This is a genomic window from Amycolatopsis sp. GA6-003 (assembly GCF_046267895.1).
Taxonomy (GTDB): Bacteria; Actinomycetota; Actinomycetes; order Mycobacteriales; family Pseudonocardiaceae; genus Amycolatopsis.
This window is the reverse complement of record NZ_CP176499.1, coordinates 3,640,518-3,698,188: the sequence shown is the minus strand read 5'-3', so window position 1 is coordinate 3,698,188 and position 57,671 is coordinate 3,640,518. Positions and strand designations below refer to the sequence as shown.

The 57,671-nt window shown below is 69.1% G+C and carries 46 protein-coding genes and 1 tRNA gene (2 of these 47 cut by a window edge); 27 read left to right on the top strand and 20 right to left on the bottom strand.

Annotation, left to right across the window (positions count from 1 at the left end):
• The 3 genes in view from F9C12_RS16260 to F9C12_RS16250 are tightly spaced (at most 17 nt apart) and all read left to right on the top strand, a layout consistent with a single transcriptional unit that may run on beyond the window.
• On the top strand, positions 1-725 hold the 3' portion of the coding sequence (locus F9C12_RS16260; protein ID WP_409187095.1) for an ABC transporter permease. 79 nt of this gene lie to the left of the window's left edge; only the last 725 of its 804 coding nucleotides appear in the window; the start codon falls outside the window, past its left edge; the stop codon is at positions 723-725.
• 17 nt (positions 726-742) lie between these two features.
• Positions 743-946: an MbtH family protein gene (locus F9C12_RS16255; RefSeq protein WP_409182807.1), complete on the top strand. Its 204-nt coding sequence runs from the start codon at positions 743-745 to the stop codon at positions 944-946.
• Position 947: 1 nt separating this feature from the next.
• Positions 948-1,895 (top strand): ATP-binding cassette domain-containing protein, encoded by a 948-nt coding sequence (locus F9C12_RS16250; protein ID WP_409182806.1) that lies wholly within the window; start codon positions 948-950, stop codon positions 1,893-1,895.
• 10 nt (positions 1,896-1,905) lie between these two features.
• Here F9C12_RS16250 and F9C12_RS16245 read toward each other — a convergent pair whose 3' ends face one another.
• The 10 genes from F9C12_RS16245 to F9C12_RS16200 all read right to left on the bottom strand — a co-directional run bounded on the left by F9C12_RS16245 (position 1,906) and on the right by F9C12_RS16200 (position 12,764).
• On the bottom strand, positions 1,906-3,192 hold the full coding sequence (locus F9C12_RS16245; protein WP_409466435.1) for an MMPL family transporter: 1,287 nt from the start codon (positions 3,190-3,192) through the stop codon (positions 1,906-1,908).
• Between the two features lie 119 nt (positions 3,193-3,311).
• Positions 3,312-4,289 carry a 2,3-diaminopropionate biosynthesis protein SbnA gene (gene sbnA, locus F9C12_RS16240; protein WP_409466434.1) on the bottom strand — a complete coding sequence of 326 codons (978 nt, stop codon included), beginning with the start codon at positions 4,287-4,289 and terminating at the stop codon, positions 3,312-3,314.
• Entirely contained in the window at positions 4,289-5,320 is a 1,032-nt protein-coding gene (gene sbnB / locus F9C12_RS16235; protein ID WP_409466433.1) for a 2,3-diaminopropionate biosynthesis protein SbnB, read from the bottom strand. Before sbnB ends, sbnA begins: the two co-directional genes overlap by 1 nt.
• Positions 5,321-5,358: 38 nt before the next feature.
• On the bottom strand, positions 5,359-6,729 hold the full coding sequence (locus F9C12_RS16230) for an ATP-grasp domain-containing protein (RefSeq protein WP_409466432.1): 1,371 nt from the start codon (positions 6,727-6,729) through the stop codon (positions 5,359-5,361).
• Positions 6,730-6,798: 69 nt separating this feature from the next.
• Positions 6,799-7,533 (bottom strand): beta-ketoacyl-ACP reductase, encoded by a 735-nt coding sequence (locus F9C12_RS16225; protein ID WP_409466431.1) that lies wholly within the window; start codon positions 7,531-7,533, stop codon positions 6,799-6,801.
• The gene (locus tag F9C12_RS16220) at positions 7,530-8,606 is read right to left on the bottom strand and encodes a beta-ketoacyl synthase N-terminal-like domain-containing protein (RefSeq protein WP_409466430.1); all 1,077 of its coding nucleotides are present in this window, start codon (positions 8,604-8,606) and stop codon (positions 7,530-7,532) included. The genes F9C12_RS16225 and F9C12_RS16220 overlap by 4 nt, the downstream gene beginning before the upstream one ends.
• Entirely contained in the window at positions 8,603-9,850 is a 1,248-nt protein-coding gene (locus F9C12_RS16215) for a beta-ketoacyl-[acyl-carrier-protein] synthase family protein (RefSeq protein ID WP_409182799.1), read from the bottom strand. Before F9C12_RS16215 ends, F9C12_RS16220 begins: the two co-directional genes overlap by 4 nt.
• A 5-nt stretch (positions 9,851-9,855) precedes the next feature.
• A complete protein-coding gene (locus tag F9C12_RS16210; protein ID WP_409466429.1) occupies positions 9,856-10,107 on the bottom strand; it encodes an acyl carrier protein in 252 nt (83 codons plus the stop codon).
• Positions 10,108-10,275: 168 nt separating this feature from the next.
• Positions 10,276-10,956, bottom strand: coding sequence for a BTAD domain-containing putative transcriptional regulator (locus tag F9C12_RS16205; protein ID WP_409182797.1), 681 nt, complete (start codon positions 10,954-10,956; stop codon positions 10,276-10,278).
• Positions 10,957-12,691: 1,735 nt separating this feature from the next.
• A tRNA-Ala gene (locus F9C12_RS16200) sits at positions 12,692-12,764 on the bottom strand.
• Between the two features lie 917 nt (positions 12,765-13,681).
• Between F9C12_RS16200 and F9C12_RS16195 the strand changes: the two genes are divergently transcribed.
• The 3 genes from F9C12_RS16195 to F9C12_RS16185 all read left to right on the top strand — a co-directional run bounded on the left by F9C12_RS16195 (position 13,682) and on the right by F9C12_RS16185 (position 18,474).
• Positions 13,682-15,289, top strand: coding sequence for a coagulation factor 5/8 type domain-containing protein (locus F9C12_RS16195; protein WP_409467019.1), 1,608 nt, complete (start codon positions 13,682-13,684; stop codon positions 15,287-15,289).
• 108 nt (positions 15,290-15,397) lie between these two features.
• Positions 15,398-17,050 (top strand): FAD-dependent oxidoreductase, encoded by a 1,653-nt coding sequence (locus tag F9C12_RS16190; RefSeq protein ID WP_409466428.1) that lies wholly within the window; start codon positions 15,398-15,400, stop codon positions 17,048-17,050.
• The gene (locus F9C12_RS16185) at positions 17,047-18,474 is read left to right on the top strand and encodes an ATP-binding protein (protein ID WP_409182795.1); all 1,428 of its coding nucleotides are present in this window, start codon (positions 17,047-17,049) and stop codon (positions 18,472-18,474) included. Before F9C12_RS16190 ends, F9C12_RS16185 begins: the two co-directional genes overlap by 4 nt.
• A 300-nt stretch (positions 18,475-18,774) precedes the next feature.
• On the opposite strand, the gene F9C12_RS16180 is transcribed toward F9C12_RS16185, so the two are convergent.
• On the bottom strand, positions 18,775-20,094 hold the full coding sequence (locus F9C12_RS16180) for a hypothetical protein (protein WP_409466427.1): 1,320 nt from the start codon (positions 20,092-20,094) through the stop codon (positions 18,775-18,777).
• Positions 20,095-20,316: 222 nt separating this feature from the next.
• Between F9C12_RS16180 and F9C12_RS16175 the strand changes: the two genes are divergently transcribed.
• The 3 genes from F9C12_RS16175 to F9C12_RS16165 are packed head-to-tail and all read left to right on the top strand — an operon-like array spanning position 20,317 to position 22,301.
• Entirely contained in the window at positions 20,317-20,940 is a 624-nt protein-coding gene (locus F9C12_RS16175; RefSeq protein WP_409466426.1) for a pentapeptide repeat-containing protein, read from the top strand.
• A 48-nt stretch (positions 20,941-20,988) separates the two neighbouring features.
• Positions 20,989-21,588, top strand: a complete 600-nt coding sequence (locus F9C12_RS16170; RefSeq protein WP_409466425.1) for a sulfite oxidase-like oxidoreductase — start codon at positions 20,989-20,991, stop codon at positions 21,586-21,588.
• Positions 21,558-22,301: a ferredoxin reductase gene (locus tag F9C12_RS16165; RefSeq protein ID WP_409466424.1), complete on the top strand. Its 744-nt coding sequence runs from the start codon at positions 21,558-21,560 to the stop codon at positions 22,299-22,301. Before F9C12_RS16170 ends, F9C12_RS16165 begins: the two co-directional genes overlap by 31 nt.
• 13 nt (positions 22,302-22,314) lie before the next feature.
• On the opposite strand, the gene F9C12_RS16160 is transcribed toward F9C12_RS16165, so the two are convergent.
• Both F9C12_RS16160 and F9C12_RS16155 read right to left on the bottom strand, forming a co-directional pair.
• Complete coding sequence (locus tag F9C12_RS16160; RefSeq protein WP_409466423.1) at positions 22,315-24,999, bottom strand: helix-turn-helix transcriptional regulator; 2,685 nt, start codon at positions 24,997-24,999, stop codon at positions 22,315-22,317.
• Positions 24,996-26,138, bottom strand: a complete 1,143-nt coding sequence (locus F9C12_RS16155; protein ID WP_409466422.1) for a molecular chaperone DnaK — start codon at positions 26,136-26,138, stop codon at positions 24,996-24,998. Before F9C12_RS16155 ends, F9C12_RS16160 begins: the two co-directional genes overlap by 4 nt.
• A 304-nt stretch (positions 26,139-26,442) precedes the next feature.
• Here F9C12_RS16155 and F9C12_RS16150 point away from each other — a divergent pair, with 304 nt between their 5' ends.
• The 3 genes from F9C12_RS16150 to F9C12_RS16140 all read left to right on the top strand — a co-directional run bounded on the left by F9C12_RS16150 (position 26,443) and on the right by F9C12_RS16140 (position 31,356).
• On the top strand, positions 26,443-27,834 hold the full coding sequence (locus F9C12_RS16150) for an IniB N-terminal domain-containing protein (RefSeq protein ID WP_409466421.1): 1,392 nt from the start codon (positions 26,443-26,445) through the stop codon (positions 27,832-27,834).
• Between the two features lie 97 nt (positions 27,835-27,931).
• Positions 27,932-29,704 carry a dynamin family protein gene (locus tag F9C12_RS16145; protein WP_409466420.1) on the top strand — a complete coding sequence of 591 codons (1,773 nt, stop codon included), beginning with the start codon at positions 27,932-27,934 and terminating at the stop codon, positions 29,702-29,704.
• A gap of 452 nt (positions 29,705-30,156) precedes the next feature.
• Complete coding sequence (locus tag F9C12_RS16140) at positions 30,157-31,356, top strand: GTPase (protein ID WP_409466419.1); 1,200 nt, start codon at positions 30,157-30,159, stop codon at positions 31,354-31,356.
• A gap of 654 nt (positions 31,357-32,010) precedes the next feature.
• Here the strand turns inward: F9C12_RS16140 and F9C12_RS16135 are convergent.
• A complete protein-coding gene (locus F9C12_RS16135; RefSeq protein ID WP_409466418.1) occupies positions 32,011-32,397 on the bottom strand; it encodes a pyridoxamine 5'-phosphate oxidase family protein in 387 nt (128 codons plus the stop codon).
• A gap of 99 nt (positions 32,398-32,496) precedes the next feature.
• On the opposite strand from F9C12_RS16135, the gene F9C12_RS16130 reads away from it, so the two are divergent.
• Genes F9C12_RS16130 through F9C12_RS16115 form a run of 4 tightly spaced genes read left to right on the top strand, consistent with a single transcriptional unit; the run spans position 32,497 to position 36,808 of the window.
• The gene (locus F9C12_RS16130; RefSeq protein ID WP_409466417.1) at positions 32,497-33,444 is read left to right on the top strand and encodes an ABC transporter substrate-binding protein; all 948 of its coding nucleotides are present in this window, start codon (positions 32,497-32,499) and stop codon (positions 33,442-33,444) included.
• Complete coding sequence (locus F9C12_RS16125) at positions 33,431-34,324, top strand: amino acid ABC transporter permease (RefSeq protein WP_409466416.1); 894 nt, start codon at positions 33,431-33,433, stop codon at positions 34,322-34,324. The genes F9C12_RS16130 and F9C12_RS16125 overlap by 14 nt, the downstream gene beginning before the upstream one ends.
• Positions 34,317-35,084, top strand: coding sequence for an amino acid ABC transporter ATP-binding protein (locus F9C12_RS16120; protein ID WP_409182782.1), 768 nt, complete (start codon positions 34,317-34,319; stop codon positions 35,082-35,084). Before F9C12_RS16125 ends, F9C12_RS16120 begins: the two co-directional genes overlap by 8 nt.
• Entirely contained in the window at positions 35,081-36,808 is a 1,728-nt protein-coding gene (locus F9C12_RS16115; protein WP_409466415.1) for an aminotransferase class V-fold PLP-dependent enzyme, read from the top strand. Before F9C12_RS16120 ends, F9C12_RS16115 begins: the two co-directional genes overlap by 4 nt.
• Before the next feature lie 39 nt (positions 36,809-36,847).
• Here the strand turns inward: F9C12_RS16115 and F9C12_RS16110 are convergent, their stop codons facing one another.
• Positions 36,848-38,014 carry a macrolide family glycosyltransferase gene (locus F9C12_RS16110; RefSeq protein ID WP_409466414.1) on the bottom strand — a complete coding sequence of 389 codons (1,167 nt, stop codon included), beginning with the start codon at positions 38,012-38,014 and terminating at the stop codon, positions 36,848-36,850.
• A gap of 285 nt (positions 38,015-38,299) precedes the next feature.
• Here F9C12_RS16110 and F9C12_RS16105 point away from each other — a divergent pair, with 285 nt between their 5' ends.
• The 6 genes from F9C12_RS16105 to F9C12_RS16080 all read left to right on the top strand — a co-directional run bounded on the left by F9C12_RS16105 (position 38,300) and on the right by F9C12_RS16080 (position 43,452).
• Complete coding sequence (locus F9C12_RS16105) at positions 38,300-39,202, top strand: ABC transporter ATP-binding protein (RefSeq protein ID WP_409466413.1); 903 nt, start codon at positions 38,300-38,302, stop codon at positions 39,200-39,202.
• Positions 39,199-39,933 carry an ABC transporter permease gene (locus tag F9C12_RS16100; RefSeq protein WP_409182778.1) on the top strand — a complete coding sequence of 245 codons (735 nt, stop codon included), beginning with the start codon at positions 39,199-39,201 and terminating at the stop codon, positions 39,931-39,933. The genes F9C12_RS16105 and F9C12_RS16100 overlap by 4 nt, the downstream gene beginning before the upstream one ends.
• 54 nt (positions 39,934-39,987) lie before the next feature.
• Entirely contained in the window at positions 39,988-40,635 is a 648-nt protein-coding gene (locus F9C12_RS16095) for a hypothetical protein (RefSeq protein WP_409182777.1), read from the top strand.
• Positions 40,628-40,933 carry a winged helix-turn-helix domain-containing protein gene (locus F9C12_RS16090; protein ID WP_409466412.1) on the top strand — a complete coding sequence of 102 codons (306 nt, stop codon included), beginning with the start codon at positions 40,628-40,630 and terminating at the stop codon, positions 40,931-40,933. Before F9C12_RS16095 ends, F9C12_RS16090 begins: the two co-directional genes overlap by 8 nt.
• 1 nt (position 40,934) lies before the next feature.
• Positions 40,935-42,254 carry a DNA polymerase IV gene (locus F9C12_RS16085; RefSeq protein WP_409182775.1) on the top strand — a complete coding sequence of 440 codons (1,320 nt, stop codon included), beginning with the start codon at positions 40,935-40,937 and terminating at the stop codon, positions 42,252-42,254.
• Positions 42,255-42,333: 79 nt separating this feature from the next.
• Entirely contained in the window at positions 42,334-43,452 is a 1,119-nt protein-coding gene (locus tag F9C12_RS16080; RefSeq protein ID WP_409466411.1) for a CapA family protein, read from the top strand.
• A gap of 457 nt (positions 43,453-43,909) precedes the next feature.
• On the opposite strand, the gene F9C12_RS16075 is transcribed toward F9C12_RS16080, so the two are convergent.
• Positions 43,910-44,932: a family 2 encapsulin nanocompartment cargo protein polyprenyl transferase gene (locus tag F9C12_RS16075; protein WP_409182773.1), complete on the bottom strand. Its 1,023-nt coding sequence runs from the start codon at positions 44,930-44,932 to the stop codon at positions 43,910-43,912.
• A gap of 517 nt (positions 44,933-45,449) precedes the next feature.
• Here F9C12_RS16075 and F9C12_RS16070 point away from each other — a divergent pair.
• From F9C12_RS16070 to F9C12_RS16060, 3 genes are all read left to right on the top strand, one after another.
• Positions 45,450-46,211 carry a hypothetical protein gene (locus F9C12_RS16070; protein ID WP_409466410.1) on the top strand — a complete coding sequence of 254 codons (762 nt, stop codon included), beginning with the start codon at positions 45,450-45,452 and terminating at the stop codon, positions 46,209-46,211.
• A gap of 3 nt (positions 46,212-46,214) precedes the next feature.
• Positions 46,215-47,474: a DUF6923 family protein gene (locus F9C12_RS16065; RefSeq protein ID WP_409466409.1), complete on the top strand. Its 1,260-nt coding sequence runs from the start codon at positions 46,215-46,217 to the stop codon at positions 47,472-47,474.
• Positions 47,475-47,564: 90 nt separating this feature from the next.
• The gene (locus tag F9C12_RS16060; protein WP_409466408.1) at positions 47,565-49,130 is read left to right on the top strand and encodes an esterase-like activity of phytase family protein; all 1,566 of its coding nucleotides are present in this window, start codon (positions 47,565-47,567) and stop codon (positions 49,128-49,130) included.
• A gap of 7 nt (positions 49,131-49,137) precedes the next feature.
• Here F9C12_RS16060 and F9C12_RS16055 read toward each other — a convergent pair whose 3' ends face one another.
• Positions 49,138-50,151, bottom strand: a complete 1,014-nt coding sequence (locus tag F9C12_RS16055) for an autoinducer 2 ABC transporter substrate-binding protein (protein WP_409466407.1) — start codon at positions 50,149-50,151, stop codon at positions 49,138-49,140.
• 397 nt (positions 50,152-50,548) lie between these two features.
• Between F9C12_RS16055 and F9C12_RS16050 the strand changes: the two genes are divergently transcribed.
• Positions 50,549-51,007, top strand: coding sequence for a DUF4396 domain-containing protein (locus F9C12_RS16050; protein WP_409182768.1), 459 nt, complete (start codon positions 50,549-50,551; stop codon positions 51,005-51,007).
• A gap of 3 nt (positions 51,008-51,010) precedes the next feature.
• On the opposite strand, the gene F9C12_RS16045 is transcribed toward F9C12_RS16050, so the two are convergent.
• Positions 51,011-51,787, bottom strand: coding sequence for a hypothetical protein (locus tag F9C12_RS16045; protein WP_409466406.1), 777 nt, complete (start codon positions 51,785-51,787; stop codon positions 51,011-51,013).
• Positions 51,788-51,839: 52 nt separating this feature from the next.
• The gene (locus F9C12_RS16040; protein ID WP_409466405.1) at positions 51,840-54,716 is read right to left on the bottom strand and encodes a BTAD domain-containing putative transcriptional regulator; all 2,877 of its coding nucleotides are present in this window, start codon (positions 54,714-54,716) and stop codon (positions 51,840-51,842) included.
• Positions 54,717-55,320: 604 nt separating this feature from the next.
• On the opposite strand from F9C12_RS16040, the gene F9C12_RS16035 reads away from it, so the two are divergent.
• Positions 55,321-57,300, top strand: coding sequence for a protease pro-enzyme activation domain-containing protein (locus tag F9C12_RS16035; RefSeq protein WP_409182765.1), 1,980 nt, complete (start codon positions 55,321-55,323; stop codon positions 57,298-57,300).
• 51 nt (positions 57,301-57,351) lie between these two features.
• On the opposite strand, the gene F9C12_RS16030 is transcribed toward F9C12_RS16035, so the two are convergent.
• Positions 57,352-57,671 carry the 3' end of an MFS transporter gene (locus tag F9C12_RS16030; protein ID WP_409466404.1) on the bottom strand. The gene runs 901 nt beyond the window's last position, so 320 of the gene's 1,221 nt are visible here — the last part of the coding sequence; its start codon lies off the right edge, out of view; the stop codon is at positions 57,352-57,354.

Here is a 57,671-nt window from a genome sequence, read left to right as displayed (position 1 = left end):
TGCGCAAAGTCCCCGGCCGGCTCCTGGCGATCACCCTCAACTCGCTGATCACCATGCTGGCCATCGGCTACGTCTTCAAGGGCGCGGTGAGCGTCGAAGGCGGCGGCAGCTACCCGGAGTTCCTGTTCCCGGCCGCGCTCATGCAAGTCGGGCTCGCGGGAGTCGCGCCGACCGCGATCGCGGTGGCGATGGACCTCAAGGGCGGTCTCACCGACCGGTTCCGCTCGCTGCCGATCTCGCGCCCCGCCGTGCTGTTCGGCCACACCATCGGCGACGCGCTGGTCGGCTTCGTGGCGCTGGCGATCGTCGCCGGGATCGGGCTGGCGGTCGGCGGTCGCGTGCACGCCGGGTTCCCCGCTCTACTCGCCGGATTGGCCGTGCTCGCCCTCTTCCTGTACGTGATGATCTGGGTCGGTGTGCTGCTCGGGCTGTCCATGGGCAATCCCGAATCGATCGACGGCGTCGGCGCGGTGCTGACGCTCGGGCTTTCCTTTCTGTCCAACGCGTTCATGGCGGTCAGCCAGCTCCCGTCCTGGGTGCGGCCGATCGCCGAATGGAACCCGGTCAGCTCCGTCACGACGCTGTGCCGCCAGTTGTGGGGCGTGCCGTTGCCGGCGGACAGTTCGTTCCCCGCCCAGCATCCCGGCGTCGTCGTCGCGGTGACGCTGGTCGTGCTCTTCGCCGCGGCGACCCTGCTCAGCTTCCGCCGCTACCGCCTCGCCTAACCGATCCGGAGTACGCGATGACAAACCCGTTCGACGACCAGAACGCCACCTTCCTGGTCCTGGTCAACGACGCCCGGCAGTACAGCCTCTGGCCGTCCTTCGCGGAAATCCCGCCCGGTTGGCGGGTTTCGCTCGGCGAGAGCAGCCGCGAAGAAGCCCTGGCGCACATTTCGGGCCACTGGACCGATCTGTCGCCCGAAAACGTCCGGGAAGCAGGCTGACATGGGAGAACTCGCAATCGAAGCCGAGGGCCTCCGCAAACGCTACGGCGACCACGAAGCGCTCGCCGGCGTCGACCTCGCCGTTCCGCCCGGCACCGTGCTGGGCCTGCTCGGGCCGAACGGCGCCGGCAAGACCACCACGGTCCGGATGCTCGCGACCCTGCTTCCGCCGGACAGCGGCCGCGCGCTGGTCGCCGGACACGACATCGTGCGGGAACGCAAGCAAGTCCAGCGGCACATCGCGCTCGCCGGCCAGTACGCGGCCGTGGACGAACTGTTGACCGGACGGCAGAACCTGGTGCTGCTGGGCCGGCTTCTGCACCTCGGCCGTCGAGGAGCGCGCGCTCGGGCGGGCGAACTGCTGGAGCGGTTCAACCTGGCCGAGGCGGCAGACCGCGCAGTCGGCACGTACTCCGGCGGGATGCGCCGTCGACTGGACCTCGCGACCTGCCTCGTCGCGCGTCCGTCGGTGCTGTTCCTGGACGAACCGACCACGGGACTCGACCCGGCGAGCCGGATGGGCTTGTGGACGATGGTCCGCGAACTGGTCAGCGAGGGCGTCACGGTCTTGCTCACCACGCAGTACCTCGAGGAAGCCGACTACCTCGCGGACCGGATCGTGGTCATCGACAAGGGCCGAAGCGTCGCCGAGGGCACTGCGGACGAACTCAAGCGCAAGGTCGGCCGGGAACGGCTGGAGGTCGCCGTCGCGCACCCCGAAGGCCTCGCGGACGCAGTGGCGGCCCTGACACCTGTCGCAGTGGGCGTCCCGGTCGTGGACGAACGCCGGTGCAGCATCTCCCTCGAACTGCTCGACGAGAGCGGCGGGATCGCCGCGGCGGCGAACGCGCTGCACGAACGCGGCGTCGCACTGGCGGACTTCGCGCTGCGCAGACCGACCCTTGACGAAGCCTTCCTCGACCTCACCGGGCACCCGACCACCGGGTGACCCGAGCCTCTCACTTTCGCGCAGCCCCCGGCCCGGTCCGCCGCCACCAGCGGACCGGGCCGGCCAATGAGAGCAGCAAGGGCAACAGCACCAACCGGATCACCAGCACGTCCATCGCCAGCGCCGCCGCGGCCGCCCAGCCGAACTCGCTCAGCTCGCCGGCGCCAGCGATCCCGAGAGCGCTGAACACGCCGATCGACACCACACTCGCGCTGGAGATCGCCACGGTGCCGCGCCGCAGCCCTTCGGCGAGCACGTGCTGCGGCGACATCCCGGTCAGCGCCTCGACGCGGAAGTGGTGCAGCAGGCAGACATGCAGGTCGGTGGTCGGCGCGGCGAGCACGGCCACCAACGCCACGGGCAGCCACGTCGGAGCCGGCGGGTCCAGGCAGGTGAGCATGGTCAGCGCGAAAAGCGCGGAGAGCACCGAAAGCACCGCGGTCGTCAGCGCGACCACCATCGGCCGGAAAGCCGTGATCACCGCCAGCGAGGTCAGGCCGATCAGCAGCGCCAACGGCAAGGGCGGCAGCGTCGGCGATTCGAGATAGCGGTAGACGACGTACCCGAGCGCCGCGCCGGTGCCCGCCAGCGTGCCGATGAGTCCCGCCGCGCTGCGGTAGCGCCAGGTCGCGGGCAGGCGGGCGACGAACCGCGGCAGCCAGTGCCACTGGAACGGCCTCCGCACCGGGACTGAGATCCGGGTCAGCAGCACCGGAAGCAAAGTCAGCGCCGCGGCGGCTTCCACCAGAACGACCAGGACCACGGCCTCGGCCAACCGCATGACCTGCGGTTCGCCGGTCAGGTACAGCCCGGTCATCGCCGCCAGCATCGCGAGCCCGGTGACGAGCGCGGTCCGCCCGGCGGCCGACGCGACGATCTGCGCGGTGTCGGACGCGTCGTGCTTGCCCGGCGGCATCTCCTGCTGCCTGCGGACGGCGATCAGCAGATGGTTGGCCGCGCTCGTGATGCCGGGCAGGAGAACGAGGTTCCAGTTGCCGAACGAGCCCGTCCCGGCTTCGGCGATCGCCGTCAGCACCCCGAGCGCACCGGCCCCGACCGTCGCGAGATAGCCGAACGCGAGCGCGGCCAGCCGCAGCGAACCCAGCACCAGCACCAGCAGCAGCGCGGTGAGCGGGCAGCCGACCGCGAGGACGGAACCGGCGTTCGCGGAGCCTCCGGTCGCGGCGGCGAGGCCCTCGCCCGCCGCCGCGACCAGGAACAGCAGCCACGCGCACAGGACCGGGCCGGGGTGTCCGGCACACCAGCGCGCGAGACGGAGCAGAGGTAGCGTTCGCAATGCCGAACTCCTTGGGCCGCTTCAGGCCTCCCGCCGCGCAGGCGGCAAGCCGGACGGTCTAAGGATGGCTCCTCGTGATCGTGCGCACACTGGGCGTGGCACCTCGATTTCGAGTGGTACTAGCTCCCGAGCGCGGCGGGCGGGGCGAGCGCCGCGGCTCCGTAGAGGTCGGCCACCCACTGGTCGTGGTAGACCGTGTCGAGGTAGCGGTCGCCGAGGTCGGGGGAGACCGCCACCGCGGTGAGGTTTTCGCCGTGCTCGTGCCGGTCGAGCCAGTCCAGCGCGCCGGCGACGACGGTGCCGGTCGAGCCGCCGAACAGGAAACCCGCCCGCACGAGACGGCGGCACATGCGCACGGTGTCGAGCTCCGGCACGTGCACCACATCGTCCACATAGGACTCGTCGAGCAGCGGGGGCCGGACCCCGGTGCCCAGACCGGGGATCATCCGCGGCGCGGCCGGCGTCCCGAAGGTCACCGAACCCACGGTGTCGACGGCTACCACGCGCATTCCGGGACAGTGTTCGCGCAGGTACCGCGCGCAGCCCATCAGCGTGCCGGTGGTGCCCGCCCCGATGAACGCCACGTCGGCGCCGGGGAACGAACTCGCGATCTGCGGACCGGTGGTGCGGTAGTGCGCCTGCCAGTTGCCCGCGTTCGCGTACTGGTTGAGCCACACCCGGTCGGCGCCCTCGGCGCACAGCCGCCGCACGTGCGCGATCCGCGCGCCGAGCAGGCCGTCTTCCGGATGCGGTTCGGTGATCACGTGCACCTCGGCGCCCAGCGTCTGCATCAGCTGCCGGGCGCCGAGGGTGCAGCGGGAATCGGTGACGCAGACGAACCGGTAGCCCCGGCTGGCGGCGACGAGGCTCAGCGCCACCCCGAGGTTGCCCGACGAACTCTCCACGAGCGTCGCGCCCGGTCTCAGCGTGCCGTCCAGTTCGGCCGCGTCGATCATCTCGGTCGCGGCCTTGATCTTGATCGAACCGGCGAAGTTGAAGCCCTCGCATTTGAGGTAGAGCGATCGCCCGGTGCACCCGTACAGGTCGACGAACAGGTCGTCGACGTTGAACTCGTGCGGACTGGTGATGATCGGCATCAGCGGGCGCCGTAGCGGTCGAGTTCGAAGAAGAAGTCGCCCACCTCGCGCAGTTCGCCGCGGCGGCGCAGTTCGTCCAGGACGTGCTTGCCGACGGCGAGGTCGAGCACGCCGAGCCCGAACGGCGAGAACACCAGCGGCCGGTCCGCGGTCAGGGCGAGTGCCCCGGTCAGGACGTCGAAGAGGGTGCCGTCGAGGAAGTCGCGTCCGCCGGTGGCCTGTTCGGCCAGGTGCACCGACGTGTTGGCCTTCAGGCAGTGTTCGACGTCGTCCACCACGTTGGCCGACGCCAGGATCACCTCGGTGGACAGGTCGCGCAGGGAAACGTTCAGCACCAGCGGGTTGTGCGCGAACCAGGCCGGATCGTGCACGTGCGGTTCCCCGGCGACGGTGGCGAACACGATCAGGTCGCTGCCGCGGATCAGCTCCTCGGCGCTTTCGCGCACCGAAATCCCGTTCGCGCCGGTGCTTTCCAGGTAGCCCCGGAAGCCCGCGGCGTGCTCGGGGGAGAGGTCGAACACCGCGGTCTCGTCGAAGTCCCAGCCGGTGCCGAGCAGGAACCGGTGCACGTAGCGCGCGATGAGCCCGGTGCCGACGAACCCGAGCCGTCGCGGCCGTTCGCCGCGCCGGCTGAGCCAGTCGGCCGCCAGCGCCGCCGACGCCGCGGTCCGGCTGGCGCTGATGATCGAGCTTTCCATGCAGGCCAGCGGGTACCCGGTCGCCTGGTCGTTGAGGATCAGCACGGCCGAGGCGCGCGGCAGCCCGGTGCGGACGTTCTCCGGGAAGCTGGAGATCCACTTGACCCCGTCCACCGCGACCTCGCCGCCGACCGAGGCGGGCAGCGCGATGATGCGCGCGGCCGGCCGGTCCGGGAACCGGAGGAAGTAGGAGGGCGGGTTGACGGTCGCCTGCCGCCCGTGCAGCCGGTAGGCCGCCTCGATCAGCTCGACCAGGTGTTTCTCGGCGCCGTCGAGCACCTGGTGCACCTGGGCGCCGGACACGACGGCGAACTCCGGAACGGTTTCAGTCACAGAATTTCCTTAGTCTTCGGCTGGGCGGAAACGGGGGCTCAGGCCTGCTGCAGGACGGCCAGCGCGCGTTCGACCCGCGCGTCGATCCGGTCGACCTCGGCGGCCGAATCCCCGATGAGCACGCCGTAGAGGCGGCCGGCGAACGGGGCGCCGTCCGCGGTCTGCGCGCCGGCGTTGACGGTGGCGAAGTTGTTCACCAGCAGGCCGCTGCCCGTGCCGTCGAAGAGCAGATCGCCGAGCGCGTCGCGGACCCGGTCGAAGCCCACGCTGGCGCCGAGCCGCAGCGAGTAGTGCCGGGCCATCGCGGTCTCTCCCGCGGTGACGAAGCGTTCCTGGATCGGCACCTGATAGGTGGACATGTTGTTGCGGGCGTTGATTTCCAGCACCGGGAAGACACCGCCGTCCGGTTCGACGATCGCGTCCACCCCGACGACGCCGTAGTAGCCGTCGGCGGCGAGCTGCCCGCCGAGCGCCTGTGCCGCGGACCGGATGGTCTCGAGCTGCGCTTCGTCCAGCCGAGGCGGAATCCGGTGTCCTTTGTGGACGCCGTTTTCGGTGATCAGCTCCTTGACGAAGTCGAAGCGCACCGAACCGTCGCGGCTCACGGTGAACTGGTAGTTGAGGTCGGCGCGCTTGTCGACCCACTCCTCGAGGACGAACGCGATCCGGTCGCGGCCCTTCCGGCGGGCGGTCGCGGAGATCATCCGGCGCAACCGGTCGAGCCTGCGCTCGTCGGAGACCACCGAGATCCCCTTGCCGGACACCCCGAACGCCTCCTTGACGACGACGCGACGCCCGGCAGCGAGCACCTCGGCGGCCGCGGCGACGGCCTCGTCGAGCAGCTCGAGCGTGTCGCACGCCCAGCCGTTCGGCTGGCGCAACCCGAGCTTGGCCGCGATGCGGCGGCTGTAGATCTTGCTGTTCACCGCCTTGCACCGGGCCGCATCCGGCGCGGCCAGCGGCAATCCCGTCGCGGCAGCCAGTTCTTCCTCCACCGCGGAGACACCGTGGGCGAGCAGATGCGCGTCGTCGGCGCGCAGCGCGGACAGCGCGGCGATCAGCCACGGATCGTGGAGAGCGTCCTGGCTGACCGTGCGCGCCGGATCCGGGTCGGCGATCACGTGGATCTGCGGCAGGTCGAGGCCGAGCCCTTCCAGATAGCCGCGGTAACCGGGATCCGGCGCGTGCTTGAGCACCACGTGATCCCGCTTTCCGCCCAGCAGCAAGGCGAACTCGTCCATGCTGTTGACGACCGCCGTGCCGCCCGGGGCGGACACCCGGGGCAGTCCCTGCTCGTCGACCGCCCACTGCTCCTCGACCTCGAAGTTGCCGACGAACACCAGCGGCCGGTCGGCCGTGCCTAAAACCGCGGTCTTGAGCCGCGGGATGAAACCGTTCTCGGCGCTCATGACGTCCTTTCGCCAGCGCACGGACAGGACGCGGCACGCGCTGCCTGCGCTGCCGCGGGGAACGTTCGGCTAGACGACGAAGCCGCCGTCCACCTCGAAGACGCTGCCGGTGATGTAGGAGGCGCGTTCGGAAACCAGGAACGACACCAGGTCCGCCACCTCTTCGGGCCGGCCGAAGCGCCGCAGCGGGACGGCGCGCAGCATCTTCTCGCGGGTCGCTTCGCTCAGCTTGCCGAGCATGTCGGTCTCGATCAGGCCCGGCGCGACGGAGTTGACCCGCACCCCGTACCGGCCGACTTCCTTGGCCAGCGCCTTGGTGAAACCGAGCACGCCGCTCTTGGCCGCGGAGTAGTTGGTCTGCGTCGGATTGCCGTGCACGCCGGACACCGAGGAAAGCGTCACGACGCTTCCGGAACGGCGTTTGAGCATCCGGAACACGGCGGGACGGCACGCGTGGAAAACGCCGTCCAGGTTCGTGCGCAGCACACTCGACCAGTCCGGTTCGGACATCAGCGCGAGCGAACCGTCCCGGGTGATCCCGGCCGAGGTGACCAGCGCGTCCGGCGCCCCGAACTCGTCGGCCGTGCGCTCCACCCACGCCGTGACCGCCTCGCCGTCGGCCACGTCGACCTGGGCGGCCTCGACCCGGACGCCCAGGTCGAGCACCTCCTTGACCAGGACGTCCGCCGCGGTTTGGTTGCTGTGGTAGCAAAAGGCGACGTCGAAGCCGTCCTGTGCCAGGCGGAGCACGACCGCCCGGCCGATCCCGCGGGAGCCGCCGGTGACGAGCGCGGTTCTGCTCATCGCGCACCGCCGAGCTGCAGCAACGCGCAGGCCACCGAACCGTCGTCGTCGCAAGCGGTGACGACGATGTGGTCCTGCTCGTCGAGGTCCGCTCCGTCGGCGATGCTGAGCACGGAGGCCAGCCCGAACAGCGCGGTCGCCGCCGACGTGTCACCGATGAGGTCCACCGGCGGCACGCGGTCCGTCACCTCGTCGCCGAACAACTGCCGCAGCGTCGCGTCCTCGGGACGGTCCGAGCCGACGGGGAAGCCACTGCCGACCGCCGCCCACACTCGTTCCTTGGCCACGCCAGACCGGTTCAGCAGCGAGGACACGGTGGCGTGCAAAGTTCCGGCGAGGTCGCCGTCGAGGCAGATCCGCGAGTCGATGCCGCTGAGCGTCGCCAGCACGCTGCGCGGATCCGCCGAGTCCGCCGGTTCGAGCAGGAACATCGCACAGCCTTCGCCGAGCGTCGCCGCCCCGCCGCGCCGGTGGTGTTCCAGCCAAGACCGCGCCGCGGAATGCTCCTCGGCCGCACCGCACAGCACCTGAGCCGCGCGTTCGGTCATCAGCAGCCGGCGGGCGTAGTTCAACGCCTGCAACCCAGTGGTGCGCCCGGCCGCGATCGTCGCGTTAGGACCCCTGAGGCGGTGCCAGATCGCGGCCTGCCCGGCCGCGCAGTTCATCACGGTGCCGGGAACCGCCGCGGGTTCGACGTGATCCGGCTGTTCGCCGGTGATCGACGCGCGGGTCAGGTCCATCATGCTCTGCGCGCTGCCGGTCGTGGTGCCGAGCACGAACCCGATGTGCTCGCGGTCGCCGTCCGGAGCCAGTTCCATGTCGGCGAGCAGCTGCTGCGCGGCCGCCACGGTGAGCCCGCTGACCCGGTTCATCGCCCGGGTCTTCTTGCGGCCGAACATCTCGCGCACGTCGAAGCCGGGCACGATCGCCGCCGGATCGCCTTGCGCGCCGGGGTCGAGGGCGGGCTCGCGCCGGGAGCGGACGCCGTCAGCGAACGCTTCCCGGCCGTAGCCGAAGGGGGAGATGGCGGTCCAGGCCGAGATGACCGGACGGCGCCGGGCAGGTGCGGTCACCGCAAGGCCTCCTCTCGGGGTTGCCGTTCGTACCGGCCGAGCAGGACCACGGCGTTGTTGCCGCCGAAGGCCCAGCCGTTGTTCTGCACGATGTCGAGGTCGGCGTCGACGGATTCGTTGGGGACGCAGTCGATCGGGCAGTCCGGGTCGGTGTCGCGGTGGTTGATGGTGGGCGGGATGAACTGCTCGGTGAGCGCGATCGAACAGCCGATCGCGGCCAGCGCGCTCGCCGCGCCCATGGAGTGCCCGAGCATGGATTTCATCGACACGGTGCGCGGCGGCTTCGGCCCGAAAAGGTCGCGGATCGCCGCGGACTCGGTCATGTCGTTGGCTTTCGTCCCGGTGCCGTGCGCGGAGATCAGGTCGATCTCGGCGGGTTTGACCCCGGCGTCGGCCAGTGCCAGTTCCATGCAGCGGGCGATCCCGGCCTGATGCGGAGCCACCGGATGATGCGCGTCGCAGGACATGCCGTAGCCCAGCACTTCCGCGTAGATCCGGGCGCCGCGGGCGAGCGCGGAGTCGAGGCTTTCCAGCAGAAGAATTCCCGCCCCCTCGCCGGTGAGGATGCCCATCCGGTTGCGGTCGAACGGACGGCAGCAGTCCGGGGCGATGCTGCGCAACCGGTAGAACGAGGTGAACGTCTTGCGGCACAGCGCGTCCGCGCCGCCGCAGAGGGCGAACTCGGCGTCCCCGCACCGGATCGCGTCGAGCGAGTTGCCGATGGCGTAGTTGCCCGCCGAACACGCCGTCGCGATGGTCCCGGTCTCGACGTCGGCCAGTTCCAGCTCGCGCGCGATCGACGTGGCCAGCCGTCCCGCGGAGATGCGGCGCACCAGCTTCGGGTCGAGACCGGCCAGCCCTGCGGAGAGTTCCTGCCGCACCAGCCCGTCGAGTTCGTGCGCCTCGCCGTCGGTGCTGCCCACCGAGACGAGCGTGCGCGCGGCACGCAGGGTTTCCAGCGGCAACCCGGAATCCTCGACCGCGAGCCGCGCGGCCGCGGTGGAGAACCGGCTCGCCCGGCCGAGGTCGCCAGGGTCGAGCGTGCGGATCCACCGCGCCGGCTCGAAGTCGGCGACCTCGCAGCCGTTGTCGTGAGCGAACCCGGCGGTGTCGAACACCGAGATCGGCCGGACGTTGCTGCGCCCGGCGCGCAGTGCGGCGGTGAACTCCCGGACCCCGATGCCGATGCTCGACACGACACCGCATCCGGTGATGACCACCCGGCGCCCGATACTCGTCGACATGGTCTCTACCAGCTCGCGGATTCCGAGACGACCTCGTACACCGCGCGCAGGTTGGTCATCCGGGCGAACTGGCCTTGGTCGATGGTGACGCCGAACTTCTTCTCCAGCGCGGCCAGCACGTCCATCAGCGACAGCGAATCCGCCTCGTGGTCGTCGGCGAAATCGCTGGTTTCGGTGAGCTCCGCGTTGTCGAGCTCGAGGTGCGTGCAGACGATCTCGCGGATCTGCTGCATCCGTTCGGAGACGGCTGTCGTCATGGGGCACTTCCGATCGTCAGGGACCTTTTCCGGTGATCGGCCCGAAAACTAGCGACGACCGGTGACGCGCTTCTGACAGCGCCCTGACGCGAAGGCCCCGTCGGCGCGGTGTCAGCAGGCGGTCATCGAGGGCTGCCATGCTGACGCCGTGGAAGCCAAAACGACGGTTCAGTCGAGAACCTGGTCCTGCATCAGGATGGACTGGTACAACCGGCGCAGCCCCGGCCCGGGCTCCAGCCCGAGTTCGGCGCTCAGCCACTTCCGGGTGCTGTGGAAAACGGACACCGCCTCGCCCTGCCTGCCGTCGCGGTAAAGCGAGATCATCAGGTACTCGCTGAGCCGCTCCCGAGCCGGGTTCTCCGCGACGAGCTGCTTCAGGTCGTGCGAAAGCCCGTGGTGTTCCCCGACTTGCAGACGCGCGGAGATCAGGTCCTCCTGCACGGTGAGCCGATGCTCGTTGAGCTGCTCGGCCGCCATCCGGCAGCGAGTGCAGTCGGCCACGTCGAGTAACGCCGGCCCGCGCCAGAGCCGCAACGCTTGCTCGAAGACCGTGATCGCCCCACGCGGATCCGGCCCGAGCAGCGCGGCGCCACGCTGAGCCAACGCAGAAAACCGATGCGCGTCAACGGCCTCGGCGGGCACGGTCATCAGGTAACCGCTGCTGACCGTGCGAACCACCTCGCGCTCGCCGGTCACGTTGAACACGAGCTTCCGCAACCGGGCGATATTGGCCTGCAAAGCGTTGCGCACGTTCGCGACCGGTTTGTCCGCCCACAGCTCGTCCGCGAGAGTGTCCAGGGACAACGGAACCCCCGGCGACAAGGCCAGCAACGCGAGCACAGTCCGCACCTTCCGCGACGCGACTCCATGCCCGCGGCCGGCTTGCCTGAGCGTCACCGATCCCAATAGCTCAATTTCCATATCTACCCCTGAGGAAAAATAGCCCGTCTCAAGTGACCCCACGCACCGAGCTGTCGGCCGAGCCGAGCATGTCAGACGTTGAAAAGTCGGTCTACCTCCGATTGGGGTAATGAGTTGGCGTCATGCGCGACAGTTTCCCGCTAGCAATAGGAAGGCCGTTCCCCATTTCTGGCCCCCGACCTCCCGATGGTGGTGCTGGCACCAGTCAGGACAGTGGTGGTACCTCCACCAGCGCCCCGTTCACCGGCGAATACCTTGTCGTACTCGCCGGTACGGTGTTGAATCAATTATCGCGGCCGGGGCGGAGCCGCATTTTTCGGCATGGGGTGAGTTCTATTTGCAGTTCCGGGCATTATTTTTGCCCGTTGTCGCGGAGTCGGCGAATGGTTATTTATTAGCGGGCTGGCGACGCAGGGTGTTTCCGTTGTTCCCCAGAGTCGCCCGCGACATTCGACACCGCGGCTCGCCCTCTCGGCTGCTGGGACGGAATGCCGCAATTGCGCCAGTGTGCAATCCGCCGCTCCTGGGTCGGCCGGGTGGTAACAGGGGAATTTTGCGAACTTCCGTACTTTCGCCAGGGCAGCCCTCGTCGCGCCGCGTCTGACTCCCGCCCACGGCCTCCTCTCTGAAGCACACCCGATCCGCCCCGTCTCGGCCCTGTGCTTAGGTGTCGGCCGCCAACCGCTGCTTCGACCTTCTCGCTTCCTCATGCCGCTCTGCCGGTCCCGGCACCCAGACGACCAAGACCGAAGGTTTTCGAGACAGCTCAACGCAGCGATCATCCTTACCTCGCCCCGCCGCGTAACCCTCCAGCGCCACCCGCCGAAGGCGACCCCCCAGGCTGGATCCCCGCGTGAATCACCGTCTCGCCACTACTCCCACACTGGGCGACTGCGCCTCCGTCCCGTCGACAAACAGCATCGCCCCGTGCAAGACATCTCGGCCAGCCCAGGTAGTCGCGCTCTGTCTTTCCCGCCCAGCCAACGATGTCCGGCACCATGCCACGACCCGGACAGTTCCCCGCATTGGATGCCAAGCGGCGCAAATCAACAAACCCGGGAACACGTTCCCCACCGAAGCCCTCCCTCGACGGCCAACGGCTGGCGCCTCCGAACCCGGGCCAACGGACTGCCCCACGCCCAACACTTAGCCCGAGGCATCCCGCCACGCTGCGCGCTCTGCACTCCCGCCGATCCGACACCGCCACCGCGACAGCCGGTTGCCCCTATTCGCCGAGTCCACAACCAGTTCGCCTCCGGACGCGGCCCTATCGCGTGTCCTAGCCGTCGTGAGCTCGAGCCGCCACCGCGACAAGCAACAGCCGTCAAGCGGCAAACCCACCCCGCGGATTTGCTTGGCTAGAGCGACATACCCACGCGCCCCCGCCGAATACTTCGAACCGACGCAGTCGCGCGAACTCACCGCGCTGGACACTGACGCGCCGCCAAGCCAGCAACCGGCCAAGCCACCCGAGCGCGACAACATCCCGCCAGTTGCCACCGCCGCCCGCGAACCATGCCGACTCGTCCGCCGGGCTTTCAAGGCAGGCTGCGGACCCCCAACATCCACCCCAGGCGACCTAGACCGGTCACCTCAGCTAAGGACGCGAATGCAAAAACCCTCCGGCCAACCTGATGTGGCCGAAGGGTTCATATGCAACTTGTGGAGCTAAGGGGACTCGAACCCCTGACCCCCTCACTGCCAGTGAGGTGCGCTACCAGCTGCGCCATAGCCCCGAAGCAGAGGTGAACTCCGCATCTCGTATGGACATACAGTACACCCCGCCTTTCAGCCTCGCGGCAGGGGGTCGGTTATGCGCCGCAGGCGCGCTCGAAGGCGGCGTCAAGCTGGCCAGACGCCTAGTGAAGTGACCGGCTCCGAGCGTATTAGTGCAGGTCGACTGCCCTTCCTGACTTTTCTTCAGGTTTGCGTTGAGTCCGGGTGTGTCCGCGGTTACATTCCTCCGCAGTCGCGACGTCGAGCCACCCCCTGCCACGCAGCGGACCGCAACCCCCGGCCGGGTCGCCTGATGGTCCGGTCTCGGCGAGGAGGTGCGATGAGTCCCGAATCACGGAGAGTGGCTGCCCTAGCCCTGCCGCCTCTGATCTCGGCCAGCCGCCTCCCCACGTGCAGCAGCAGAGTGCTGCTCCGTCAGTCCTTCGAGACGAACACCCCAGCACGGCCCAGCCAAGCCCCGGCGGTGAACGCCCAGCGAGGCGCCGCACTTCCGCTAGCTACGCCCGGCTCGCTGGCCCACCCGTACACCGCCGCCGGAACAAACGCGCACGATTGGCACTTTCACCTCACCCATGAGGGCGATACAGAGAGGACCACCAGGTCCTTCCGGCTTCCGCTACCGAACGACCGGAACGCCTCGAAGGTCCCCTGCGACACAGTCCCGCCGCGCCAGCCGTCCAGCCAGCCCAACCCGCAATGGCCAGCGCATCCGACTGCTGCGGTTGTCGATCTTGACCCCGGCCGAGACCATGAACCGTGCCCGGCTGGACTGACTGCGGACCGCGAGAAGCCGCAGCGGCACGGCCGTCATGGCCCGGCCGACCGGTCGTTCACACTGACCTCCGTGGGTGGCACTACTTCTCCGCCGCCGGGACAAGTGGACCTGGGGCCGAACGTCGTCGTATTCGATCCGTCGATGCCGAGCGCGAGCATCCAGCGCACGCTGGACACGATCTTCGCGGAGCAGGAGAAGAACCAGTTCGGCAGTCAGCGCTACGCGGTCCTGTTCAAGCCGGGCACGTACTCCAACGACGTCAACGTCGGCTTCTACACCCAAATCCTCGGATTGGGCAGCACCCCTGACGCCGTGACAATCAACGGCGCCGTCCACGTAGAGGCGGACTGGTTCCCCCCGAACAACGCGACCCAGAACTTCTGGCGCGGCGCGGAAAACCTGTCAGTGAACCCCGTCGGGGGCGCGGATCAGTGGGCGGTTTCGCAGGCGAGCCCATACCGGCGCATGCACGTCCGCGGCGACCTGCGCCTCGATCACGGCGGTGGCTGGTCTAGCGGCGGCTGGATCTCGGACACGAAGATCGACGGGCAGGTTCGTTCCGGCTCGCAACAGCAATGGATCTCGCGGGATTCGCGATTCGGCGGCTGGACCGGGTCCACCTGGAACATGGTGTTCGTCGGGGTAGACGGCGCTCCCGCGGGCACCTTCCCGGATCCGCCGTACACGACGATCGACCACACCCCGGTCGTCCGCGAGAAGCCGTGCCTCCAGGTCGACGAGTCCGGGCACTACCGAGTGTTCGTGCCCGCACTGCGACACAACACCTCCGGGGTCACCTGGGAACACGACAGCGCGCCCGGTACTTCGTTGCCGATCGACCAGTTCTGCATCGCGAAGCCCGGCACCACCGCAGCCGAGATGAACGCGGCGCTGACGGCGGGAAAGAACCTGCTGATCACCCCCGGCGTGTATCACCTTGATCAGCCGCTCCGCGTCACCCGCGCGGACACCGTTGTCCTCGGCCTCGGCATCGCGACCCTGGTGCCGGACGGCGGGATCACCGCGGTGGTTGTCGAAGACGTGGACGGGGTGAAGATCGCCGGCCTGCTGATCGACGCCGGGACGACCTCGTCGGCGGTGCTCATGCAGGTCGGGGATCCGGGATCGGACACGGACCATTCGGCCAACCCGACCTCGCTGCACGACGTGTTCTTCCGTATCGGAGGCGCCGCCGCCGGCAAAGCGCGCACCAGCCTCGTCATCAACAGCAACGACGTGCTCGGCGACCACCTGTGGCTTTGGCGGGCCGACCACGGAGCCGAGGACAGTGATGTCGGCTGGAGCTCCAACACCGCCGACACCGGTCTCGTGGTGAACGGCAAGAACGTGACCGTCTACGGGTTGTTCGTCGAGCACTTCCAGAAGACGCAGGTGACCTGGAACGGAAACGGCGGCCGCACCTACTTCTTCCAGAACGAGATGCCCTATGACGTTCCCGACCAGGCGGCCTGGATGAACGGCGAGAGCGCGGGCTACGCCGCCTACCAGGTCGCCCCGGACGTGACCAGCCACGAAGCCTGGGGCTTGGGAAGCTACTGCTTCTTCAACGCGAACCCGTCGGTGGCCTGCTCGCACGCCTTCGCCGCCCCAACCGCCCCCGATGTGCGGTTCCACGACCTGGTGACGGTTTCGCTCAACCACCAGGGATCGATCACGCACGTGATCAACGAGAGCGGCGCGACCACCCCGGCGGGAACGAAACCGGTGAACTTGGTGCGCTATCCGTAGCCGCCACCTGGACAACCGGTGCCCGCCGCGGTGGCGGCCGCGACGGGCACCGGTCCCTGGTTCCGTTGCTTGCCACGGCAGCGGACGGGACACCGTAGGCTGTGCCGTGTGAGCCAGCCGATCCTGATGACCGTCGACGACGACCCCGCCGTTTCGCGGTCGGTGGCGCGCGACCTGCGTCGCCGCTACGGCAAGGACTACCGCGTCATCCGTGCCGACTCGGGGGCCGACGCCCTCGACGCGCTCCGCGAGATCAAGCTGCGCGGCGACGCCGTCGCGGCGATCCTCGCCGACTACCGCATGCCGCACATGGACGGCATCGTCTTCCTGGAGAAGGCGATGGACCTCTTCCCCAACGCCCGTCGCGCGCTGCTGACGGCCTACGCCGACACCGACGCCGCGATCCAGGCGATCAACGTGGTCGACGTCGACCACTATCTGCTCAAGCCCTGGGACCCGCCCGAGGAGAAGCTGTACCCGGTCATCGACTCCCTCGTCGAGACCTGGCTCGCGGTCGGCGACCGTCCGGTGGAAGAGACGAAGCTGATCGGGCACCGGTACTCGGCTCCGTCGTTCCGGATGCGCGACTTCCTCGCTCGCAACGCCGTCCCGTACCGCTGGTACTCGGTCGACGACGAGGAAGCCGGCCGCATCCTCCAGGCCGCCGGCGCGTGCGAGACCGACATCCCGGTCGTCGTGACGCCGGACGGCACGGTGCTGAAACAGCCATCGGGCAGCGAGATCGCCGATGCGGTGGGCCTTTCGACGCAGCCCGCGCAGGACTTCTACGACCTGGTGGTGATCGGCGGCGGCCCGGCCGGACTCGGTGCCGCGGTGTACGGCGCTTCCGAGGGGTTGCGGACCGTGCTGGTCGAGCGCAAGGCCACTGGCGGCCAGGCCGGAACCAGCTCCCGGATCGAGAACTACCTGGGCTTCCCGGACGGAGTGTCCGGCGCGCAGCTCACGGACCGGGCCCGTCGCCAGGCGCAGAAGTTTGGCGCCGAGGTGCTCACGGCGCGCGACGTCGTGGGGCTGGAAGCGCGCGGGTCGAGCCGCGTCGTGATCTTCGGCGACGGATCCGAGATTGCGGCGCACTCCGTGATCCTTTCCAGCGGCGTCAATTACCGCGCGCTGGAGGCCGAGGGAATCGCCGAGCTGACCGGACGGGGCGTCTTCTACGGCTCCGCCGCGACGGAAGCACCTGAGTGCTCGAACGACCACGTGTACATCGTCGGCGGCGCGAACTCCGCGGGGCAGGCAGCGGTGTTCTTCGCGCAGCACGCCACCGACGTCACGCTGCTGGTGCGCGGCGCGTCGCTGGAATCGTCGATGTCGCACTACCTCATCGAGCAGATCGCTGCCATCGAGAACATCCACGTCCGCACGCACACCACGGTGGTCAAAGCTCACGGGGACGATCACCTCGAAGCCATCACGGTCTGCAAAGACGGCGTGACCGAGAAACTGGACACGGAACACCTCTTCATCTTCATCGGAGCCGCTCCTCGCACGGAGTGGCTGGGGGAAAGCGTTCTGCGGGACGCGCACGGATTCGTCCGGACCGGCCCAGACCTCGTGGAAGACGGACGCAGGCCGCCGGGCTGGACCCTGGACCGCGATCCGCATTACCTGGAGTCGTCAGTGCCCGGCGTGTTCGTGGCCGGAGACGTGCGCTCGCAGTCGGTGAAACGCGTGGCGTCCGCCGTCGGCGAAGGTGCCATGGCCGTGACCCTGGTCCACCGCTACTTGGAGGAACAGTGACTCAGCCCGCTTTGCCGCGCGAGGAACTCCGCGGCCTGTTCTTGTTTGAACATCTCTCCGACGCGCAGCTCGACTGGATCGAGCAGAACGCGGTGCGAGAGGAGTTCAAAGCGGACTCCGTGGTGATCCGCGAGGGCGACCCGGCCACGTGCTTCTACGTCCTGCTCAACGGCGCGCTGCGGATGACCCGCGTGGTGGCCGGTGCCGAGGTCGAGATGAAGCGGTCCGACCAGCGCGGTTCCTATTGCGGCGCAACGCAGTTCCTGGCTTACCAGGACAGCGAAGCCACCTACGGTGCGACGATCTACGCCGTCAGCGACCTGACTTTCCTCACGCTTCCCGCCGCGGAATTCGCCGTCGAATTCCGCCAGTGGTTCCCGATGGCGGCGCACCTGCTGGAGGGGATGTATCTCGGCTGGCGCAACACCGACGCGCTGGTGTCGTCGCGTCGTAGGCTCGTCGCGCTCGGCGAGCTGTCCGCGGGGCTCATGCACGAACTCAACAACCCGGCCGCGGCCGCGGTACGGGCGACTGCCGCATTGCGGGAGCGAGTCGCCGGCATGCGGCACAAGCTGGCGATCCTGGCGAAGAAAGACATTGACCCGAACCTGCTCGAATTGCTGCTCGACGTGCAGGAACGCTTGGTGAAGCAGGTCGGCGACGCGCCGAAGCTCTCCGCGATGCAGCAGGCCGACCGCGAGGACGAGATCGGCGACTGGTTCGACGAACACGGCATCGACCAGGGCTGGGACCTCGCCAGCATCTTCGTCGCGGCTGGGCTCACGCCGGAGAATCTCGACCACGTCCTCGAGTCGGTGGGCGAAGGACTGCTCGACGGTGCGATCCGCTGGCTCGCGTACGCGCTCGAAACCGAAATGCTGATGGGCGAGATCGAAGACTCGACCAGCCGGGTTTCCACGCTCGTCGGCGCGGCGAAGCAGTACTCGCAAATGGACCGAGCGCCGCACCAGTTCATCGATGTCCATGAAGGACTCGACTCCACGCTCGTGATGATGTCGGGCAAGCTCGGCGAGGGAATCCGCGTGGTCAAGGAGTACGACTGCTCGATCGACCGGGTTCCCGCCTACGCCGCCGAGCTGAACCAGGTGTGGACCAACATCATCGACAACGCCGTCGGCGCCATGGGCGGCCAGGGAACGCTGACCCTGCGCACCTGGCAGGTCGGAAAACAGGTGCGCGTCGAGATCGGCGACACCGGTCCGGGGATCCCGGAAGAGGTTCGCCAGCGCATCTTCGAGCCGTTTTTCACCACGAAGGGCGTGGGCGAAGGCACCGGTCTCGGGCTGGACATCTCGTGGCGGATCGTCGTGGAACGGCATTCGGGCGACATCAAAGTGACGTCGGAACCGGGGGACACCCGGTTCGAGGTCTGCCTCCCGGTGGAGGAGCAAGCGTCGCTCTGAACGCGCGGTTGTCTGCGAAGTCCCAGCGCGGTACCGGGATCTTCGGGTTCTTCGGAGTAGTGCTGCGGTGGTTGTCATCGGTGGCATCCCCTCGGAGCGAACTGACGGCTCGATTCCGAGGTTAGCCGACCGCACCGACAGGATTTCGGGCTGTTTTCGCGTTTCCCTTGTGCGCCAACGGTTTTCGATCTATCCCCGATCGAGTGATGATTCCGAACGGATGTTCGAGCACTCTGGAATACGGCAGCGTCGCGTCCGTTGCTCGGGTCCAGAGGGGGCCCGGTGGGCGCCGCCGCCGGTTCAGGGGAGGGACCGTGATCCGAATCCGGGAAGTGTCAGTGTCATTGCCGCAGTGGTCAGCCAGGTCAGCAGGTCCGGCAACGGAATCCGGGCAAGTCGGCCAGGCCATTCGTCGGCTGCGATCGTCAGCGCGAGCTTGCCTTCGTCCGGCCGGATTCCGGTCAGGCGCAACCCTTTCGGCAGATCCGGGAGAGGAAGCACGATCGGCCGGATCCGCTTCGGCGGACGCCTCGCCCACCGTCCGAGGCGGAGCGCGGTCGGGGTCAGCACTATCGCTTCGTCTTCGATGTCTGCGACGAGTGTCAGGAAACCCCAGCGCGGACGCTTCCGCCAGCGCACCCGAAAGCCTTCCGCATGCGGCGTCGCGACCAGGTCCGGACGTGCCGCGGCAACCCGATCCCGCACCACGGTCCCGCTCACTTCTATCTCCAGCTCGACAGATCCGGGAATCACCGCTGGCGAAGGCAATCCGCGAAGCCGTACGTCCTTGGCGAGCACGGTTACGCGCCGCAGCGGAATACGGCCGACATCTGGCTGTGCAGGCGATCCGTCAGCTGGCCGAGTTGCCGGATCGGCTTCGCGACTGGTGGACGCCCGTCCGGAGCCACGTCGAGAAGTCGGTTGTTCAGATCCGTACGTTCCCGCGTGTGCTGCGTCAGGCCCCGAAATGGATTTCCCTGCTGCCGCACCTGGTGTGGCTTCCGCGATTCGGCGATCACGTTGCGCCTGACCAGAATCCGACGATGCCCTGTTCTCTTGTGGACCGGGCAGGCGTACGTCAGTTCGGTCGTCGGCGAACCGTGCGGTGCGACCAGGCGCAAGACCAACCGCGTCCGGCAGGCCGTCCGTCTCGCTCGTTTCGTCGGCGGGAGGCCGAGTGCCCGTCGCGGCAGGCGTGCCGAATGCGTCCGCGGTGGTCGGGTCCTTCGTTTCGCCATGCGCGTGCGACGCTGCTGCGGCCGCTCCAGTTCGAGATGAGCGGGCAGTGCCGGCCATGCGGCCAGCGCCGTGCTGAACGGGGGCCGCCGAACTGACCGGAACGGGCCAGTCGACATCTTCGGCGACAATGCGGACGTCTCCCACCCGGCCGGTGGCCAGACGTAGCGAGTCCGCCGGGTAGTCGAGTTCGGTGAGGGTGAGGCCGACCTCGTGGCCTTGCACCGTGGTCGTGAGGCGACGGCCCACCAATTGCTCGGTGACGGTTCGGACGAGCGCGGCAGGGGTCGCGGGCACTGCGGGCAGCAGCGCCCGGCCCGCTGCGGCCAGGCCCGACAGTTCGGGCCAGGGCACCCAGGCATCGAACCATCGGCCTTCGCTCATCAAGCCATCGTATGGCTGTCCTGAAGAGACCGCTGCTCGCTGTGGGATGAGCCGCGTAACGGAGGGAAAGAGGTCGACCACGCAAGCCAGCCGAGCACAGGCAGCACGGCAGGTGCCGCGATCCCGGTGATTCTGGCCACCACCGGCCGGAATCGTGCGGCGACGATACGTATGCCGCCGCGCCCGTACCCGGCTGACACGGCAGCGAACTAGGCTTGGCGAATGTCTGAACACGACCAAGAGCCAGCTGGCGTCGAGACGGTCGAGGACCGCGTCTACCGGCGGGAAGACTGGTACGCGGAGGAGTTCACCGCTGGTCGGTTCGTGCGTTGTGAGTTCCACCAGGTCGACCTCACCGAGGCGGTCACGCGCGGTGTGGCCTTCTTGGACTGCGTGTTCGGAAATGTCCAGTTCAACGCCTCCCGGCACACTGACTCCGCGTTCACAGGTTGCTCATTCAAAGGGTGCAATCTGTTCGATGCCGAGTTCACCGGATGCAAGCTGGTCGGCAGCCGATTCCAGGACTGCGGCTTGCGGCCGTTGCGCGTGATGGGCGGAGACTGGTCCTTCGTCGGTCTGAACGGTGCCGACCTGCGTGGAGTCACGTTCCAAGGCGTCCGGATGCGGGAAGCGGACCTCGCCAAAGCGAAGTGCTCGGGAGCAGTGTTCACCGACGTGGACTTGTCGAGTGCGGAGCTGCAGGACATCGACCTCACCCGCGCCGAGCTGCGGGGAAGCGACCTGTCGTCCCTTGACCTGACCCGTGCGTCGCTGACCGGCGCGATCGTGTCCCCGGAACAGGCGGCGGTGCTCGTCACGTCGCTTGGGCTGCAGGTGCGCGGGTAGTCTCGCGTCTGAAGGGCTGAGCTGTCGGAGATGTCCGGAGGGAGCGCGATGGGAGTCGTCACGCCAGGCTTCACCGGACGCGCCCGCGGTGCCGACCCGCGGCTGCCGCCAGGGCAGTATCTCGCCGAAGACTTCCCGGTTCTCTCTGCCGGGCCCACCCCACGGGTGAGCACAGAGCGGTGGGAGTTCGCGGTCGTGACCGAGCGCGGCGAACGTCGCTCGTGGTCGTGGCCGGAACTGATGGCTCTTCCGAGCGAGAAGATCACGGTCGACATCCACTGCGTCACTCAATGGTCCAAACTGGACACCCATTGGCGAGGCGTGCCAGTGGATGCGCTCGTCGGTGATCTCGATACGGATGCTGATTACGTCATGGCGCACTCCTACGGCGGCTACACCACAAACCTTCCGCTCGCGGACCTCCTCAACGGACAAGCCTGGATCGCCTACGAGTACGGCGGCAAGCCCCTCACACCGGAACACGGCGGCCCCGCCAGGCTGCTGGTGCCGCACCTCTACTTCTGGAAGTCCGCGAAGTGGGTGCGCGAGCTGAGGCTGTCCACAAAGGATGATCCGGGCTTCTGGGAAACGGCCGGCTACCACGATTACGGAGATCCATGGCGGGAACAGCGGTATCAGGGCGACTAGCGTGGCGCGTCGCCCGGCTTGCCGAGATTCGGCAGGAGACACCGACCGCGCGCACCCTGATCTTCGACCTCCCCGGATGGCCGGGCCATCTCGCAGGGCAGCATGTTGACGTCCGCCTCACCGCGGCTGACGGCTACACGGCGCAACGCAGCTACTCGCTCGCCGCACCGGCAAACGGAGACCGGATCGAACTGACCGTGCAACGGGTGGCCGACGGCGAAGTGTCCGAACACCTCACCGGCCGCTACGCGATCGGTGACCCGGTCGAGATCCGCGGCCCGATCGGCGGCTGGTTCGTCTGGCGTCCCACCGATTCCGCCCCGGTCCTGCTTGTCGCCGGCGGCGCAGGCATCGTGCCGTTGATGGCGATGATCCGGGCTCGTCGCCAAGCTGGCAGCAAAGCGCTGTTCCGGCTGGTCTATTCGCTGCGCACTCCGGCAGAGCTGTACTACGCCGAAGAACTGCGCCGACCATACGCAGGCTTGGACATCACTTACGTCTACACGCGGGAGCTGCCAGAAGGCCGATCCGGAATACCGCGGCGTCTCGACGTTGCCACGTTGAACACCGCCGCGTGGCCACCTGATTTCGGTGCCACAACGTACATTTGCGGACCGACTGGGTTCGTAGAGACTGCCGCAGACATCATGCTCGCGCTGGGGCATTCGCCGCAGTCGATCCGGACTGAGCGTTTCGGCCCCAGCCGGGACTGAGGCCGCCCGCGAGTCAGTTCATGGTCGGCTTGGCGAGCAGTTCGCGCAGAGTCGCGAGCAGTTCGCGACGGTCTGCGGCACCGAGTTTGCCGCGGATGCGCGCCATATGGTGTTCGACAGTCTTGCCCGAGATGAAGAGTTTGCTGCCAGCTTGTTTGTAAGTCAGGCCGTCGACCACCAGGCGGGCGACTTCCAGTTCACGTTCGCTGAGCGCGCTCAAGCCGGTCGCTGAGCCTGGCGTCGGGGCGGCGGACTCGAGACGCCCAGTCGTGCCTTGGAACTGCCGAGCCGCTTCGAGGAGTTGGACCATCGCCTTGCGGTCAGAGGTGCGGATCGCGGCTTGGCCGGCCAATCGGGCAGCGTCCCAGCACAAGTCCAGCTCGTGAAGCTCCGCGGCGGCTGCGGAGATTTCGCCGGGATCGAACGTGCCGCCGAGCACGGCAAGCCAGCACCCGGCAGCGCGGGCGAGTGCGGCTGGGTAGCGGCCGCAATCGGCGAAACGGTTCAGCGCTGCCAGTTGCCGTTCAGCAGTGGCGCGGTCTTCAGTGGTGATCGCGGCGTGCAATTCATGCCAGCACAACGAAACAGTCCACAATGGAGGGTTGCCGAGACGGTCCAGCATGGCGTGGGCACGCTCTAGCCGACGGGAGAGCTTGGCGTGCGCACCGGTCCGAGCGGCTGCGATTGCCAGTTCGCCCAACGGCAACAGCGTGAACAAGTCCACTTGCTGACGCATGGACGCTTGATAGGCCCGCTCCCACGACTGTTGCAGTCCAACCAGATCGCTCGCCCGCCGGGCGAGGCCGAGTTCCAGTGTCGCGAAGAACAGTTCGTCGCGCGCCTCGAGTTTGGTGCCAGCGACAGCGTCTCGGTGCTCAATCGCGGCGGCGAGGTGGCCGCCGGTCATCGCGACCCAGCCGAGTAGCAACCGGTGCCGGGTGGCAAGAAGGTCGCCGCCGACGCTGCTCGCTAACGCTCGTTCCAGCACTGATTCGGCGAGCGCAAGCTCACCTGCGTGCAGGCCCGCGAGTGCGGCGAGTGCGGCCGGGCTGTCCGGAAGCGGCGCGCCGCCGACCGCTGGCTCGAGCATCGCGGCGGCACCTACCAGCGTCGGCAATGCCTCTGTTCCGCAACCGAACACCGACTCCACGATCCCGTTCGCCGTTCGCGCTGCGGCACCGGTGAACAACGTCGGCGCGACTCCCGGCATCGGGACGTTGGCGATAGCTTGACCGTCGGTGGTCTGGCCTGTTCCGACGAGGGCGATCGTGGCGAACGCGTCCACCGCGCCGGGGCCTACCCAGCGATAACTTTCGCCAGTTGGCTGGGGTGGCTTGGGGAACGCGGGATTGCTGTTGGGCACGTAGCTGGGTGATGTCGCAGCAGCGGCGTCGGTGTGTGGCCCGGCGGTGTTTGTGTCGAGGGGGAGTGCGGAAGCTCGGGGATCTGCCGAGTTGCCTGGGGTCTGGTGGGTCGCGGCTTGGTGGCTCGTTGCTGAGGCAGGGAGGGGTTCGTTGCCGGATTGGGTCGAGGTGGAGCCATCGCCGCTGTTGGACGCGGGTGTGGCTGCGTGTTGACGGGACAAGCTGTCCGTGGCTGCGGCCCAGCGGTACAGCTCTGCGGTGCGCGCCAATTCGCCGCGGTGAGCCAGGACCGTTGCGGCGATCTCGGCACCGGCGGCTCGCGCTTCTGGGTCTTCGCCGGACAACATGCCGTCGCCTAGGCGGAGGGCGGTGTCGAGATCCCCAGACAGTGCAGCGGCGCGGGCCCAGCCGGTAGTGGTCGCGGCGTCACGGGCGCCCGCCTCGGCTGCGGCTTCGAAGAGGCGTGCGGCGTGCTTTGGATCGGTGGGGAGTGCTTCGCTTGCGGCGGTTGCGAATGCTGTAGCCGCGGAGGCTCCGGAGCTGCCGGCGTCGAGCAGTGACGTCGCGAGGTCGAGCACAGGCAGGCCGCGAGTTAGCTGTGCTTCCACGAGTTGTTGCAGGACTGCTAGGCGACGGGCTGGCGGTCCGTAGGCACGCACTGCTTCGGCGGCGGCGGGCAGGAGAACGTCTTCGGCGTCGAGGAGGCCGGTGGCACGGGCTCCGTCGACGACTTCGGGCAGTTCGTCTGGTGTGCGCTCAAGCAGCGAACACAACAGGTCGAGGTTGCGCGCGGCACCGGCCTCGGCGGCGATGAGGTAGCGGAGAACGTCGTCGTCGAGGGCAGCCAGCTCGGCGCGGAAGTCGGCGAGCCGGGCAGTGACGACTCGTTCTACGAGGCGGGGGACACCGCCGGTGCTGGCGTGCAGGGCGGAGGCGTCTGCGGTGCGGCCGGTGAGTTGTTTCGCGAGCTTGCCGACTTCGTCGACGGTCAACGGCGGCAGCAGCAGCGTTTCGCCAAGGGACCGCAGTGCTTGCGCGCGAGGGTTCGGGCGATGCGCCACCACGAGCGGTCCCTCTTTGGCGGCCGCGAGCATGGTCAGCCTGGTCAGGTCCTCGTCGTCGAGCTGGTCGGCGTCGTCGACGACGGTCGCCTCGACTCCCGCTTCGCGGTAGCTGCGGTCGAGGGCGCCCAACAGAGCAGTCTTGCCGTAGCCGCCGGGTGCGACGACCACGAGCCGGACTGGGGCTGCGGGGGTGTCGGCGAGTTGTTCAAAGAGGCGGCGGGCTGCGGGATGGACGGCGTCGTTGCCGGTTTTCGCCAGCAGAGCGTTCAACAGTGACCTTCACCGGAGGGAGCTGTGGCTGGGTGGGCGCACGAGCTCAGGACAGGGGGACGGGGAGAAACGGGTTCCTTGTCGGCGGTCGCTTCGTGGGACGTGAGGACCGCGATCAGGACCGAGGAGCTGATCGCCAGCACTGCCGCGGCGGCGGCGAGCGGTCGCCATCGACGCAACAGTTTGGCAGCGCCCTCGGGCTCCGGCAGCGTGAATGGAGTGATCTCCACCGGCGGCCGCTCGGGTCTCTCGGGAAGTTCGGGTTCGCGGTCGACTCGCGGCAGCAGCGTGGTTTCGGGAGCGGGGGCTTCCCGTCGCGCGAGCGGCCTCGTCCGTTGGCTGGCGAGGATTCCGGCACCGATGGCGGCGGTGTCCGCGGGCTGCGGGCCGGTGAAGAACGGGCAGGGCAGTCGCCCTGGGCGGGTGCCCGGGCCGGGTTCGCCGCAGAACACGATGCCCGCCAGCGACTCCGGGGCGACGTTGGCCGCCTGCGCGAGGCCGAACGCGGTCTTGACCACAGAATTCGGCGCGACGCCTTCGGTGCTGTTCCGGGCGATCCAGCCGCTGGCTCCCGAGGCGGTCGCCAAGGTGACGGTGACGCCGTCCGGGCCGAACTCGCACACCGCGGCTGTCCGGTCGCCCGCTCCGGGCTCCGGAAGGTGGGCGTAAAGGGCGGCGATCGCGCTGGGAACGAGGGTGACCGCGTTGAAACCGGACTCCGCCAGCGACTGGCGCAGGAGTTCGCGTCGGTAACCACCCCAGTCACCGGGGTGGGTGATGACGAGTTGGCGGGGCGGTCCGCCGGCCTGGCTGGCCGCGACGTCGGCGATGCCTTCGATGAAGACTGTCGTCAGGGATTCCGGCGTGAACGGTTCGCTGCCGATGAAGACCGGCACGTCGTCGCCGATGCGGCGGTGGAACCCAGTGATCAGCCGGGACGGGACGGCGGCACCGGCTTGGGTGGCCGCGTCGCCGGTGAGCAGGTAGCCCTCGTCGTCGAGGAAGAGCGCGGTCGCGGTGGCCGGCGAGGTCTCGCCCAGCCACAACGGCTCGGGATCGTCCCACCGGTCACCTTGCCGGCGACGGAGCGCGGCGTGGGTCCGGGCAGCGCCGAGGTCGATGCCGAGCACGTAGGGCACCGCCGCTTCCTCCCTTCGTCGCAGTCAGGGTTCGGCCAAGGGGCGTAACTCACTGAACGGATACGCATCCTCACCCGTTCGGGTCAGACGGGCAAGAGTGGGGTGGGATTTAACCCAACCGGGTTCCGCGTGTCCGATCCCCTAACTCCCTAACGATCTCATATCGACCCCCTAACGGCTGAGCGAGGCGCGACTGGGTGTAAACCCCGATGTGAGCGGGGGTGCCCCGTCCCTAGCTTGAGCGCCACGCCCGGCCGGGGAGGGCCGGGCATTCCCCGTAATCACGACAAGTGGAGATCCCCCCATGGATTCGGTGCAGACTCTGCACGACTTCACGCTTACCTTGCTCCAAGACCCGTCCGCGCTCGCCGCTTTCGGCCAGGACCCGCAGGCCGCGCTGGCCGCCGCTGGGCTGGGCGACATCAGCGCCGCCGACGTGAACGAGGTCGCGCCGCTGGTGCTCGACTACGTCCCGGTGGACCATCTGGCCTCGCTCGGCCACCTGCCCCAGGCGGGCGACCTGACCACCGCGCTCGGCGACGGTCCGCAGGGTGCGATCGAGCAGCTGCAGGCGCTCACCGCTTCGCTCGGCGTCGCGGCTGGCGGCGCGTCTACCTCCGCGGGCACGCCTGGGCTCCCGGGTCTCGGTGAGCTGCCGGCGGTGCCTGGCGTGGGCGAGCTGCCGGGTGTTGGTGAGCTGCCCGCGGTGCCGGGCGTCGGCGAGCTGCCTGGTCTCGGCGAGTTGCCGGGCGCGGGTGCGCTGCCTGCCGTCGGCGACCTGCCCGTCGTCAGCGACGTGGCTGGTGCTTCGGCGCTGCCCGCGGCCGGTGAGCTGCCGGGCCTCGGTGAGCTTCCGGCGGTGCCGGGCGTGGGCGAGCTGTCGGGCCTTGGCGAGCTGCCGGCGGTGCCTGGTGTGGGCGAGCTGCCCGGTCTCGGTGAGCTGCCGCGCGCCGATGCTCTTCCGGGTGTCGGTGCGCTGCCGGGCGTCGGTGACGTTGCCAGCGCGGTTCCGGCCGTTCCGGGGCTGCCGACCGCTGGCGAGCTGCCGTCGGTTCCGGCGGTGCCGGGTGCTCCCGCCGTTCCGGGGCTGCCCGCGGCGCCGGGGCTCGGCGACGTGCAGAACGCTGCCGCGTCGGTCACCGCGCTGGTGCAGAACCCGACCAGTGCACTCGCCTTGGGCAATGACCTGGCCAGCGGCCTCGACTCCAGCGCCGTCGCGCAGGCGAGCGGCCAGGTGGCCACCGCGGCTGACGGTGCCGTCTCGCAGGTGCAGCACGTCGGCGGTGAGCTCGCCGCGGCTTCGCCGGTCAGCGTCGGCGACTTGCCGGTCGCGAACTCCGCCGGGCAGGTCGCCGACCACGCGACCGAGGCTGGCGGCGGGATTGCCGGGCACGTCAGCGACGCGGTCGGGACCGTCACCGAGAACGTCGGCAGCCTGAGCAACACGCTCAGCGCCGACGGCCTGAACCACGCTGTGAACGGCGTGACCCAGCAGGCGCACTCGCTCGTCTCGCACGGCGAGGCCGAGCGTTCCGACGCCGCGACCGAGGCGCACACCGGGACCGACGCTGGTGTCGGCATGGTGCACGACACCGTCTCGACGGTCTCCGACCTCGGGCACCAGGGCCTCGGCCTTGACCTGCACGCCGGCGCGGAGACCTCGCACGGCGGCGGTGAGCTGCACATTTCCCTCTGAGCAAGGGTAATTCGGGAGTGGCTCCGCGGTCTGGGTGCGACCGCGGAGCCACCACCCGGTTCGGATACTCCCCGTACACGGGGGACACTGGTTCGCCGTGACGGCTCCAGCTTGGCTCGAAGTGCTCGCCGAGACCTCGGATGCCTGCCGGACGCACGGCCGCGAAGACCTGGCGCAGCGCCTTCGCCGACGTCAGGACCGGCCGCCGGGGGGCACGCGGGTCGCGGTGCTCGGCTTCCCGAAACAAGGCAAGGGCTACCTGGTCAACGCGGTGCTCAACGCGCCGGTCTGCCCGGTCGGCGACGCGGCGACTCCCGCGGTGCCGATCGAAATCGCGTACGCGGCCGAACCCAGCGCGACGCTTGTCGGACGCGCCGACGAACGCATCCCAGTCGAGATCGAGAAGCTGACCGGCGAGGTCGGCGCTCGGCCGGCTGGGTCGCTGCGGCGGGTCGAAGTCGGGGTGCCGCGCGATTTGCTGTCCGCGGGTTTGGTGCTCATCGACACTCCGGCGATCGGCGACCCGAGGTCGCCTCGCACCGCTGCCGCTCTTGACGTTCTCGCGGACGCCGACGCGGTCATCCTTGTTTCCGACGCCGCCGCTCCGCTGGATCAAGCCGAACTGGCGTTGGCGCATCACATCCGGACCTGGTGCCCGCACGTGGTCGTCGCGCTGACCAAGATCGATGTCAGTGCCGGATGGCGCACGGTCGCGGAACAGAACCGGACCGCGCTGTCCGCGGCCGGGATTGATTCGCCGGTGCTGCCGGTGTCGGCGACGGTGCGTTTCGCCGCGGCCAAGGGCGGCGATCAAGACCTCAACGCACGGTCCGGGTTCCCGGAGTTGCTTTCCTGGATCGCGACGCAGGTTTCGCGGCCCGCCGAAAGCACGGCCGCGTTGCTTGCCGCAGTGAGTGTGCGTGCGGCAGCGGCGGAGTTGGTCGAGACGTTGCGGGCACGTGCCGAGGCGGCGGGGCAGGAAGCGGGCGTCGACCAGACGACGTTGCTGCAGCGTTCGCAACGTCGCGCTGACGAGCTGCGCCGGCGCAATAGTCGCTGGCAGAATCTGCTGGCGGACGAGATCGCTGACTTGCAGTCCGACGCGGAGTACGACCTGCGCGAACGCACCCGGAAGATCGTGGAGACGATCGACGAGACCTTCGACCGCGGAGACCCGGTGAAGGTGTGGGACGAGTTCGGTCCGTGGCTGGACAGCACTCTCGCGGAAGCGGTCGAGACGACCTACACCTTCGCGGCTGAGCGCGCGGAATGGATCGCGCAGGCGGTGGCGGTGACCTTCGGCGCGCAGTACGACCTGCCGGAACTGCCCTTGAGCGACTCCGGCGCGGACCGGATCGCCGAGGTGCGGCAGCCGCGGATCGAACGGTTCAAGATCGGGCAGAAGGCGTTCACCGGTTTGCGCGGTTCGTACGGCGGCGTGCTGATGTTCGGTCTGGTGACCGGGTTGGCGGGGTTGCCGCTGATCAACCCGGTGTCGATCGGCGCCGGTGTCGCGTTCGCGGCGAAGACGATCAGCGACGAGGGCGGCATGCGGCTGCAACGTCGGCAGGCGGTGGCCAAGATGACCGCGCAACGGCATGTCGACGACGTGTTCCTGCGGTTCAGCAAGGAGTGCCGCGACGCGATCCGCCAGGTGCACCGACGGTTGCGGGACCACTTCACCGAGCTGGCGGACGGTCTTGCCGACGAGCTGACGCGGGAACGCGAGATGATCATCGCCGGGTCGGCCGAGCGGGAGCGGCGAAGTGCGGCGCTGCGGCGCGAGATCGACCGGCTCGCGGGGTTGCACAAGCGGGCTGGGGAGCTGGGGATGCTGGCTAATCGGGTGCCTAAGGAGCTGCCCGCGTGACCTCAGCGGGCCCGGCGGATTCTGGTGCTGGTAGTTCTGCTGGCTGGAGTTCGTGATTTTGTCGGACCAGGCATCGAGGAGTTGCTTGTGCGACCTGGGCTCGGTGTGATTCGGCGGGGTTGGCGGCTCTCTGTGTGCTGACGGGTGCTGGCTGGTCGTTCTCGCGCGTCGAGCTGATGGTGCGCTGTCGATGCGGCTTCGGGCTGGGCGGCGCTTTCTGCGGACGGTCGCGTTGGTTCGCTGAGCCGGGGCTTTGGCGGGGTCCAGTGCTGACTGGACGAGGCGAGGCTTCTGCGCGTTGGAGGGGGCGTTCTCGGGCGATCCGGCGTTTCGGGGAGAGGTCGGCTGAAGTGGCGATGGTCGGCTTCGGGATTCGGTGAGCGGCGCGTTGCCGGGTAGTCGAGGATGTTCGGGGCTGTGCCGGGTGAGTCGAGTGAGGAGTGGTGTCGCGCGTGGTTGAGGACGTTCGGGCTCTTCTGGCGGATGCTTGTGGGTACTACCGCGACAGTCCGAGGGCTTCGGCGGTGCTGCGGGAAGCGCTGGACCATCTCGACGAGCCGCTTCGCGTAGGCATTGGCGGTGCTGCGGGGACGGGGAAGTCCACGTTGGCTGCCGCGCTGGGGGATTGGCCGACGCGGGCGTTGCGCGATCTGGAGTTTCTCGATGCGCCGCATCCGTCGACGCTCACCGATGCATCCATACAGTTGCTGCGTCACCTTGAGCCCGAGCAGTTGGCGACGCTGCGCCCGGCAGCGCCTTCAGCGTTCGCGCGCCAGACAGCCGTCGACACGATCCTGGTGCTCGCGCGCGCGGACGAGACCGGCGCGGGGCGGATTGACGCACTGCTTACCGCGAAGCAGATTGCGCGGCGTGCGTGGCGCGAAGATCCACTGTGTAGTGGATTCCAAGGCGTGATCGCGGTGGCGGCGCTGCTTGCGTACGGGGCGCGCGCGTTCACTGATGACGAGTTCGAGCTTCTCGCGGCCTTCGCGGCTGTGCCTCGTGAGGAGTTGGAGCGGTATCTGCTGTCGGTGGATTCGTTTACGGATCCGGCGTTTCCGGGACCGGTGTCGGTCGAGACGCGACGGTCGTTAGTGGTGCGCTTCGGACTGTTCGGGGTGAAGCTTGCGCTGACGCTGATTCGTACGGGGTGTGACGACCGGGTGAAGCTGTCGGCGGAGTTGGTGCGGCGTAGTGGGCTTGGCGAGCTTCGCGACACTATTGCGGGTTGCTTCGCCGCGCGTGCGGACGCGTTGCGTGCGCGGACGGCGTTGCTTCGGTTGGAGACTGTGCTGAACGCGGAGCCTCGGCCGCACAGTGATCGGCTTGCGGCGCGGGTTGAGCGGTTTTCGGCGAGTGCGCACGACTTTCGCGAGTTGCGGCTGATCGCGGACATTCGGGGCGGGCGTACGGCGCTGGCGGGGGAATCGGCAGAGGAAGCCGTTCGGTTGCTGGGCGCGGAGGGGACAACGTCGGAGGAACGGCTGGGGCTTGCGGAGGGTACGGACCCGCGCGAGATGTATGAAGCCGGGCTTGACGCGGTGATGCGGTGGCGGCACGAGGCGGAGCGGCCGGATCGGGCGTTGGCGGAGCGGGCCGCGGCGCAGGTTGTGGTGCGCAGTGCGGAAGGGTTGCTGGCGCAGTTCGTGTGACCGGGGCAGTCGTCCGGGGCGATCGTCCGGGTTCGTGGTTGCGGCCGGGAGGACTGGGACTTGGTGCCGGGACGGGCGGTTGGCGAGAGCGGCTGACTGGGGCGGTTGTGGGGACGGTCGACTGGGGTGGTTGACCCGGGCGATTGGTCGGGATGGGTGACCCGGGCGATTGCCCTAGGCGGCCGACCTGGACGGGTGTCCAGGGCGATGGGGCGGGACGGTTGCCCTGGACGGTTGCCCTGGAGGGCCAATCTGGATGGGTGGTTCTGGGTGATCGTCCGGGACGCTCGACCCGGACGGTTGCCCCGGACAGTTGCCCTGGGCGATCGCCCTAGGCGGGCGACCAGGGCGATTGGCCGGGTGATTCGTTGCGGCGGTTGGCGGGCAATGGGTTGAAGCTGGTGCATAGGGCGGTCGGCTGGAGCAGTCGAACCGAGTCGACTGATTGGGGCGTCTGGTCGGGACTGGATCAGGGCGATCGGCCGGGGCAGACGACCGAGCCGGTCGGTGTGGACGGCTGACTGGAGCGGTTGAGGAGGGCGATCGACCGGGACGTCTGCCCTGGGCGAGCGACCAGGACAGCTGACCAGGACAGCCGACCCGGGCGATCGCCCAGGCCATTCGCCCAGGGCGATCGTCCGGAAGACCGGTAGCTCAGGCGTTGCCCAGCACCCGTCCGATGGTGAGTTCCAAGACAACGCGCTGCGGGTTCTCCCGCGGTTTCCGGTACCGCTGGGCGTAGCGCTCTTCGGCGTCGCGGACGGACGCGGCGTCGTCGAGGAGGCGGATTCGGCCTTCCAGCGTGGACCAGGTCCGGCCTTCGAACTGGCACACCGCGGCGGCCAATCCGGCGTCGCCGGCGGTGCGGATCAGCCGGGCCTTGTACGAGGTCCCGGAGGCGATCACGCGGGCGATGCCCTGGTCGAAATCGACCGTCACGCCGACGGCTACTACGTGCGGGGTTCCGTTGGGGCGCACCGTCGTGAGCGAGGCGAGCCGCCGTTCGGTCCAGAACTGGCGGAAGCTCTCGTCGAGTGTCATGTCCGCACGCTAGACGAGACAGAATTTCAACTGCTTGTTGACCTCTTTAACAACCAGTTGTAGCGTCCCGCGGAACCAACGACGTCCTGGAGGATCCGCATGTCGTCGCTTCGTTCCCGTGCCTGGCAGGCCGCGCTGCTGGGCGGCTTGCTCGTGTTCGCTGCCGCTTGTGGAGGAGGTCCTGACGGGGCCGGCGGCGGGCAGCAGCAGAAGCCGAGCGCTATTCCGGACAACACCGCGTTGCTCGGGGCGATCAAGGCCGATCCGCAGCTCGCCGGAGAGTTGCCGCCGGCTGTGGGGCAGGCCAAGACCTTGCGGCTGGCCTCCAACATCCAGTCGGCTCCGAACAACTTCTACGCCGCGGACGGCAAGACGCCGATCGGCTACGAGGTCGATCTCGCCAAGGCGGTCGGGGCGAAACTCGGGGTGACCGTCCAGTACCAGGACTTGGCGTTCGGGTCGCTGATCACGAGCCTGCAGTCCGGCCGCGTCGATCTGACCATGGCCGCGATGAACGACACCAAGGAACGCCAGAAGCAGATCGACTTCGTCGACTACTTCTCGTCCGGCATCACGATCATGATCCGCAAGGGCAACCCGGACGGCATCACCGGGCCGGACACGTTGTGCGGCAAGAACGTGGCGGTCGTGCAGGGCACCAGCCACCAGAAGTTCGCCGCCGCGCAGAGCGCGAAATGCACCCAGGCGGGCAAGCCGGCGGTCACGGTCACCGCGACCGACAGCGACAACCAGAACCAGAACCAGCTGCGCACCGGCCGGGTCGCGGCGATCCTCAACGACCTGCCGAGCGCGGTGTACATCTCGCGCACGGCGGGCGACGGCAAGTTCTTCGAGGTCGTGCCTGGCCAGCCGATCGAGGGCGGGCCGTACGGGATGGGCTTCGCGAAGAGCAACTCGAAGCTGCGCGACGCCGTCAAGCAGGCGTTGCAGTCGCTCGTCGCCGACGGGACCTACGGCAAGATCCTGCAGTCGTGGGGCGTCGAGCAGGGCGCGATCAAGGAGGCGGCCGTCAATGGCGGAAGCTGAACCGCTGCCGATCGTCCGGCTGCGGCATTGGGGACGCTGGGTCAGCGCGGCAGTGATCGTCGCGCTGCTGGTGCTGTTGGGTTTCGCGCTCGCGCAGGCGCAGATCGAATGGGGCTCGGTACCCGACTTCGTCTTCTATCGCGTGATGGCGCTCGGCCTGCTCAACACCGTCGTGCTGGCGGTGCTCGCGCAGGCGATCGCGATCGCGCTCGGCATCCTGATCGCGTTGCTGCGGCTCAGCGCCAACCCGGTCGCGAAGTGGTTCGCGACGGTCTACATCTGGCTGTTCCGCGGGCTTCCGGTGCTGCTGCAGATCCTGATTTGGTACAACCTGGCCCTGATCTTCCCGACCTTCTCGATCCCGCTGCCGTTCGGCGGCTACCTCGTCCACGAGCCGACGAACGTGCTGATCAGCGCGTTCACCGCGGCCCTGCTCGGGCTGGCGTTGAACGAGAGCGCGTACATGGCGGAGATCGTCCGCGCCGGGCTGACCAGCGTCGACTCCGGACAGACCGAGGCGGCGAAGTCCATCGGCATGACGCCTGGCGCGACGCTGCGCCGGGTCGTGCTGCCGCAGGCGATGCGCGTGATCATCCCGCCGACCGGCAACGACTTCATCAACATGCTCAAGGGCACGTCGATGGCGTCGGTGATCGGGGTGACCGAGCTGATCCACGCGGCCAACAACATCTCGTCCAACAACCTGCTGGTGATGGAGACGCTGATCGCGGCGGCGATCTGGTACCTGGTCGTCGTGACCGTCGCCGGAGTCGGCCAGCACTACCTCGAACGATCGTTCGGGGCGGCTGACCGGAGCCCGGCGGCGCGGGTGGGGAAGGCCCTTAAGGGGATGCCGCTGGTGAGGGGTGCCCGTGTCTGAGCCGCTGCTGAAAGCTGTCGGGGTACGGAAGAACTACGGGCACACCGAGGTGCTCAAGGGAATCGATCTGGAGGTCCGCAAAGGACAGGTGGTGTGCCTGCTCGGGCCGTCCGGGGCGGGCAAGAGCACGTTTCTGCGCTGCCTCAACCATCTCGAAACGATCGACGGCGGCCAGGTCTGGGTCGACGGCGAGCCGATCGGGTTCAAACTGCGCGGCGGCAAGCTGTACGAGCTGCGGGAGAAGGACGTCGCGCGGCAGCGCCGGGACATCGGCATGGTTTTCCAGCGGTTCAACCTGTTCGGGCACCGGACGGCGCTGGAGAACGTGGTCGAGGGGCCGGTGCGGGTGCTCGGCGCCGATCCGGCGCGGGCCCGGAAAGAGGCGCTGGACCTGCTCGACCGGGTCGGGCTCGCGGACCGGGCGGGCGCTTACCCAGGGCAACTGTCCGGCGGGCAGCAGCAGCGCGTGGCGATCGCCCGGTCGCTGGCGATGAAGCCGAAGCTCATGCTGTTCGACGAGCCGACGTCCGCGCTGGACCCGGAACTGGTCGGGGAGGTGCTCGCGGTGATGGGTACGTTGGCTCGGGAGGGGATGACGATGGTGGTCGTGACGCACGAGATGGCCTTCGCCGCGGAGGCCGCCGACGAGGTGGTGTTCCTCGCCGACGGCGCGGTGGTCGAAACCGGGCCGCCGGAGCGGGTGCTGAAGACCCCGGAACACGAGCGGACGCGGCAGTTCCTCGCGCGGGTCCTCTCGTGACCCGGATCCCGCCGCGGTACCTGCTCCAGTTCGACGAGCCCGCGGGATACCTCGATTTCGCGCGGTTCGGGCCGCCGTCGCACGCCGTGCTCGACACGACCGCGCGGCTGCTGGAGGCGACGACCAAGGCCGGTCCGTCCACTGTGGACGAGCTGATGCGGCAGGAAATCCGGGCGAAGGCGGCGGCCGCGCGGCTCTGCGGCAGCGACACCGACCACACCGTGCTGCTCCCGCACACCAGTCTCGGCCTGTTCCAGGCGGCGTTCAACAGCCACGGCGAAGTGCTCGTGTCGGCCGCGGAGTTCCCGGCCAACACATACCCGTGGGCGCGCGCCGAGCAGGCCGGGCGGGTGCGGATGCGGCGGCTGGAGGGCGGTTACGTCACCCCTGACCGTCTCGCGGACGCACTCACGCCGGAAACCACGGTCGTCTCGGTGAGCGCGGTTGATTTCCGCACCGGTTATCGAGCCGATCTCGCCGCGTTGCGCGAGGTGGTGGGTGACCGGCTGCTGGTGGTCGACGGGATCCAGGGCTTCGGGGTGGTCGACGCGCCGTGGGAGGTCGCCGACGTGCTCGTGGTCGGCGGGCAGAAATGGCTGCGGGCGGGCTGGGGCACCGGATTCGCGGTGCTGTCCGACCGGGCGCTGACGCGGATGGACCCGATCCTGTCCGGCTGGACCGGCGCGCGCGACCCGGGCCTGTTCGACAACGAGATCCACCCGGCCGATCCGACCGCGGCGAGCTGGTCGATCTCGAACCTCAGCCCGGTCACGTCCGGCGCGTTCGCGGCGGCGCTCGAACTGGTCGAGGAAACCGGCGTCGCGGCGATCGCGGACCGGATCGACGAACGCGTCGGCGAGCTGGAGGACGTGCTGCGTTCGTTCGGCGCGGAGATCGTGTCGGCGACCGAGCGGCGGGCTGGAATCCTCGCGTTCTCCTTGCCGGGCAAGGCAGCCGAGCAGGTCGGCGCCGCGCTGACGGCCGCGGGGATCGCGGCGACAGTGCGTCCGGAGCACATCCGGCTGTCGCCGCACGCGTCGACCCCGGCGGCGGCTGCCGACCTCGTGCGGGATGCGCTGGAGAAGCTGCTGCGGCCTCGCCGGGTCGTGCCGGTCGCGTCGGCTTCGGGCACCGCGACGCACGAGCTGCTCACCGCGTTGATCCCGGCGGTGGACGGGCTGGCGGCGATGCTCGGACCGGGCAACGAGGTGCTGCTGCACGACCTGTCGCGGCTGCCGGACTCGATCGTCGCGATCGCGGGGGACCTCACCGGCCGCTCGGTCGGCGGGCCGATGACGGATCTGCTGCTCGGGCTCGTCCGGCGCGGTACGACGCAGGACCTGACCAACTACCGCACGCACAGTCCCGACGGCCGCGAAATCCGTTCGTCCACGCTGTTTCTGCGCGACGCCGAGGGTACGGCGATCGGGTGTTTGTGCGTGAACAGCGAACTTCCGGCCGCGGCGCAGACGTCTGAGGAACGGCGGGAGGAGACGTTCCTGCCCGACGTCGACAGCCTGCAGCGGTTCCTCGTCGGACGTGCGATCGGGAAGTCCGGGATTCCGGTGGAGCTGATGAAGAAGCGGCACAAATCGGCGGTGGTCCGTGAGCTGGACGAGGCCGGGTACTTCCTGATCAAGGACGCGGTGGACCATCTGGCCGGGCAGCTTGAGGTCACGCGGTACACGATTTACAACTACCTCAACGAGATCCGGGCCGGATAGCCGTGCCGCCCGGGCTTGCTGCCAAGCCCGGGCGGGCACTCAGCGCAGGAACCGCTCCACCGCGTCCGCGGCCGCGGCGATCCCGCCGTGGGCCCGGATTTCCGCACGAAGCTCGGCCAATCGCGCGGCGACGTCCGGCGAACTGCTGACCTCCTCGACGGCTTCGCGGAGGGACTTGGCGGTCACCTGGTCCGCGGGCAGATGCTTGCCGACTCCCAACGCCTCCAGCCGCGCGGCGTTGCCGAACTGGTCGACAGCCTGGGGAATGGCGACTGTCGGGACGCCGTACCACAAGGATTCCGTGCAGCCGCCCATGCCGGCGTGCGTGATGAAGGCGGACGCGACGTCGAGGATCGCCAGCTGTGGCACCGTTTCGTGCACCTCGACCGACTCCGGCAGCGGGCCGAGGTCGTCCTTCGACACGTGCTTGCCGATCGACAGCACGACGTGCCAGTCCTCGAATTCGGTGCTGCAGTGGCGATAGATGTCCAGCTGGTCGTTGTACGCGGTGCCGAACGACACGAGCAGCACGGGTTTCCCGTCGGACGGCGGCGTCCAGTGCTCTGCCGCGCGCACCGGATCGAGGCACGGGCCGACGAACTGGACGCGGTCCCGCGGCACGCGGTCGGCGTTCGGTTGCATCGCGCGCGGGATCAGGGACAGGATCGGCCCTGGACGCGCGAGCCACGTCCAGGCGTCTTCGGCGACCCCGTTTTCCGCCAGCCACTCGGTGAACGTCCGGTGATAGTCCACTCCGGACGGCGAGGTGCGGATCGGTTCGAGGACTTCGGCGAGTTCTTCCTCGTAGCCGTCCCAGGCGACGTAGGTGGGCGACAGCTGCACCGCGGGCACGTCGTAACGGAGGCCGAGCAGCGGGGCGCCGAGGCCGCCGATGTCGTAGAGCAGCAGGTCCGGCCGGTCCTGGTCGAAGGTTTCGGTCAGCCGCGGGTGGATCGCGATCGCTTCGTCGAGGAAGACGCGCATCGCTTCGGCCGGGTCCTCCGGCCATTCCGCGTCCGGGCCGAGCGGGAAGATCGTGGGATGCGCGACGACGTCCGCGCCGGTCTCTTCGACCAGCTCGGCGAGCGGTTCTCCCACGACGTAGCTGACCCGGTGCCCGCGTCGCACTAGCTCGCGAATGATTCCCAGCGACGGATAAACGTGGCTCGGCGCGGAACAGCCGACCATGACGAGGTGCTTGCCCATGAGGCGCGAGTGTCCTTTCCGGACGAGATGCGGTCCGGCACGCAGAGCGGGGGCCGCCCGGTGGCGGGCGGCCCGGAAAGTCGTGCCGGGATCAGGACTGGCGGCAGCGGGCGAAGATCGTCATGGACCGGGACGGTAGTGCGGCCGGTCTCGGGGAGCAACCGGATTAACCGGGCGCAGCCAGTGCGTGCTTGCCGCGGGCAACGACTCGACATCGCACACCACTTTTCAGCGCAACCAACTTTGTGTTACAAAGTTCAGGACGGCGAAGCACTGGGGGACGAGATGACAGAAGCGTTCAGGCTGACCGGCCTGGTGAAGCAGTTCAAGCAGGTCCGCGCGGTCGACGGCATGTCCTTGACCGTGCGGCGGGGCGAGGTCGTCGCACTGCTGGGTCCGAACGGCGCGGGCAAATCGACCACGATCCACATGCTGCTGGGGCTCACCTCGCCGGACGAGGGGAGCGTCGAGGTGTTCGGCGGCGCGCCTCGGGCGGCGCTCGACTCCGGGCGGCTCGCGGCGATGGTGCAGAACGGGTTCCTGCTGCGGGACGTCACGCCTGCCGAGCTGGTCGAGCTGCATCGGTCGATGTTCCGGAATCCGCTCCCGGCCGAGGAGGTGTACGCCCGGGCCGGGATCGGGGAGTTCGCCAGGCGGCGGTGCGGGAAGCTGTCCGGCGGGCAGCTGCAGCGGGTCCGGTACGCGCTCGCTCTCGCCGGCGACCCGGAGCTGCTGATCCTCGACGAGCCGACGGCGGCGCTGGACGTCGACGCGCGGCGCGAGTTCTGGGCGTCGATGCACGAGTTCACCGCGACCGGGCGGACCGTCCTCTTCGCGACGCATTACCTCGCCGAGGCCGAGGACTACGCGGATCGCGTCGTGTTGATGCGGCACGGGAAGGTCGTCGCGGACGGGGCGGTCGACGAGGTGCGCGCGAACGTGTCCGGGCGAGTGATCAGGGCAGTCGTACAGGGCGCCCGTACGGAAGCGTTGGCTGCGCTCGACGGGGTCGCCAGGGCAGTCGTACAGGGCGATCGTACGGAATTGGACTGCACCGACTCCGACCTGGCGATCCGGGCGTTGCTCGCGGCGTTCCCGCGGGCCAGCTCGATCGAGATCACCTCCGCGGGGCTGGAGGAAGCGTTCCTCGCCCTCACCTCCGACGAACCGCAGGGAGCGCTCCGATGAACCTCGTCTACCTCCGCTTGGAGATTCTGCGGATCGTCCGCAGCCCGCAGTTCGCGTTGTTCACCATCGCGGTTCCGCTCGGCATGTTCCTTCTGTTCGGCGGGCTGTTCGGCGACCAGGTCGGGGCGGGCGGCATCAAGGCCAGCGTCACGACGATGATCAACATGGGCGCGTACGGCGCGATGAGCGGCGCGCTGTTCACCGGCACCCGCGTCGCGACCGAGCGGACCGACGGCTGGCAGCGGCAGCTTCGGCTCACCCCGATGCGCGGACCCGGCTATCTCGCGGTGAAGATCGCGTCCTCGATGGCGATGGCGTTGCCGGTGGTTCTGGTGATCTTCGTGGCCGGTGCGCTGCGCGGGGTGGAACTCACGGCGGCGCAGTGGCTGCTCAGCGGGGTCTCGCTGTGGCTGGGCGCGTTGCCGTTCGCGGTGCTCGGACTGCTGCTGGGGTTGTTCGGCAAGGGCGACACGGTCGGCGCGATGACCGGTGCGTTGATGCTTCCGCTCGGCGTGTTCGGCGGGCTGTGGATGCCGCTCTCGTTCTTGCCGGAATGGATGACCGCGCTCGCGCATTTCTTTCCTACGTACTGGCTCGGCCGCGTCGGCACGCTGCCGGTGGATCACGCGGGCGGGCTCGGTCTCGCGGTGGGCGTGCTGGCGGCGTGGCTGGTCGTGCCCGCGCTCGTGGTGGTGCGGCGGTTCCGGCTGGGCCCGGTGAAAGTCGCGTGACGTGTTAGCTTCCGTGCTGCATGCGGGGTCAGTACGGGGGAAGGGCGGTCCGGGGTGAACAACGACGCGGGGGACCCCGTCGAGGACGAGGGCGAGTCGCTGTCCGCGGCGGAGTCGCTCGAACTCATCGCCCTTCAGCACGAGCGGACGCGCCGGGAGCTGCGAGTCAGCCCGGCGCGTCTGTTCGGCGTCTGGGCGTTCACCTGGCTCGTCGGCTGGGGACTCGTTTATCTCTCCGACGAGCGGGCGGCGGCGCTGCTGCCCGGCTGGGTCGCGGGGATCGTCGTCGCGGTGCTGATGATGGGCGCGATCGCGTACTCCGCTTGGCACGGCAGCAAACCCAGCCGGGGGATCCGCGGCCCGTCCAGGCGGATCGGCGCGATGTACGGCTGGGCGTGGGCGATCTCGTTCGCCGCGATGTGCCTGATCGACATCCGGATCACCAAGCTCCTCCCGGAAGGCTCGGATCTCGTGCCGTTGCTGTGGTCGGGAACGTCGCTGCTGCTGACCGGCGCGCTCTACCTCGCGGGCGGGATGGTGTGGCAGGACCTGCGGCAGTACTTCCTCGGCGGCTGGATCATCGTGTGCAGTGGGGCGAGCGTCCTGGTCGGCGTGCCGGGCAACTTCCTCGTCCTCTCGCTCGCCGGCGGCGGCGGATTCGCGGTCGCGGCGCTGGTCTACGTGGTGCGGCCCCGTGGCTGACCTGCCGGAGCTGGACCCCGTCATCCACGCGCAGGCACGGCTGCGCGTCACGGTCGCGCTCGCCGGGCTGCGTCCCGCCGACCAGATCACCTTCCCCCGGCTGCAGCAGCTGCTGGAAATGACCGCGGGCAACCTCTCGACGCATCTGCGCAAACTCGAGGACGCTGAGTACGTCGAGATCACCAAGGCTTACGAGCACCGCACGCCGGTCACGCTGGTGCGGCTCACGAGCAAGGGCCGCGCCGCGTTCGAGACGTACACCAAGGCCTTGCAACGGCTCCTGGACGCTGGAACCTGACATGTCTCGTTGGGTCGTGCACCTGGACCTCGACGCGTTCTACGCCTCCGCCGAGCAGCTCACGCGGCCGACGCTGCGCGGACGCGCGGTGGTGGTCGGCGGCACTGGGCACCGTGGTGTCGTAGCCGGGGCTAGTTACGAATCCCGCGAGTACGGCGTGCGTTCGGCGATGCCGATGTCCCAGGCTCGCCGGCTGCTACCGGCTGGCGGCGTGGTGCTGCCGCCGCGGTTCCGGTTGTACGAAGTGCTGAGCAAGCAGGTGTTCGACGTCGTCGGCGAGGTCGCGCCGGTGCTGGAACGGATTTCCCTCGACGAGGCGTTCGCCGAACCGCCCGCGCTGGCTGGCGCGTCGGTCGAGCAGGTGACCGAATGGGCCGAGAATCTGCGGGCGCGGATCCGGGAACAGACCGGGCTGACCGCGTCGATCGGGGCGGGGACTGGGAAGCAGGTCGCGAAAATCGGTTCGGACCGGGCGAAGCCGGACGGCCTGCTCGTGGTTCCGCCGGGGACCGAACGCGAGTTTCTGGCTCCATTGCCAGTGCGCGCGTTGTGGGGGATCGGGCCGGTAGCGGAAGCGAAACTGCGCACGATCGGCGTGCTCACCTTGGGCGAGCTGGCGGCGTTGCCGGAGCCGGACGCGGTGTCGACGCTCGGCGGCGTCGTTGGTCGCGATTTGCGGCGGCTGGCAAGCGGATTCGACGATCGTCCGGTCGCGGAGCGCGGCGAGGCCAAGCAGGTGAGCGCGGAGACGACCTTCGACGTGGACGTGGTCGATCTCGTCCGATTGCGGGCTGAGGTAAGGAAAATCGCGGCTGGCGCGCACGCTCGGCTGGTGAAGGCGGGGCGGGTCGCGCGCACGGTGGTGATCAAGCTGCGGCACACGGACATGAGCACGGTGACCCGCTCCGAAACCACCGCGTCGCCCACCGACGACCTCGAACAGCTTGCGGCTACCGCGGAACGGCTGCTGCTCGACCCGCAGGAGTTCGGCGGAGTGCGGCTGGCGGGCGTGGCGTTCAGCGGGCTTTCGGTGCCGCATCAGGACGCGTTGTTCAGCTTGACCGTGCCCGCTGCGACGGAGGAGCCGGTCGTCACTTCGGCCCCGTCGCCGGGCGGGAGTGCGCCGGTGTCGTCGTCGGGATGGCGGCCGGGCGACGACGTGGTGCACGCCGAGTACGGCACGGGCTGGGTGCAGGGCGCGGGGCACGGCCGGGTGACGGTCCGGTTCGAGACGCGCACGTCCGGTCCGGGGGTCGCGCGGACGTTCGACCAGACCGATCCCGCGCTGACTCGCGGAGAGCCCTTCGACTGCCTGGCCTGAGCATTTCGCCTGGTCACGACCGGGGTGTTAACCCACAAGAGTGATACGGAAGGATGTGCCGGGCAGTCGGGCAAAGGGGATGATGATGACGAACACCCGCCGCGCCGCCGCCCTCGCCGGGGTCGCGCTGATGCTGACGGCGTGCGGGAGCGAAGCCGCCCCGCGACGGTCGTCGGCCGGGCCGTCGTCGGTGGCCGCTTCGCCGGATTCGTTCACCGTCGTGGCGACCGGGGACGTGCTGATCCACCCGCGGCTCACCGAGCAGGCCGAGGCGGACGGCGGCGGGAAGATCGACTACCGGCAGCTGTTCGCCGGGGTCAAACCGCTCGTGTCCGGCGCGGATCTGGGGATCTGCCACCTCGAAACGCCGCTCGCGCCGGAAGGCGGGCCGTACAGCGGGTATCCGTCGTTCAGCGCGCCGCCGGAGATCGCGGACGCGTTGAAGGACACCGGCTACGACACCTGTTCCACCGCGTCGAACCACACACTCGACCAGGGCGCGGCGGGTGTTCAGCGGACGTTGGACAAGCTCGACCAGACCGGGTTGAAGCACACCGGCTCCGCGCGTTCGGCCGAGGAAGCGGGGAAACCGCTGATTCTGGACGTGCACGGGGTGAAGGTCGCGCAGCTGTCTTATTCGTTCGGGTTCAACGGGATCAAGCGGCCGGCCGGGAAACCGTGGCTGGCCAACGAAATCGACCCCGAGGAGATCCTGGCCGCGGCGCGCGAGGCGAAGGCGGCGGGGGCGGAGGTCGTGATCGCGAGCCTGCATTGGGGCGTCGAGTATCAGCACGAGGTGACGGCTGAGCAGAAGAAGCTGGCGCAGAAGCTGACGGCGTCGCCGGATCTCGACTTGATCGTCGGGCATCACGCGCATGTGGTGCAGCCGTTCCAGAAAGTCGGCGGGAAGTGGGTGGCGTTCGGGCTCGGCAATGAGGTCGCGCGGCACGACGAACCGCGCGGGTCCACCGAGGAAGGGGTCGCGGCGCGGTTCCGGTTCAGCCGCGCGGGCGGGAAGTGGGCGGTGGAGAAGGCGGAGTACGTGCCGACGCTGATCGACCTCGGGCCGCCGATCCGGCTGCGGGACTTGACGACCGCGCCGCCGACGCAGCGGGGGAAGGAAGCGCTCGCGAATACCGACGAGGTGGTGCTTTCCCGGGGTGCTGGGGATGAGGGGTTGAGCCGCCCGGGGCGGTGACGGGTCGGGTTGGTTTCGCTGTGGCGGTGGGCGCGTGGCGCGGGGCTGGTGGTGTTGCGTTGGGCTTGCGCGGAGGTGCTCGTCGGTGAATGGGGATGTGCTCGGCCAGGCGGGATCAGGGCGATCGTCCTGGGCGATCGCCCTGGTTGGGCGACTGTCCTGAGGGACAAGGGTTGAAGTCGGGCGGTCGCCTGCCCCGGGCGATCGCCCTGGGCGGTCGCCCAGGGCGGGCGGTTGGTCAGAGCAGGGCGACCGCCCTAACTGGGCGGTTGGCCAGGGCAGGTGACCCGTCTTGGGTGGACGGTAGCTAGGGCAAACGATCGTTCAGGTCGGGCGACCGTCCTGGTCGGGCGACCGCCCTGGGCAAGTGACCCGCTCTTGGCGGGCGGAAGTTTCAAGACAGGCGACCGTCCTGAATGGCCGACCGCCCTGAACGGGCGACCGGCCAGTGTCCGGGTCAGTGGTCCCGGCGGGTGATCAGCTGGGCCAATGCAGTCAGTTCGGCCGTTGCTCGCGGGGCTGGGTTGGCGGAGGTCAGGGCGGTCAGTGCGTCGGTGAGCAGCTCGTCTGCCTGGGCGTGGCTCCACGACCGGCCGCCGGCTTCGTCGATCAAGGTTGCGGCTTTGGCCAGGCGGTCGTCCGGCAACGGGTGCCGGTACAGCATCGCCAGTTCCTGGCCGGCTGAGGTGCCGGACGTGAGTGCGGCGACTACCGGGAGGGATTTCTTTCGGCTGCGCAGGTCCGAGTACACCGGTTTGCCGGTGACGGACGGGTCGCCCCAGATGCCTAGGAGGTCGTCTACGTGTTGGAACGCCAGGCCTAGCGACCGGCCGAAGCGGCTGAAGCGTTCGACGTGTTCGCCTCGGCCGCCGACTACCAGTACTCCCAGCGTGCAGGCCGCGCTCAGCAGGGCCGCCGTTTTGCCCTCGGCCATTCGGACGCATTCCGCTACCTCGACGTTCGTTCGCTGTTCGAACGCCAGATCCTCGTGCTGGCCGTGCAGCAGGTCGAGCACCGCGGTGCTCAGGAGGCGGGCGGCGGCTGGGCCGTCGGGGGACAGGACGTCGAAGGCCAGCGCGAGCAGGGAATCTCCGGCGAGCACGGCTTGTCCGGTGCCGAAGACGGTCCACGCGGTGGGGCGATGGCGTCGGGTGCGGTCGCCGTCCATGACGTCGTCGTGCAGCAGGGAGAAGTTGTGCGCCAGTTCCACCGCGACCGCGGCGGGGATCGCGTCTTCCGGGTCTCCGCCGCAGGCCTCGGCGCACAGCAGAGCCAGCGCCGGGCGCAGGGCTTTGCCGCCGGACGCATTTGTCGGCGTCCCCGTCTCGTCCCACCAGCCGAGGTGGTAACCGGCGATCCGGCGCATCGAGACGGGCAGCCGGTCCACCGCCGCGCGCATCGCCGGTTCCCATCGGCTCCGGCTCCAGTCCAGCACCTCGGCCACGGAGCGGGGGCCGGTGCGCGCGTCGACCGTCGTCATCGTTTTCCCGTTTCCGGACGCGGCGCGGCGGCCACAGTGGACAGTGCGGAGGGGCTCGGGACGGTCACTGCGAAACCACCTAACGTCGAAAACGCCGGGAACACAACGGAGCGGTGTTTTCCGGAAGAGGAATGCGAATCGTAAGCGGCGCCGCGCATCAACATAGCAAGGCGGATGATCTCGACAATCACTCGATCGGGTAGCCGGGTTCGATTCACCTGTTTGCCGAAGGTCCTTTTCGGACCTCGCGGGTGCTGTTGTCAGTCCGACAACCGAGGGCGCGTCACCGTGGGTCTGCTGCCGTAACCCGGACGTGGGCGCGCAGCTGGAAAACGAGGCACTTTCCCTTGCCGAGCAAGGGCGATCGGGGGAACGCGTAGGCGGCCGGTTGCTCCGATCCGGCGAACCGCTCGGGCGGTGGACGGCCACCCGGCTGAATCGCGGGTTTCGCCGTTGTCCGTTCCGGAATCGGCTGGATAGCGTCGGCCAGCGTATTCAGCCGCGCGAAAGGAACCGGATGAACGTCTACGTGACCGGGGTGTTCTGGGTCGTCGGCGGGGCGATCGTCGCCGCGGTGATCGGCTATCTCGTCCGGCGCTTCGGCTGGGACGAGGGCCGTCGCGACAACAACGACGCCGCGGGCCAGGTGTTCACCATCGTCGGCGGGCTGCACGCGGTGCTGGTCGCGTTCGTGCTGATCTCGCTGTTCGACGCCGTCACGGCCACGCGCGAGGGTTCCTACACCGAGGCGGAGGGCCTGGTCGCCGCCACTTGGTCGGCGCAGGCGCTGCCCGGCGACACCGGCGAGCAGGTGCGGCACCTGGCGATCGCGTACGCGACGACGGTGTCGAAGCAGGAGTGGCCCCGGCTCATCGACGACGGGCCGGTTCCGGACACCGGCTGGACGCAGCTCGACCAGATGCGCCGCGTCGTGGCGGGCGCGCAGGCCAGCGACGATTGGACGAACGACCGGAAGAAGGACGCAGCCGCCCAGCTCTGGCAGGTGTACCAGGCCCGGCAGACCCGGCTCACCGGCGCGGAAACCGACGGCATCGGCTCGGTCATGTGGTTCGCGCTCATCCTCGGCAGCGTCATTTCGATCCTGCTGCCGAACCTCTTCGGCGGCACGCGGATGGCCGCGCACCTGGTGATCGTGTCCACGCTGGCCGGCACGATCGTCCTGCTGCTCTATGCGATCTACCAGCTGCAGAACCCTTATGCCGGAGGCGCGAACGTGCGTCCGGACGCGTTCACCTCGGCGATCTCGCGGCTCGGCTGACCGGTGCGAGGTTCCCGGTACCTGACGGTGGTGGCCGCCGCGGCCGCGGTCGCCGGGCTGCTCGTCGCGTCCGGATGGCTGGCACCGGCTCGCCAGCGTGCGGCCGCGACGTCGTGCCGGGTGCTGCAGGTCGAAAGCCGCAACGGGTGGTCGTCCGACATCGTGCGGCTCACGTTGCCCTCCGGCGCGCGGCATCTGTTGCACCACAGCCCTTTCGCGCTGAACGCCATCGCGTATTCGGCGGCGCAGGACGTGACGTACGGCGTCGCTGACGGGCGCTTCCACGACGGCTGGCACGCGGTACGGATCGACTCCGACGGCGAGCTGACCGACCTCGGCGCGGTCGGCCGCGACACCCACCACGGCGTCTGGAGCTGGGTGACTGGCGCGACGGCCGGGGCGATGTCCGGCAATTCCTGGTACGTGAAGCGGGCGACCAGTCTGTACACAGTGGACGTTGACCCGCGCAGTTCTGGTTATCTCACCGCGACTGGGCCGGTTTTGCTGCATCCGTGGTGGCTCGCCTCCGGGGTCGACGATTTCGCGTACAACCCGGAAGACGGTCTGCTGTACGGGGTTTCGTCCACGGGCGAGGGCGCGGTGGTCACGGTGAACCCGGTGTCGGGGAAGGTCGCGAAGGTGCCGGGGGAGCGGTTTCCGGAGGCGACTTATGGTGCCGTCGTGTTCGGACCGGACCGCAAGCTCTACGCGACCGCGAACTGGATCGACGGGCGGAGCGTCACGTACCGGCTGGACGGCGGCTCCGCGGTCGAGGTGAGCACCGGGCCGCCGCTGGTGATGTCCGACGGTGCCGGGTGTTTGGCCGAACCCCCGCCGCCACCTCCGCCTCCGTCGTCCTCGACATCGCCGACTCCACCGCCCACGACACCTACGACACCGCCGCCGACGCCACCCCCGTCGACCTCGGCGAGCCCCACACCGTCTCCCGCTCCGGTGCCATCCTTGACGCCGCCATCCCCGACCCCGCCGCAGCCAATCGCGCCGACCCCGCCCCCGACACCCCCGCAACCGCCGCCACCCCCGCAACCGGAGCCGCCGGACGCGATCATCCAGCCCATCCCGGCACCCCAGCCCCCGGTGCCGTCGCGCGCCGCTCCGGTGAAGGCAGTCCCGAAGCCGCCCGAGAAATGGGCGACGAAGGCGCGCGACAACGTCAAGAAGCAGCGTCGCTGGGGGGTCGCGGCGATCCTGCTGCTCGTCGGAGGAGGTGCAGTAGCGGCTCGTGCACGGCGCGCTCGTTAACGCGGCAGTCGTCTCGATGACGGACGCTGTCCAACTCGGCCGTCGAGACTCCCTCGAGCGTCGAAGCGACGCCAGAGGAGGAGAAAGCCGATGAAACGCGTGAAGATCGCGCTGGTCGCCGGGGTGCTGGTGCTGCCGCTGGCCGCCGCGGGCCCGGCCGAGGCCAAGGGCCGCCCGGACGACCATTACCGGGTGCGGGCCGGGCACCCGCTGCAGGTGCGCGGCGACGCGCAGCGCGACGGCGCGGTGGTGCGGCACACCGAGCCCAGTCACGGCGCGCTGGCCATCGGCCCGGACGGATCGTTCCGCTACACGCCCGCCGCCGGGTTCACCGGGCGCGACACCTTCACCTACACCGTGAGCGACGCCGTCCGGTTGTATCCGACGGACTTGCCGCCGCTCGGCGCCGTCGGCGGCGTCAAGATCACCGGCGGCGGGTACGGGTCCGCGCTCGCCCCGGTGCCGGGTTCGCGCGACGAGTTCTACGGCCTCACCGACCGCGGCCCGAACGTCGACGCGCCGGACGGGTCCAAAGTGGAGCCGCTTCCGTCGTTCACGCCCGCGATCGGCAAGTTCCGGCTCAAGGGCGGGAAAGCCGTGCTGGAGCGCAGGATTCCGCTGCGCGCGGGCGACGGTTCGCCGTACAACGGCCAGGTCAGCACCTTGGCGAACACCGGCGAGACCATCGTGGACCTGAATGGCGCGAAACTGCCCGCGTCGCCGAATGGCTACGACTCCGAAGGGCTCGTCGCGCAACGCGACGGGACGTTCTGGGTGTCGGACGAGTACGGCCCGTTCGTCACGCACTTCCGCGCGGACGGCCGCGCGATCGAGCGGCTCTCGCCGTTCGACGGTTCGCTGCCGAAGGAACTGAAGAACCGCGTGCCGAACAAGGGCATGGAGGGCCTCGCGGTCACGCCGGACGGGCGGACGCTCGTCGGCATCATGCAGTCCGCGCTGCAGCAGCCGGACCTCACGAAGAAGCCCAGCAAGGTGCCCGCGCTGCGGATCGTGACGGTGGATCTGAAGACCCGCGCCACGCACGAATACGCCTACCTGCTCGACAATCCGGACGAGAACAGCACCGCGGTCTCCGAGATCACCGCATTGTCGGCGACCCGGTTCCTCGTGGACGAACGCGACGGCAAGGCCGGGCCGGGCGCGTACAAGAAGCTGTTCGAGATCGACCTGAGCAAGGCGACGGATCTCGGACCGGCGGCCAACGTGCCGGGCGCGACCTACGACGCGGCCAAGGGCGGGCTGCTCGTCGACGGCGGCAAGAGCGTCGAGGCGTACGTCGGCAAGGCCACCACCGCGGAGGCTGCGGACGCCTTGGCGAAGGTCGGCGTGACACCGGTGGCGAAGAAGCTGTTCCTCGACGTCGGGGGCCTGGTGACCGGGCTGGACCCGAGCGGCGGCTTCTTCGGGCACGACAAGGTCGAAGGCGTCGCGACGACGGACGGCGGCCGCACCGTGGTGATCAGCAACGACAGCGACTTCGGCATCGACGGGGTCGCGAATTCGGCGGCCCCGTACACCTTGCACGCCAAGACGCAGCCGAACGGCCGCCAGGACGACGGCGAGTACTTGCAGGTGGACCTGACGAAGCTGCCAGCGCGGACGCGCACGGTGACGGTGACCGTCGACGTGCGCTGAAGCTCGGTCAGTACTTGAACTGATCCACGTTGTTCTGCGTGATCAGCAGGGGATCGCCGAGCAGGATCGTCTGGGTGGCCGCGTCGTAGCGCACCGCGGGAAGCTCCGGGCTCACGTTGTTCTTGGGCCGGAGCGGGGTGCCGGTCGCGAGCTGCTGGGCGGTCCAGGCGGTGAGGTAGCCGAGGGATTCGACGTTCCACAGCACCGTCATGGAACAGGAACCGTCGACCAGGTACGGCTTCATCGTCTGGGGCGTGCCGGTGCCGACGGTGAAGACCTGGCCGATCTTCTGCTGATCACGCACCGCCCGCGCGATGCCGGGCGTCGCGGTCGTGCACTGGCCGATCAGCCCGGTGAGCTTCGGATGCCGGTTGAGGATTTCCTTCGCCAGCTTCGTGGCGGTGGTGGTGTCCTCGTCGGCATACCCGGTCTCGACCAGCTTCGCTCGCGGATAGTGCTGTGCCGCATAGGTTTTCTCGGCTTCGATCCACGAGTTGAGGTTCGCCGCGGTCCGCCCGCACGACACGATCGCGTACTCGCCGGCGCCGCCGGTCTTCTTCATCAACGAGTCGACCAGCGCCGAGCCGATGCCCTCGGCGGTCGTCTGGTTGACGAAGACCTCGCGCTGCGAATCGGCGGCGTCGGTGTCCGCGGTGAGCACGTGGATGCCCTTCGCCCGCGCCTCCGCGATCGTCGGGGCCAGCTCCGCCGGATCGTTGGGCGCGACCGCGATGACGTCCACGCGTTCGGCGATGAGCTGCCGCAGGATCGCCGTCTGCGCGGCCGGGTCGACCGACGCCGGGGCGCGCAGGAGCCACTTCGCGCCGAGCCGTTCGGAGGCCAGCATGCCGCCGGCGTTCATCGCGTCGAAGTACGGGATGCCGCCGATCTTCGGCACGAAGGCGATTTTCGCCGGCTCCGGAGCCGAGTCCGACAGGACCGGCGAGCAACTGCCCGCCAGCGCCGCCGCGGTCGCCACGAGCGCCGCACCCAGCACGAGCGTTTTGGTCCGCCCTCGCATCCCCCACCGTTCCCCGGCTATGTACCTGGGAGCCGAAGGTAGGGCCAGTGGCGGCAGGGGGTCAACCGAACGCGACCAAACGGTTACGCAAGCGAGTTCAACCGCCGGACGGCGCAGCCTCCTCTCCGCCCGCTGGGCACGTTTCGTCCGCACTTCCCGGCGGGCAGCGCGCGGCCTTGCCCTCGGCGCACGGGTCGGGAGCGGGTGCGGCGCCTGAGGCGAACAGCGGTCAGCAGACCGTCCAATTCGGACTCCGGCCTTACCGTCCGCCGGTGCCGCGAGCGCCGAGTTGATCACTACCCCTCCCGTTATACCGATTCACCGGAGCCGCCGGGCGACAGTCATCACATCGGGCGACCTTGCACCCTTGATACCCCTGAGGGGTATAGTCGGCGGCATGAACGAACACCAGCACGGAGCGTCTTGGTCCACCGCCGCTCAAGCGACGCTGCACTGCCTCACCGGGTGTGCCATCGGCGAAGTGCTCGGCATGGTCCTCGGCACCGCGCTCGGCCTGCACAACGCCGCCACCGTGGTGCTGTCCATCGCGCTGGCGTTCGTCTTCGGCTACGCCCTCACCATGCGCGGCGTGCTCAAGTCGGGGCTCGCGCTCGGGGCCGCCTTCAAGGTCGCGCTCGCCGCCGACACGGTGTCGATCGCGGTCATGGAGGTCATCGACAACACCGTCGTCGTGGCGATCCCGGGTGCGATGGACGCGGGACTGTCGAGCGGCTTGTTCTGGCTGTCGCTGGTGTTGTCGCTCGCGATCGCCTTCGTGGTCACGGTTCCGGTCAACAAGTGGATGATCGGCCGCGGCCGGGGGCACGCCGTCGTGCACGCCCACCACCATCACTGAGTTTCAGCAGGACGGCACGGCGGTGTCGGCGCGGAGATCGGCCTCGGGCACATAGTGTCCGGGGCCGATCCGGTTCCAGCGCGTGGCGCCGTCCGACACGGAACACTCGATCGGCACCTGCGCGCCGACGGCGGCCAATCCGGCTGGCGGTGCGTCGTCGCTCGCGGACGTGCGCACCACCAGGGGCGCCCCGCCGGTCACCACCGCGGTGGCCGGAGAGTCGCCGGTCCACAGGAAAGTGACGTCCACGTAGCTGCTGCCTTTCAGGCCGAGGCCGTCCCAGAACGTGCCGTCGGCAAGGTCGAGACCCGCTGGGTTGCGCACGGTGCGGCCGCGTTCGTCCTTGCCGCCGTTGAAGCCGTCTTGGTATGCCGCTTGGGCTTCCGGCACGCCTTGCGGCAGTGAACCGAATTTCGCGCGACGGTCGGCGGGGTTCCAGTAGTCGTCGTGTTCGTTCCACGGTCCGACATCCCACACCGGCGCGTACTCGCAGCGGGTGCCGTCGGTGCGGCACACCCGGACGGTGAACGCGCCTTTTCCCTTTGGCGACACCGTTTTCGTCGACGGGAGCGCGACGAAATGGTCCCGTTCGGTGATCCGGTGGCCGCTCGAGGTGGTGCCGCCGACGAGTCCTTCGCGGGTCGCGTAGAGGCGGTAGGTCAGCGGTCTTTCCAGCACTCTCCTGCCGTGCTTCGGCTTGGCCGAGACGGGTGCCGGAGTCGACAAAGCGACAACTGCTACCGCCAGAAGGACGTGACCAGCGGCTTTCCACGTGTTCATCAGCGCATCGTGGCCCGGCGCGCGGGTTTGGCCGCGCAACCGGGCCCGCGCGTCAGGCGGACACGATCCGGTGCGGTCCGGTCTTGCGCGGCCGGTCGTCGACCGGGGCGCCGGCGGACAGTTCGCGGCGGATCGCCCGCGCGCGTTCGGCGTAGCTGCGCGACCGTTCCGGCTGGCTGAGCGCGGAGTGGAGCTCGCCGAGGAGCTGGGACACTTCGGCTTCGGAACGGCGGTCTCCGTTGCGGCGGTGCACGCTCAGCGAGTTCACCAGCAGCAGCTGCGCGTGGGCGAGATCGCCGCTGTACAGGCACAATGCGCCCAGGTTTTGGTTCGCGTAGCCGACACAGTGGTCGTCGCCGAGATCGGTGAACACGGCGATGGCGCGCGTGACGTGTTCGCGGGCTTCGGCGAGGTTGCCCTCGCGTTGGTGCAGGAGCCCGAGTCGTTGCAGCGCATGGGCTTCGCGGTGCCGGTCGCCGATTTCGCAGGACAGCTCCAGCGCGTCGGTGTACCAGCGGCGCGCGGTCGCGTAGCACTTGCGCGCGACCCAGATCGAGCCGATCGCGATCCGGATCACCGCTTCCCCGTGCGGATCGCCCGCTTCGCGGAACAGCCGGAGCGCTTCGTGGCAGGGTTCGAGCGCGCGGTCGGTCCGGCCTTGCATCCGCAGCACAGTGCCGAGACCGGCGTAAGCCTCGCCGAGTCCTTGCTGGTCGCCGATGCGCTGGTACAGCTCGCGTGCTGCCTCGAAGGCGACCATCGCGTCCGCGTCGTTGTCCTGGTACAGCAGGACTTGGCCGAGGTTGCGCTGGACGACCGCCTCGCTGCGGACCGCGCCTGCCCGGCGGGCTGCTTCCAGCGCGAGCAGATGGGTGGCGTGCCAGTCGTCCTGGTGGCCGCGGAGGTCGAAGTACGGCGTGAGGGCGACGGTGAGCCGCCAGGTCAGGTCGTCGAAACCGTGTTCGGCGGCCAGCCCGACGGCGGCGACGCAGGTGGCGCGTTCGGCGGCGAACCAGGCCGCGGGGTCGGTCAGCAGGCGGTCCGCGTCCGGCGGCAGGGGCAGGTCGGCGTCGTCGTGGTACTGGCCGAAGAAGTGGATCGGCATGCGCTCGGCGGCTTCTACTGCCAGCGCTAGATATCCCTCCAGCACGCGGCCGACGGCGGCGCGGGTTTCGTCGGGCCCGGCCAGCTCCGCGGCGTAGACGCGCAGGAGGTCGTGCAGGCGGTAGCGCGGTTGGCCCGCGACGTCGGTGGCGACCAGTTCCACGAGGTGGGCGTCGACGAGCACGTCGAGGACGTCGTCGGCGGACGGGCGGCCCAGCACGGCGGCCACTGCCCAGGCGGGGAATTGGACCGGGCCCAGCGCGCCGAGCCGGCGGAAGGCCGCGGCGGCGGACATCGGCAGGAGGTCGTAGCTCAGGGTCACGCTCGCCCGGACGGCCAGGTCGCCGACGCGCAGCTCGTCCAGGCGGCGGTGCTCGTCGTGGAGGCGGTCGGCGAGGATGCGCAGCGACCAGGCCGGCCGGTGGGTGAGCTTGGCCCCGGCCACCCGGATGGCCAGCGGCAGATGCCCGCACTGGCGCAGGATCGCCGCGGCGTCCTCGGGTTCGGCGGCCACCCGTTCGCGGCCGACGATGCCTTCCAGCAGCCGGGCGGCTTCCTGCTCGGGCAGCAGGTCGACGTCGACCGGCAGCGCTCCGGGGAGGTCGGGCAGCCGGATCCGGCTGGTGACCAGCACCGCGGACCCGCCCGCGCCGGGGAGCAGCGGGCGTACCTGGGCGGCGCTGCCCGCGTCGTCGAGGACGATGCACATCCGGCGTCCGGCGAGCTGCGAACGCAGGAGCGCGGACCGTTCTGCCAGGTCCCGGGGCAGACCGGAATCCGGGATGCCCAGCGCGCGCAGAAGTTCGGCCAGGACGCTCAGCGGCGAGCGCGGCGACGACGAGGTCCCGGCCAAGTCCACATGCAACTGCCCGTCGGGGAACACGGCGCGGACCGCGTGCGCCACCCGGACGGCGATCGAGGATTTGCCGATGCCGGGCGCGCCGGACAGGACGACGACCGCGGGGCGTTCCGCTTCGGCGTGCCGGCGCAGTTTCGCGACCAGGTGCTCGGTCACCTCGCCGCGGCCGGTGAAATCCGGCAGGTCAAGGGGGAGCTGGCAGATCGGCGGGACTTTGGCGCACGGGACTTCGAGGGTGGTGCGGAGTTCGCGGAGCGCGGCGCCGGGGCTCGCGGACAGTTCGTCGGCGAGGGTTTGTTCGACCAGCTCGTACGCTTCCGCGGCTTCGGTGGCGCGCCCCGCGTCGCGCAGGGCCGTGATGAGGTGGTGCCAGAGTTCTTCGCGCAGCGGGTGTTCGGTGACCAGAGCGCGGAGTTCGGCGATGACTTCGTTGTGGCGGCCCAGTGCGAGACGGGCGCGCAGGCGTTGTTCTTGTACCGCCAGGCGCAGTTCGTCGAGGCGGGCGACGGTGGGGCCCCAGGTCGGGTCGTGGGGCAGGCCTTCCAGCACTTCGCCGCGCCAGAGGGAGTGTGCCTGGTCCAGCAGGGCCAGGGCGGCTTCCGGGTCGTCTTGGGATTCCCAGGCCTGGGTGGCCAGTCTCGTGAAGACCAGGTGGTCCAGTTCGTCTTCCGGGACGGTGAGGAGGTAGCCGGAGGCGCGGCTGGTGATGCGGTCGGCCAGGTCGGGGGAGGTTTCGGCCAGGCGGCGGCGGAGCGAGTGGACATAGGTGCGGATGTTGGCGGCGGCGGAGCGGGGGGCGGTGGTCGGCCACAGGACTTCGACCAGCGCCTCGGTGGAGACGACGATGTTCGGTTGCAGGGCCAGCGCGGCCAGCAGCAGCCGGGGCTTCGGGCCGCCCAAAGGCACGGCCCGGCCCTCGGCGACGACCTCCAGCGGCCCCAGGATCCGGAAGGTCAGCGAAATCAATTTACCCGCCTTGGCGGCAAGGTCCCCATGGTCGGCATGCTAGGAGCGTTGGGGGCGGTTAGCTAGATCCGCTGGGGGAGGAATACCCCATATGGGGTGATATCTCGGGGGGATGTCACTGGGGGTTTGTTTGTGGGTGGGCGGCTCGTCGCCTGGCGGCGACATTGCGCCCCAGCCCGGCGTGGGGCACCCCGAAGCCCGATTGTGCTGACGAACCGCAGGGAGGCTTCGTATCGGGGTGTGGGGGAGGGGCTGGGTGCCTCGCTGTTTGGGTGCAGAGGTGCCTGTTTAGGGAAGTGAGGGGGTGGGTGAGTGTTGGGGTGTTGGTGGTCGGGAGTGTGCGACGTTCGTAGGTGGTGCGGCGGGGCGTCTCGTGCTGTGTAGTGCGTGCTGAAAACGGGCGTTTTTCTTTTTCCGGCACATTCCGGTGTGGACGGTGCGGGGGAAAACGGACTTTGGCCGCAACTGTCCCTTGTGTGCGGTGAGGGGGGGCAGATAACGGTTCCGCACCGGGGAGCCGGATGCTTCCCTGGCGGGTGGGGGCGGTCCTAATCTCGTTGCGGCGGCAGGCGGGGTTGAGGCCGCGCAACACGAGGGAGTTGCTGTGCGTAGAAGCGTCACCATGTTTCTTTCGCTGGCGGTCGCGGGCGGTTTAGCCGCTTCGCCCGCCGTGGCGTCGGCTCAGGGGCGGGCGGACATTCCGCAATCGCATCCGTTGTGGGCCAATCCTCAGTCCAAGGTGGCCGACACCGCTGGGTCGTCCACTATGGACTTTCGGGTTTACTTGAACCTCAAGGACCAGGGCGCGGCCGAGGCGGCCGCGCAGTCGGTGTCCGATCCGAACAGTCGCGGCTACCGGCATTATTTGTCGCCGGATCAGGTGCGGGACCAGTTCGCGGCCAGCGACCAGACGGTGTCCGCGGTCAAGAATTGGCTGTCGGCAAGCGGATTCCGGATTGGCGAGGTGCCGTCCAACCGAGCCTACGTCGAGGCGACCGGTACCGCCGATCAGGTGCAGCGCGCGTTCGCCGTGACCTTGGGCAAGTACCAGGTCAAGGGGCAGACGTTGCGGGCGGCGGACAAGGACCTGTCCGTTCCGGCCTCGCTGGCGAAGGACGTGCTCGGCGTGATCGGCGTCGACCAGGCGACGAATCTGTTCAAGCCGGACCACACCGACGGGGCGGACCCGGTCGCGAAGAAGCAGTCGCGGGTGCAGGGCAGCCCGTCGACCGCGCCGCCCAGCAACGGGTTCCGCAATTCTGGGCCGTGCAGTGCTTACTACGGCGAGAAAACCGACACGACTGACCCGGCGTACAACGGCAAGCAGCTTCCCTACGCGCCGTGCGGCTACACGCCCGCGCAGCTGCGTTCGGCGTACGGACTGGACCAGGTCGCGAAGTTCGGTGCGGACGGCCGCGGCACCACGATCGCCATCGTGGACGCGTTCGCGTCGCCGACGATCTACGCCGACGCCTCGGAGTACGCCAAGCGCAACGATCCGGCGCACCCGCTGACCCAGCAGCAGTTCAAACAGCACATCTTCCCGCCCAACCCGGTCCTCGAAGGACCCGACCAGTGCGACGCTTCCGGCTGGTACGGCGAGGAAACCCTGGACGTCGAGGCCGCGCACGGGCTCGCGCCGGGGGCGGACATCCTGTACGTCGGCGGGCAGGACTGCGAAGACCTGTCGCTGGACACCGCGCTGAACTACGTCGTCGCGGGCCACAAGGCCGACATCATCTCCAACTCCTACGGCGACACCGGCGAGGACATCCCGGCCGCCGAGGTCAAGGTGTTCAACCACATCTCGCTGCAGGCGGTGCTCGAGGGCATCGGCGTGTACTTCTCCTCCGGCGACAACGGGGACGAGGTCGCCCGCCTCGGCACGCCGTCGCCGGACTTCTCCGCGTCGGCTCCGTGGGTGACCGCGGTCGGCGGCACGTCGCTGGCGGTCGGCAAGGACGGCAAGCGGATCTTCGAAACCGGCTGGGAGACCGGCAAGTCGACGCTGACCAACGGCGTCTACACCCCGGCGTTCCCGGGCGCGTTCAACGGCGGCGCGGGCGGCGGCACGAGCCGGCTGTTCGGCCAGCCCTTCTACCAGAAGGGAATCGTGCCGGACGCGCTGTCCACGAAGAACCAGACCGGCGGCGCGAAGGGCCGCGTGGTCCCGGACATCTCCGCGGTCGCCGACCCCAACACCGGCTTCCTGGTCGGGCAGACGCAGACCTTCCCGGACGGCGTCTACTACGACCAGTACCGGATCGGCGGCACGAGCCTCGCGTCGCCGGTGTTCGCGGGCGTGATGGCGGTGGCCGACAGCCTCGACCACGTCCACCACGGGTTCATCAACCCGGTGCTGTACCAGCTGACGTCGCGCACGTCGGCGATCCACGACGTGCAGCACGTCGACGGCGCGGTGCAGCGCGTGGACTTCGCCAACGGCGTCGACGCCTCGGCCGGGCTGAAGACCTCGGCCCGGGTGCTCGACTACCCGAACCTGACGATCCACACGACCAAGGGCTACGACGACGTGACGGGCCTCGGCTCGCCGAACGGAGTGGCGTTCCTGTTGCTGGTGTGACCGAGGAGGGAAAGAGAAGGGCCTGCCGGGATCTCCTGGCAGGCCCTTCTTTCACGGCACGCGGACCGGCGGGTGCCGAATCGCGCGGACGGTGTGGGAACGCAGCGGGGACAGCGCGGTGGCGGCCAGGAGGAATCCGCCGATCAGGACCACCTGCGGCGCGCCGAACGCGGACCCGAGCGGCCCGGCCAGGAGTTCGCCGACCGGAATGCCCGCGTAGGAACCGAAATCGTCGAACGCCGCCATCCGCGACAGCAGCTGCCGCGGGATGTTCTCCTGCATAGTCGTGTCCCAGGCGACGCCCATGACGCCTTGGCCGAATCCGGCCAGGAAACTCGCCACGGCCAGCACGGCGAAGGCCGCGTGCAGGC

Coding starts and splice junctions, on each gene's coding strand:
- F9C12_RS16255 (WP_409182807.1), top strand. CDS start 743: ATGACAAACCCGTTCGACGACCAGAACGCCACCTTCCTGGTCCTGGTC.
- F9C12_RS16250 (WP_409182806.1), top strand. CDS start 948: ATGGGAGAACTCGCAATCGAAGCCGAGGGCCTCCGCAAACGCTACGGC.
- sbnA (WP_409466434.1), bottom strand. CDS start 4,289: ATGCCGATCATCACCAGTCCGCACGAGTTCAACGTCGACGACCTGTTC.
- F9C12_RS16230 (WP_409466432.1), bottom strand. CDS start 6,729: ATGAGCGCCGAGAACGGTTTCATCCCGCGGCTCAAGACCGCGGTTTTA.
- F9C12_RS16225 (WP_409466431.1), bottom strand. CDS start 7,533: ATGAGCAGAACCGCGCTCGTCACCGGCGGCTCCCGCGGGATCGGCCGG.
- F9C12_RS16215 (WP_409182799.1), bottom strand. CDS start 9,850: ATGTCGACGAGTATCGGGCGCCGGGTGGTCATCACCGGATGCGGTGTC.
- F9C12_RS16210 (WP_409466429.1), bottom strand. CDS start 10,107: ATGACGACAGCCGTCTCCGAACGGATGCAGCAGATCCGCGAGATCGTC.
- F9C12_RS16195 (WP_409467019.1), top strand. CDS start 13,682: ATGCCGAGCGCGAGCATCCAGCGCACGCTGGACACGATCTTCGCGGAG.
- F9C12_RS16180 (WP_409466427.1), bottom strand. CDS start 20,094: ATGAGCGAAGGCCGATGGTTCGATGCCTGGGTGCCCTGGCCCGAACTG.
- F9C12_RS16175 (WP_409466426.1), top strand. CDS start 20,317: ATGTCTGAACACGACCAAGAGCCAGCTGGCGTCGAGACGGTCGAGGAC.
- F9C12_RS16170 (WP_409466425.1), top strand. CDS start 20,989: ATGGGAGTCGTCACGCCAGGCTTCACCGGACGCGCCCGCGGTGCCGAC.
- F9C12_RS16165 (WP_409466424.1), top strand. CDS start 21,558: ATGGCGGGAACAGCGGTATCAGGGCGACTAGCGTGGCGCGTCGCCCGG.
- F9C12_RS16150 (WP_409466421.1), top strand. CDS start 26,443: ATGGATTCGGTGCAGACTCTGCACGACTTCACGCTTACCTTGCTCCAA.
- F9C12_RS16135 (WP_409466418.1), bottom strand. CDS start 32,397: ATGACACTCGACGAGAGCTTCCGCCAGTTCTGGACCGAACGGCGGCTC.
- F9C12_RS16130 (WP_409466417.1), top strand. CDS start 32,497: ATGTCGTCGCTTCGTTCCCGTGCCTGGCAGGCCGCGCTGCTGGGCGGC.
- F9C12_RS16125 (WP_409466416.1), top strand. CDS start 33,431: ATGGCGGAAGCTGAACCGCTGCCGATCGTCCGGCTGCGGCATTGGGGA.
- F9C12_RS16110 (WP_409466414.1), bottom strand. CDS start 38,014: ATGGGCAAGCACCTCGTCATGGTCGGCTGTTCCGCGCCGAGCCACGTT.
- F9C12_RS16105 (WP_409466413.1), top strand. CDS start 38,300: ATGACAGAAGCGTTCAGGCTGACCGGCCTGGTGAAGCAGTTCAAGCAG.
- F9C12_RS16100 (WP_409182778.1), top strand. CDS start 39,199: ATGAACCTCGTCTACCTCCGCTTGGAGATTCTGCGGATCGTCCGCAGC.
- F9C12_RS16085 (WP_409182775.1), top strand. CDS start 40,935: ATGTCTCGTTGGGTCGTGCACCTGGACCTCGACGCGTTCTACGCCTCC.
- F9C12_RS16080 (WP_409466411.1), top strand. CDS start 42,334: ATGATGATGACGAACACCCGCCGCGCCGCCGCCCTCGCCGGGGTCGCG.
- F9C12_RS16075 (WP_409182773.1), bottom strand. CDS start 44,932: ATGACGACGGTCGACGCGCGCACCGGCCCCCGCTCCGTGGCCGAGGTG.
- F9C12_RS16070 (WP_409466410.1), top strand. CDS start 45,450: ATGAACGTCTACGTGACCGGGGTGTTCTGGGTCGTCGGCGGGGCGATC.
- F9C12_RS16060 (WP_409466408.1), top strand. CDS start 47,565: ATGAAACGCGTGAAGATCGCGCTGGTCGCCGGGGTGCTGGTGCTGCCG.
- F9C12_RS16055 (WP_409466407.1), bottom strand. CDS start 50,151: ATGCGAGGGCGGACCAAAACGCTCGTGCTGGGTGCGGCGCTCGTGGCG.
- F9C12_RS16050 (WP_409182768.1), top strand. CDS start 50,549: ATGAACGAACACCAGCACGGAGCGTCTTGGTCCACCGCCGCTCAAGCG.
- F9C12_RS16045 (WP_409466406.1), bottom strand. CDS start 51,787: ATGAACACGTGGAAAGCCGCTGGTCACGTCCTTCTGGCGGTAGCAGTT.